Origin of the sequence: Pararhodobacter sp. (assembly GCF_036802785.1) — a bacterium.
Classification (GTDB): domain Bacteria; phylum Pseudomonadota; class Alphaproteobacteria; order Rhodobacterales; family Rhodobacteraceae; genus Pararhodobacter.
Map to the genome: position 1 here is coordinate 1 of NZ_DAIRVN010000021.1, position 54832 is coordinate 54832.

Below are 54832 nucleotides of genomic sequence, written 5' to 3' on the forward strand. Positions count from 1 at the left end.
GGTGTGAACCCTGACCAGCTGGCGGGGATGGGGGCGCATGAAGCGATTGATGCGCTGCAGGGCGATTTCGCTGATACCCTGCCTGTCCTGGACATGCAAAGCTTTCCCGGCCCGATCGCGGCGGCCATGTTTGCCTCGGACGCCACGATCACTGGCATTCAAGGGCCTGTCGGCAGCGGGAAGACCACAACCCTCCTGAAATCACGCTTCCGTCGCGCCAAGGCCATGCCCCGGTCGGTCATCACCGGCATTCGGCAATACAAGCTGCTCGTTGTGCGAGAGACTTACCGCCAGCTGTGGTCCACCACGATCCCCAGCTATCTGGAAGTCTATCCAAAGAACCTAGGCAAGTGGTCGGGCGGGCGCGGCGACCCGGTGACCCATACAATCCTGTTTGAAGATGAGTTCGGCCCGATCGAATGGGTGGCCGAGTTCATGGCGTTCGGCGATGACATCATTGCCAGCATGCGCGGCATCCAGACGACGGACATGTGGCTGAATGAGGCCGACACCATGCCCAACGAGGTGCTGGGTGTGGGTATCGGGCGGATCAACCGCTGGCCCGGGCGCGGACATTTCGAGGGATATCCGCCCGAGCTGCGCAGCTATGGCCAGATCGTGGCAGATTTCAACGCGCCGGATGAGGACAACTACACCGTTGGGGTGTTCCACGATGATGTTGCCCGGGCGCGCATCGCAGATGAGATGAACCGGGCACTGCCAGAGGGCGCGAAGCGCGTCTCGGTCGAGTTCTACAATCAGCCCGGCTATGGTGAGCCCGGTTGCGAGAACCTGCACAACCTGTCGCCCGATTATTACCCGGCGCAGCTGCAGGCGCTGAAACTTTCGGGCCGGGGCGATCTGGCCCAGCGGCTGGTTTACAACAAGATCACCCATCTGCGCGCCGGTGAACCGGTGTTCCAGCGCGAATTCAGCCGCCGCGTGCATGTATCGGACGCGACGCTGGAGCCTTGGCCCGGGATCCCGCTGCGGCTGGGGCTTGACCAGGGATTCAAGGGTGCGGCTGTCATCGCCCAGTTTGACCGCCCGTACCAGTGGCAGATCCTCGCCGAGCTGCACTTCCCCAAAGAGCGCCTGATGGCCAAGGAATTTGGCCGCCGCCTGCGTGAGCTGTTGGATACCCCTCGCTTAAAGGGCCTGCCCCTGCTGGGGGCTTGGGCTGACATGGCCGGCGAAATGGGCGCCAGCGCTGCTGCCGACGAAAACGACACCTGGAACCTGCTGGTATCGCAGTCTGGAGGCTTCAAGGTGCGCCCACAGCGCATCGGTACCAACCGCCTGCAGCCGCGGCTGGAAGCGGTGCGTGCGGCGCTCGAATTCCTTCGCGGCGGTGCGCCCGGTCTGCTGATCGATCCGGCCTGCAAGCTGCTGATCGCGGGTTTCGAGGCGCGCTATGTCTGGACCGATGAGGTCACCAGCACCGGCGACAAGCGCAAGGTGCCCGACAAGCGGCTGACCGAGGCCAACGTGATGGACGCGCTGCAATATCTGCTGCTGTCCGAGACGCTGGGCAGTGGCGAAAGCCGCGTCAGCAATACTGAGACCACCGGCACCATCGGCTTGATGGGCCACAACGGCGGGCCATCCCTTGGGGCCGGGCTGCGCACCGCCTTCGATATTCTGGACCCCTATGGAGTGTGAGACGATGAAACATCTTGGAGACTTTGGGGCCGCCCTGAGCGCGCTGAAAAGCGGCGCGCGGGTGGCGCGGATGGGCTGGAATGGCAAGGGCATGTGGATTGCCCTGACGCCGGGTTCGGCATTTGAGGCCCGGCATGCCAAATGCGGCCATGCGGCGTCGCACCGCGCTCAGGAACTGGGTGAGCCCGAGGCGGAAATCGAGCTGCTGCCGCATATCGATATGCGCGCTGCCGATGGTTCGCTGGTCATCGGTTGGCTGGCCAGCCAGACCGACATGCTGGCCGAAGATTGGGTGCAGCTGTGACAAAGAAACCAGCCACAGCCCGCAAAGCACCCGCGCCCGCGCTTGAACCCGAGGCGATGCGCGGGGCGATCGCCCAGATCGAGAGCCATGCTGGCTTCAATCTGGAAGCTCTAAAAGCCCTGTTGGTGCAGGGGCGGGGTGCAAAGTTCACGCGGCTGAAATCCGGCGTCACACGGGTGCGCATATTCGGCATCGCGGGCGACAGCGCCCAAGGCGAAGGCGCGGCGCTGGCAAACTGGGCCAATGCAGCGCGCCGGGCGCTGCTGAGGGCGGGCCAATGAACTTTTATCGCAAGAAGCCGGTTGTGATCGAGGCCGTTCATTTTGATGGCACGAAGTGCGGCGCCAACTATGTCCTCGCATGGATCGGCGCACACGGCGTGGAAGCACTGCGGAAGAACTCGCGTAATCCTATCGCGGGGATCGTCATCCCCACCCTTGAGGGGGATCATCTCGCTTTGCCAGGAGACTGGATCATCAAAGGAGTGAAGGGAGAATTCTACCCCTGCAAGCCTGACATCTTCGCGGCCACCTACGAACCTGCCGTGAGGAATGAGGCAGCCCCCGCATGATGCAGCCCGGTGCCTATGACCCCATGGCGGCGCTGGCGGTGTTCCGGTCGCTGGATCCTTGCGACCTGATGGAAGCGCAGGCGATCCGGGGCATGGGCGCCGGGTATGCTCAGCTCTTTGCGGAGTGGCATGCGGCGCAGGCCGGTGCCGTGCTGTCGCTGGTGCTGCGCTGGCATGGGCAGCCCTTTGCCCTGCTGGTGCTGGGCAACACCGGTCAGGCGGGCGTAGCGCAGGCCGCAATGCTGGCCCGTGACCATACCCAGTGGCGCGCAGGAATTGTCGCCGCCGCCCGGCGCATTCGCCAGAACATGCCCGAATTCTGCGCCAAGGCGGGCGTTCACCGGATCGAGGCCCGCGCATGGGCAGGCCACCCGCGCGCGGGCCATTTTCTGCGCCTGTGCGGCTTTCACGTGGAAGCCATCATGCCCGGTTTCGGCGCCAGCGGCGGCGAGACCTTCCAACAATACGCCTGGACCGCAAACCCAAAGGAGGAAGACCCATGTGTTTCATGAAGCAAGCCAAGGTGACGCCGGTGCCGCTTGCGGCGCGCGACAACACCGAGGCGACCCGCACCGCTGACATCGAGGCGCGTCTGCGCCGCAGGCGGGCCGGTGCCGCCGCCGACATCCTCACCTCACCGCGCGGCATTCCAGTCGTGCGCCGCATGGGCGAGGTCGCAGCATGAAAGCCGAATTTGTACGCGCCAAGAACCCCGATGCGGTGCGCGCGGCCACGCGGTGGGCGGAGCTCAAGACCGAACGCGCGATCCATGAGCCGGACTGGGAAAGCATCGCCGAGCTGATCCGCCCTCAGCGTGGCGGCTTCAGCCATGACCGTCTGCGCGATCGCCAGATGAAAAAGCCCCTGTCTTCAGCACCCATCCGGGCCCAGGGCAATTTCTCGGCCGCGCTTTATGGCACACTGACCAACCCGGCCAACAAGTGGATGGCGATCAAGACGGCCGATGCCGAACTGAACCGCTGGGGGCCGATGGCAGCATGGAACGAGGAAGTGGGCGCGCGGATCCTGCGCAGCTTCATGCCCTCGAACTCCAGCTTTTACGACCAGGTCATGCCGCTGTTCTCGGATCTGGCAGCGTTCGGAAACGGCGCCCAGTATGATGAGGTTGACAGCCAGAGCCGGAAGATCATGGACGTGACCATCTCGCTGGCCGAGGTGGTTGCCGACATCGATGCTTACGGCGCAGTGGTCGAAGTGGTGCGCCGGTTCCATCTGAAGCCCGCCGCCGCCCTGGCGATGTTCGGAGCCGAGGCCCTGCCACCCAAGGTGGTCGAACTGGCCGAGAAGGGTTCGAATGAGACGCAGCCCTATCTGCATCACGTCGGCCGCAACATGAACTTCCGGCGTGGATCGATCGGCGGGCGCGGCAAGCGGTGGTTTTCTCGGTATGCTTTCGAGAACGAAGGCTGGCTGATCCGCGAGAGCGGCTATGATGAAATGCCCTTCTATCTGCCCCGCTGGGAGGTGGAGACCGGCCACACCTGGGGCACTGGCCCGGGCTTCGTCGCGCTGGCCTCGACGCGGGCCCATCACCAGATGGACGCGGCGACCCTTCGCGCAGCGCAGCGCGCCGCCGATCCCACCATTCTGGCACCCGACCGCGAAGCATGGCCGTTGCAGGGGCAGGTTCGCCCCGGCCATGTGATCTATGGCGGGGTCAACATGCGCGGTGACCCGATGATGGCCCCACTGGGCTTCAACGGCGAAATCGGCCTGACGCTGGAAGAAAAAGCCGCCAAGATGCAGGAAATTCAGGAGGCCTTCTACTGGTCGCTGATGAACCTGTCCGGCCGCACCGGCCTGTCACCTATGGAAGTGGCGACGATCGATGCCGAGCGCACGCGACTTTGGGCGCCGAATATGGGCCGGATCCAGCACGAATACCTTGCGCGGAAGATCGAGCGGCGTTTCCAGCTGCTGTTCCGCGCCGGACAATTGCCGCCGCCCCCTGACACCGGGCGAAATGAGGCCGTGCCGCTGATTGTGGAATACCAGTCAGCAGCTGCCATGGCCCAGAAGGCCAGCGAGCGGTTGGCGATCAGCCAGCTGTTGGCCGATGTGCTGCCCCTTGCACAGGTCAATCCCCGGTACGCAGACCGCTTCAGCCCAGACGATGTGATCGAGGCCCTACACGCCAGCAACGGCGCTCCAGCCTCGGTGCTGCGATCACGCGAAGAAGCCGACGCGCTGGAAAAACAGCGCGCCGAGGCCCACCAGATGCAACAGGCCATGCAGATGGCCCAGCAGGGGGCGGGCGCAGTGAAGGACATGGCCGGTGCCATGGGCGGGATGGGAGGTGCGGCATGATGGTTCCCAAATCGTGTCCAGTCTGCGGCTGCCCGGAAAGCCTGAAGGAAGTGCATGGGGGTATGGATTGGTTGATGTGCGCGAACTGTCCCGCTGCGATCCCTTACGCATGGACGGCCACGGACGTTTTGAAAGAAACCAATCCCGAAATCACACCCGCCATCATCGACGTGCTGGCCGAGCGACAGCGTCAGGTTACCGTTGAAGGTTGGACGCCTGAGCATGACGACACGCACGAGAATGGCGATATGGCACGCGCCGCCGCCTGCTATGCGCTCACCGCCGCAGGCTTCCCTGCGGAATATGTGGGTTTTTGGTTCTGGCCGTGGCTCAAGTTCTGGAAGCCGACCACGCCGCGCCGCGATCTGGTGAAAGCCGGGGCGCTGATCCTTGCCGAAATCCAACGGCTGGATCGGCTTAAAGCTGGGACGCAAGGCAATGACTGACCCCCGCACCATCCCGGTCAAGGAAGATCTTTTCGCCCGGCTGACCCGCGAACATGCGGCGATGCGGGAGGCCTTGCGCGAAATCGCCGATGCCGCCCCCACCTGCGGCGAGGAAAGCCAGACCACCTGGTCCAATCGTGTCTGGGCAGACAAGTTCCGCGATTTGCAGCGGATTGCGCGCGCGCGGCTGAAGGAGCTGGCCGATGCTGATTGACCGCCTTTCCATCTTCCGGTCGATCTTTCCTGATCGGCGCACCGCCCGCACCGTTGCCGCCCGCTGGGCCCGCGCTGCCAGTGACCAGCCCATGTTGATCAACGATCTGATCGGCATGGGCGCGGTGCTGGCGCTGCAGCTGCGGAGCAATGGTCTGCCCGATACTGACCCGCAGCGGCTTGCCTATGAGGCTGGCCGCCGCGATCTGGCGCTGGAGCTGCTGGCGATGGCCGGGGTTTCCCGCACCGATCTGAACACCCTCTCAACCATGATGGAGAAAGACCGCTATGAAACCGATTGATCTGTTCCGCCGACTGCCGCTGCGCGCGCCCGATGGCGGCGAAGGCGGTGCCGGAGATCCGCCAGCGGATCCTGCAACCGGCGCTGCGCCCGCTGATCCGGGTGATGCCCCCAGCTGGTGGGCAGGCTTTGGCGAGGATGCGCAGGGTTTCGTCAAGGCCAAGGGGCTGGATGCCCGCAAGCCGGATGAGGCGCTGGCCGCCCTGACCGATATCGCCCGCAATGCGGAAAAGCGGCTGGGCCGCCCTGCTGACAGCCTGCTGACCCGTCCCAAGGAGGGGCAGGACGTCGCGGAATGGCTGGCCGAGCAGCGCACCACGCTGGGCCTGCCCGCCGATGTGAAGGGCTATGAGGTGAAACCGCCCAAGGATTTCCCGGCAGAGGCCTGGGATACCGAGCTGGCGGCCAGCGCTGCCGAGGTGGCGCACCGGCTGGGCGTGCCGAAGTCGGCGCATGAGGCCTATGTGGGTCTTTTCGCGGATTATGTGCGCAAGATCGACGGGCAGGCGGCCGAGCAGCTTGAAACCGCGCGCAGTGCCATGATGGCGGATCTGGAAAAGACTTGGGGCGATGCCACGGATACCCGCATCGCCGCCGCCCAGCTGGCCGCGCAGAACCTGGCCGAAGAAGCCGGGCTGGACAGCGAGGCCATTCAGGCGATGGTCGGCGTGCTGGCGCCAAAGACCGGCGATGCCGGTGTGCTGCGCATGTTCGACGCGCTGGCCCGTGCGATGGGCGAAGACAGCGCGGTAGGGCTGGGCAAGGGCGGCAGCGAGGGCGGTGCCGCTGATGCCAAGGCCCAGCTGGAAGCCCTGCGCGCGCCGGGCGGGGCCTATTACGAGGCCGTGAAATCCGGCAATCAGGCCGAGGTGAAGCGGCTTCAGCCCGAGGTTGACCGGCTGACGGCGGCGATGGTCGGCAAGAGGGGGCAGTGATGGCCGGTCCTGTTCCGAAATGCCCGGCCGAAAAACTGAAAAAGGATTGTGATCGCGGCTGCACGCTCGGGCAATGGTGCCCGCGCATGCCGCTGCCGCACTGAATGGGGCTGGCGGCTGGGGGAGTAATCCTCTAGCCGCCGTCACAAGCGCTTGGACCAAATCTGTTGGTAAACCAGTAGGATAAATGCGCTGAAGGATCGGCATCTGGACTGATTAATTGCAACCTAATCAAGGTCGGATGCTGATCGACACACCCGCCAAAAGTTAGCACTGTGCTTCCGGGAGCTGGCAACACGCGGACAAGCTCAAAATCGAAGGGGGCCCATTGCGACAAAGCGGCATCTGAAAAAGCCGTCAGATCGTTGTTCGTACCAAAAAAATGTATTGCGCACACGCCTGTGAGGGCTTGGCCATCGCGGTCAGGAACCACCGAAATTGTCAATCCCATCTCCAATGTTTCAGGGTGGACAAGCCATGCTCGCCCGAAAACCGATCCAATGGGCAGCACGCTCTCACGTTCTGGAGGTTCCATTTCATCCAGGTGAAACAAGGGTGGTGCCCATGTCTCTGGGCTGAAGAAGTCGTAAGTATGATGCAAACAGACCCTGTCTGCCATCAGAAGGGCGACGGAAGCCCTTTCATTCTCAGGGGAGTTGGCACTGGCACCTGAACTCGCCAACGCCACCCATGCCGCAAGAACCATTTTCTGCATAATCCTTCCCCCTATTGACTTCTTCGGATACTAACGGCATCTTTCAACCATGCGATGAAAAAGATCGCATCGGGTTTGGACGCCCGTCATCTTGAGGCGCTTGACGAGCCGCGCCGATGCGCGGCTTTTTCTATGTCCGGGCGCAGTGGGAACCCTTCGGGGTTGCCGGTTCCTCAAGGCCGGTCGTCCAACCCGCTGTTGCCCGGGCACCCGTTTGGACGCGGCCCCGGGTTCATCTTGACTTGAGGAGATGGCCATGAGCGCCGAGATAATTCCATTCGACTTTGAAGACCAGGCTGTGCGCGTTTTGATGCGTGATGGTGAGCCGTGGTTCGTCGTCAATGATGTGTGCCGGGTGCTGGAGATTGGGAACCCGCGCGATGCAGTGTCAAGGCTCGACGATGATGAAAAGGATGTCGGTAGTGCCGACACCCTTGGCGGAAACCAGAAGGTTACCATCATCTCCGAAAGCGGCCTCTACGCCCTCGTGCTGACTAGCCGCAAGGAAGCCGCGCGCCGGTTCCGCAAATGGATCACGGCAGAGGTGCTGCCGGCGATCCGTCGCCATGGCCGGTATGAGCATGTTGCCGTTACCCCGGCCGAGCCGGTGCCGGGTGGCGAAATTGCCGGGCTGCCGATCCGCGAGGCGGAGCTTTGGCTGAGCCTTGTGCGAGAAGCGCGCATGACGCGTGGTGCGCGCGCAGCACTGACCCTCTGGCAGCGCAGTCCGTTGCCACAGCTTGACGGCCCGGCGCAGGCCAGCAAGGAGGATGGCCGCAATGCTCTTTCGCGCATTCTCAACCAGATCGACGGCGGGCGCAGCGTGGCCGAATTGATCGAGGCCGCGCGGGCGGGTGAATTCGCCGCTGCACAGGCGCTGGCCGCTCTGGGTCTGCGCATCGTCGCCGCGGGGCTCTTCATTGCAAACCATGCATCGGGGGCGTTGCGCGCAGCGTTGCTGGTGCTACCCGGTGTCACCCCGGCTGAGGGTGTGCGCACGCTGGCTGGTCGGCCCGCGCGGGGCATTGTCATTCCCTTTGCTTTGCTGGAGGCGTGACATGGCCCTGCCACAACATGCTTTCGACAGCGCCGAAGACATCGGTCTGGCCCTGCACATGCTGGATGGAATGATCCAGATTTTGGAGCGCGAGCTGATTGCGGTCGACTTGGGCGAGACTGAGTGTCGCGTCTGGCCGGTCATCGGTGCCTTGCGCTACTATCGCAACGAGGCCGACCGCGCCGCCACCAGCATCGCCCGATCGGGGGCTCAGGTCGTTTGACCCCACATATCGGCCTCAGGAGCGCGTTCTGAGGTCGATCTAGTGATTTTCCGGCTTGACGCCCCCCGCAGAGGGCTGGCAATGTGTGCGGCACTGGGCAACCCTGCGCATGCGGGGTCCGGTTGGCAGGTGGCGAGAGTACCCCCGACGAGCGGTCGAAAAGCGCAGGGCGGGTCCGATAGTGGGCAACCCCTCCGAAAAACTCACCAAACAGTTTTTCAATGGAGGGGCAGATGCCCGACTATCCCATGGCTTTGGAAGCCACCCATATCATCGCTTACCAGCAGAACGTGCAGATGCTGGCGCAGCAGATGCAGATCCCCATCCTTGAGGCCGTCACGCGCATCGAGGGTTCGGGTCTCGCCATGTCGGTCGCTGACTATTTCGAGCCGTCCGAATATGCTGAGCAGGAAGCGCGCACCCGCCGCAATGCGGAAATGCAGATCGACGCCAAGCGCCGGTTTGTCTTCCATCGCAAGGACATCATCAACTCCGGCTACATCGACAAGGAAGACAAGCTGCGTGCTGCGCAGGATCCGACCAGCCCGCTGATGACCAACCGGCTGGCGGCGGTTCGCCGCGGCATCCATGACCGCATCGTCGGTATCAAGAAAAAGGGCGCGCGGTTCATTGTTGATCCTGCTGAGGGGCGCGGCATCCTGGGCAAAGCGACTGAGGGTGCTGAAACGCCCATTTCGACAGTCACGTTGCCCGGCTCCCAGACCATCGTGCACGGAAGCGCTGGTCTGACGCTCGACAAGCTGATCGAGGCACAGGAGCGGCTGAACCTGGCTGACTTCGGTATGGAAGACGATGATCCGCTGTATGCGCTGATCAGCCCCAAACAGATCACCGATCTCATCAACCTGGCGGCCGAAACCGAAGGGGCGCTGAACCCCTTCATGCAGCAGCAGCTGATCACCGGCAAGCCGACCAGCCTTATGGGTATCACCTGGATCAGGTCGAACCGGGTACCGCACACCTCCGCCACCGGTGATCCGGTGCGGATGGTCCCCGTCTGGTCGAAGAAGAACATCCCGGCGGCCTTCTGGGAAGATATTCAGGGCACGATGTGGAACGACACCCACGCCGACAACAAGCCCTTCCAGAAGGTCTGGGCGAACCTGGACGCCACGCGCCACCAGGACGGCGGCGTGATCGTCATTGAGTGCAGCGAATAACCGGCTGACCCGGTGCCCGGCGCTGCGCCGGGCTCTTCGCTTTTCCCCCTTCCGGCAAAAGGAGCAATTCCATGCCAATCGTGAACGGTCAATCTGACCTCATCTCCGACGGTGCCGGTGCTCAAGGCATCGATCCGGCCCGCGCCCGTGGTCGTCCCATCGTCGTCGCGGGTACTGTCACCAACGCCGCCGATGATCTGTCCGGCTCCATGTATCACCTGTGCGATCTGCCTGCTGCTTGCATTCTTGATGCCGGAACTGCCCTTCAGGTGGAGAACACCGGCTTTGCCGCCATCCGCGTCGGCACCGTCGATGACGTGGACGCACTGGTTTCGGTGTTGAAATCGGCCGGCAACGTCCACAGCCCGGTGACCCAGTTCGACAGCGGATTTGGGCTGCCGCTCTGGGAACGGCTGGGCCTTGCCGCCGAACCGAAGTCGGGTGTGATCAGCCTCTATCAGCATGCCATCGCCAATGCGACCGGGGCGGGCACGATGCTGTTTGAGTTCCACTACCGCTTCCGCTGAAGCCGAAACCGGGGCCGGTACAGGCCCCGGCAGCACTGGAGCCAGACGCATGACACTGACCATCTCGTCCGGGAATATCCTGCGTCTGGCCTTTTCTGCGCTGGAACTTGGCGCAATTTCCAGCTTTGGCGATGACAGTGATCAGGCCATGGAGGCTGCAGATCTCTATCCGGTCGCACTCAATGGCATTCTCGAAAGCACCGACTGGAGCTTTGCCAGCCGCGTGATGGCCTTGCCACCGGTGGACACCATTGATGGTCTGGTCGCAGATCCTGCGCTGCCCCATGTCTTTGCGCTTCCGAATGACGTTCTGGCCCTGCGATCGGTTGGCGTGACTGGCCAGACGCGTTGGCGCCTGGACGATACAGTCCTGCGGGCCGATCATGGAGCGCCGCTGCCCGTCCGCTACACCCGCCGTATCGAAAACGAGGGTGCGATCCCGTCACTGGTGCAGGACGTCATTGGTCTCAGGCTGGCCCAGCTCATGGCACCGCGCTGGGTCGGAAGCCCCGAAAAGGCAGCCCGCATCGACAGGCGGCTTGAAAACTCTCTGATCATGGCCCGCCGGGCCGATGCGCGGAACGCCAGCCCGGAAAGCTACACCGGTGAGCCGGTCCTCGACTGGGTAGCGGAGGCCACGCGATGACGCGGACAACCCAGCTGCAGAACACGTTTTCTTCGGGAGAAGTTTCTCCCCAGCTGCATGCGCGCATTGATTTCCAGCGGTTTCAAACGGGTGTGCTCAGCGCCAACGGCTTCCTGCCCAACCGCCAGGGCAGCCTGATGCGCGCGCCGGGCACAATCCACTGGGATTTTACGCGCGAGAATGCATTTTGTCGCCTGATCGCCTTCGAGTTCAATCGCGAAGACTGCGTTGTGCTGGAGCTCTATCCCAACATCATGCGTGTGCGGCGCTATGGTGTATTGGTTATGGACGGGGACAGCCCCTATGAGCTGGTCACCCCGTATGATGCTTCGGCGCTGAAGCGCATCACCTGGATACAGTCGGCCGATGTCATCTATCTGGCTGATGGTGAGCTGCCTATCCAGCGGTTGGCCCGCTCTGCACTCGATGACTGGTCAATTTCTCCGCTTGTGATCGACAGTGGCCCTTTCCGCCCGATCAACACGGATGAAGACAGGACGATCATTGCCTCGGGCGAGACAGGAACCGTCACCCTCACGGCTGATTTCGATCTGTTTGTCGCAGAGCACGTCGGTAGCCTGCTGGCGCTTGAACCGGTGAATTTTCCAGACATTCCCTATTGGACGCAGGATACCGACGGTGTTCCCGGCTCGACGCGCATGCGTCATGATGGCCGGATCTATCTGCTGACCGCAGGCGACAACACCGGCGTCATGCCCCCGCTGCACCGGAGTGGCATTGAGAAGGTTGACGCCAAGACCGGCGCGACATGGGAGTATCTGTCTGACAATCGTGGTGTTGTGAGGATTACCGCCGTCACCTCGCCGACTGAGGCGACGGCCACAGTGATCCGCCGGATCCCGGCAAATCATGTCCCCTCGACAACTGAACCTGACCCTGAAGACCCCTGGAACCCGGGCGTTGATGACCCGTTGGGCGACATCGCGCCAGCGGGCACCTATCGTTGGGCCGAGGGTGCCTGGTCGGATGTTTATGGCTACCCCACCCATCTGACGCTTTACGACCAGCGATTTGTGGCCGCTGCAACGCACGCAGAGCCCCGCGCCATCTGGCTGTCAGCTGCAGGGGGCGGATACCGAGATTTCGCAGAAGGCGAGCGCCCCGACGATGCGTTTGGCGTCATCATCGATGGAGATGGCAGCCTAAATGCTATCCAGTGGCTTTCGCCAGGTCGCCGCGCCCTTCACATCGGCGCGCTGGCCGAGGAATATTCGCTGCGCTCGGACAGCTCCAACACCATCGTGGCCGCGACCGCCGCCCGCATCGGGCTGGATGGCAGAATCGGCAGCCTTCCCTCAGCCCCGATCGCGCCGGAAGGCGACCCCATGTTCATCTCACGGGATGGCACGCGCCTCTTTCAGATTTCCTATGTCATCGAGTACGACGCCAATGTCTCGCGCGAAGTGTCGCTGCCATCTGACCATCTGGGCGCCGCACTATTCCGGCAGGTTGTCTGGCAGGGCGCACCGTTCGCGATGGCTTGGGTGCGGCGGGGAACCGGCGATCTGGCGTGCATGCTCCAAGACAAAGCCGAAGACGTGCAGGGTTGGGCAAGGCTGACGCTGGCGGACGGATTTGTCGAAGACATGGCTGTTACCCGCGCTTCTGACACAGATACCGACATTGTGGTCATGGTTGTGCGCCGCGCCGTCGATGAAGAGACCCAGCGCCATATTGAGGCACTTTCTGTTCCAAAGGGCTGGATGATGCCAGCGGGGGATGTGCCCCCCACGCATTATTTCTGCGCGAAGGTCTTCGCCAGCGAAACCCCGATGGAAAGTCTTTTTGTGCCCCATCTGGCGGGCCGCAGCGTCAACGTCTGGACCGAGTTCGGAGAGCTGGGCCCGCTTACTGTTGCGGGCGATGGAACCCTGACCCTGCCGGATCCGGTGCAGAGCGCCGAAGTCGGTCTGTTCGATACCACACACCATTTCGAGACGCTGGACCTTCAACCTCAAGCGCAGGACGGTTTGACCCTTGGTCGCAAGAAGAAGGTTGCCAGCATTGCTGCGATCGGAGTTTACCAAACCCAGCAAGGTTATGTTCAGATCGTTGAGCGCGATTTTGGCAGAGCGGCCCGGATTGGACGTCCGATCCAGCTCGTGCCTGCACAGGTTGCAGCGTCGGCGCAGGACTACCACACCGGTCTCGCAGCGGTCGATGCCACGTCAAGCCCCGCCCGTGGGATTGCGCTGCGTTTCACCCCTCATGCGGGTGCAGCAATGACCGTCACAGCGATTGCAGCGAACCTCGAAGAAATGGGGGCCTGAGATGTGTCATCCCGCCCTTCTGGCAGGCCTGGCAGGCGGAGGCGCAGCCACCGCAGCGGGCGCAACCGCCGTGGCGGCAACCAGTTCTCTGGCCTCCATCGGCACGGCGCTTACAGTGGTCGGTTCCCTCGCGCAGGGCGTCATGGCCATGCAGGCGGGGCAAGAGCAATCGGCCCTGCTTCTGCAGCAAGCCGAGCAGGAAAAGCGCATCGGTGCGATCGAAGAAGATCGCACCCGTCGCCAGTTCCAGTTCCAGATGGGGCAACAGGCTATTGAGTTGGCCGGGCGCGGTATCCGCCTGGACAGTCCGGTCGCCATGTTTCTTGGCGAAACGGCCGCCCGGGAGATGTCGTTTGAGGCGCAGGCAGTGCGCAGCGGGCGCGGCACTCGTGCGCAGGAGATGACCCATCAGGCTCGTCAGGTGCGTGCGCAAGGAATGCAAGGTCTGTTGCGTGGCACGCTGAGTGCGGCAGGCAATCTGCTGACTGCCGCTCCGCGCCAATGGCCGGGGATGCTGAAATGAGCCTGACCCTTCCCAGAGCGGGGATCGCCCCTGGCCGTTCCGCAGATCTTCGTGTGGCTACACCGACCGTTGGCGCGGATATCGCCCAGCTTGGGCAGGTGATGCAACAGGTTGGCAATGCCGTCGAGGACGAGCGCAACGACCGGTTGTTGCAGCGTGCCCAGATCGACATGATGGACGGTTTCAACCAGATGCGGCTTGATCTGGACCAGATCGGTGATCCGGACCAGTTGCAGAATGAGTTCACGCGGCGGGCTGGGGAGTTGCGGGCGGGGATCCTTGGAAACCTGCCAGAGCGCGTTCAGGAACCGGCAGGCCTTCGGTTTGACGATCTGAATGCCAGACAAAGCTATGCGGTGGGCCGTCAGGCGCTTGAGCGCATCCAGTCCGAACGCGCCGCAATGCTGCCCTATGCCCGCGATGTAACGATGGCCGGGGCGGCAGTGGGTGACCCGGAGACAAGCGCGGTCAACGAGGCGCAGTATTGGGAGATCCTTGAGCGCGCGGTGGAAGGGAACCTCCTGACCCCGGAACAGGCCCATGCCCAGTTCAGAAGTTGGCAGGAGGGCGTTTCGCTGTCGCGGGCGACGGCGCTGTTGCGCGACAATCCGCAGGGGCTTTTGTCTGCGCTCGATGGCAATGAGTTTGACGCCCTCGATCCGCAGGCGCGTGAGCAATGGCGCACGCGGGCCACGGCTGCACTTTCGACCCGCACCGATGCGCAGATCGCCGCTCAGAACGCCGAACTGCGCGAGGTGACCGAGGCACTGCGCCAAGGCTATCCGCACGCCCGGGCGGAAGCCCTGGCCGCTGACCCTGCAATTGCCGATCTGGAGCGCGGACCCGAGTTTCTGGACATGTACGCCCTGCGCCAATCGCAACCGGAACTGGCGACGGCAACCCCTGCCGAGGGTCGGGCTATTCTGGCCGAGGCGCGCACCCGGACACTTGAACCCGGCGAGAGCCACATTCCACGGCGCGACGACGTGCTGGAACAGGTGGTTGAGACGAACAACGAGCGCTGGACGACAGATCCCGTCGCCCATGCCTATCGCCTTGATCTGTTCGCTGAACGTGTCGAAATGCCCGATCCGGTCAGTGCCCCGGTCGAGGACATCAATGCTGCGATCCGTACCCGAGCGCTTCAGGCGCGCGGCCTGACGGCGCGCGGCTACATCGAAAACCCCGTCCTGTTTACCCCCGAAGAGCGCGCCCGCTGGCAGGAAAGCGCCGGGGTCATGGCTGATCCCGGCGTCCGCACGCGGATTGCCACGGCCTTTGTGCAGGCGGGTCTGACGGCCCCGGGAGAGCCAGATACCCGCGCCTTGGCCCGCGACCTGTTTCCCGATGATCGGGTCTTTGGCTTCACGTCAGAGGCAATGACCAACGGGTTGAACCCTGTGATTGCGCAGCAGGTGTTTCGTGGCCAGCAGGCGATCGAACTCAACGAGGTTCCGATGCCGACGCGCGTTCGCATCAATGACCGGTACCAGGCAGACTTCGGTCCGGTACTGGAACTGGTCGACGGTGCCACTTTGCGCGAGGACGTCAGAAGCGCGGCAACCTCACTGGCCGCCTATCGCCTGCTGGGGCGCAGCGAAGATGTTGATGACAGTACTTTGCGCGCCGTTTTCAACCAATCCCTGCACGAGGTGATTGGCGGCAGCGGGAGCTATGGCGACCGGTCCTCGACCGGCGGTGTTCATCCCGTCAATGGGTTGCCCACAGTCATACCACCGGGGGTTCCCGGCGCGGCTGTGGCCGGCACCATGCAAGGCTTTATTGATGAAGCCACGCGCCGCTATGTCCGCGACAGTTACCTGTATACGGACGAGGAAACCGATGCCTGGGTGACCGGCTTCTGGCAGGGTGCGAGCGTTTCGGGCAACCCGCCTGATATCGGTGGTGAAATGCCCGGCGGCGAAACGCTGAGGCGGCTTCGCCTGATGGCATCGAACGACAGCAGCTATCTGCTGGTTTTCACGCCGCGCAACGGCCCGCCTGAGGTGGTTACCGAGCAAGACGGCGTGACACCCTTCAGGATCGACCCGCGCCGTATGCTGGAGTTGCGGCCATGAGCTGGCTCATGCGTGGTCAACCGCCCGAGGGATCGGTGCCGATGACGCAACAGGTGCCGTCTGTCGGCACGCAATTCGTCGCCGGTGTGCGGCATATCTATGCCGAAACTGACAGTTGGAACCGGACCCGCTCCCATGCCCGTGCTCTTCGTGGCGAAATCCTCGAAGCACTCGGTCCGCGCGCCCCTGATCTTGTCCGCGAATGGGCGCAAAGCAGCCCGACGGGCTGGCAGGACTTTGAAGATTTTCAGACCCGGCGTCTTATGGAAGTAGCAGCAGAAGCTGCGCAGGAAGACCCGGGCTCATGGGGCGGTATCCCCACCACGCACGATGCCTATCTGGCAGAGCTGACGCGCCGGCGCACGCTCGAGCTGGAGGAGCAGGAAGGCATCATAGAGCGGGGCCACAACCGCTGGGCTTCCTTTCTGGGGCAGATGGCGGGAGCCGCGACAGATGAGGTGTCGCTCGCGACGATGCCTCTTGGTTTTGGATTTGCGCGCGGCGGCTGGAAGGCCGGACGCTTTGTCCTGGGCGAAATGGGCATTGGTGCCGCATCTGAAGCTGTGATCCTCCCGCGTATGGCTGACGTGGCTGAAGAGTTGGGGCGACCATCCCCGAACTGGATGGCACAGATGACCCTCGGTGCGGCGGGTAGTGGTGCACTGGCTGGCACGGTCGTAGCGGGTGCGCGGGGCCTGCAGTACTTGCGAGATGGCCGGTCATTGGAGCGCCAGAGTGTGCCTCCCGGCACGGATCCACTTCAGGCCCGCGCGGACATCAACGCCGCTGAAATCGACCTGCGCACCGGCACCGAGGGAATGACGCCGACGGGCGCCATCGCCACACAGCGCGGGGGTCTTGATACCGCTGCCTCATCGCTGCTGGGGACGAGTGGCGCCGAAGGCAACATGCGGGCGATGCTGCGCATGGCCGATGGCACCCGGGTTTCCGGACTGGGCGTGGGAGACACGCTACCCGATGGTGGCCGTATCGTCTCGATCGAAATGGGCCGGATCACGGTTGACCGGGACGGCCAGCAGATCAGCGCCGGGGTCGGCGAAGCCGTCGGTGGCAGTGGTGTTTCGCCTACGCCGACGGCACGCCCGACATCGCCGGAAGCCGAAGCCGGTTCACCGCTCGCCCGGTTCGATTTTTCGCCCGGGGCGAGTGCCGGTGCTGATACCAACCCGGTGGGCTACGTTTTCGGGCGCCTGCTGGAACTTGGCTATGAGCCGCGTGTTGCGGCCGCATTCGTCGGAAACATGATGCAGGAGAGTGGGCCCGGCCTGAACACCCGCGCCGTCGGGGATGGCGGCAACGCCTTCGGGATGGCGCAATGGAACGGACCCCGGCGGCGTCAGTATCTGGCCTACGCCCGCCAGCTGGGCGCTGATCCGGGTGATATCGACACGCAGATCGCCTTCTTCCATCTGGAACTGCAGACCACTGAACGCGCGGCCCTGCGCGCCATCCTTGACGCGCCGGATGCGGTCAGCGCAGCGCGCGTGGCTTCCGAGCGCTTCTGGCGCCCCGGCATCCCGCATCTTGAGGCGCGGATGGGGTATGCTCGCGCCTTGTTTGATCAGTTCGAAGCGGGCGGCGTTCCGGTTGGTGGACGCCCTGCGCCCGTCGGTCGCACACGCGGCGCCACGACCGCTTCGACTGAAGCCGATTTTGATTTTGGCGCCCCGGATCCCCGTCGCGCAGGCATGACGCGGTTTAACGAGGTCAGCAGTCCTGCCGGCACCCGCGTCGAAGTGGAATGGGAGGTGGCCGATCTGGCCAGCCTGCGGTCAGCTGCAGGTGATCTGCAACCGCGTGATCGCAGTCGCGCGGCCTCTGATGAACAGATCAACCAAATTGCCGCAGGGCTGGATCCTGCGCGTCTGTTGCCGGCCCCTGAAGGTGACAGGGGCGCGCCGATTGTCGGACGGGATGGCATCGTTGAAAGCGGCAACGCCCGTGTGGCTGCTCTGCGCCGTGCCGCTGATCGGCACCCTGAACGGTATAAGGCCTATGTGGAGCGCCTGCAGGCTGAGGGTTTCGAGGTGCCTGAAGGCGTGGAGCAGCCCGTTCTGATCGGGCGCCGGCCCGGGGATATGTCGCTAGAGGCCCGGCAGGCCTGGGTGCGCGAGAACAACACCAGCGCCATCGCCCGCATGGGCGGATCTGAGCAGGCCCGCATGGACGCAGGCTATCTAACGCCGTCGGCCATGGATGCCCTGCACCCCACATCACCGTTGGGTTCGCCCGAGAACGGCGAGTTCATCCGCCGGGTGTTGGCGGGAATGCCGCAAACGGAGCGCGCAGCCTTCTACACCGGTGATGGCGCGCTAAGCCAGGCCGGAGCGCGGCAGATCGAGGCGGCTCTGTTTTCTCGTGCCTGGGGCGCCGACGATCTGGTGCGGCTGCTGGTCGAAAGCCCGGCACCCGAAATGCGCGCACTGGTCGAGATGCTGCAGCGCCTGGCCCCCGAATGGGCGGCTTTCCGCGACATGATCGACGCCGGTATGATCAGGGCGGAGTTTGACATCACCGCTCCGGTGGTCGGCATGGTGCGCATCATCGCGAAAAGTCGCGGCGCAAAGCGCGACGGCCAAAGCGTGATATCTGCGATCCGCGACTTTCTGGCCACGCCCGACATGCTGAACCCGCGCGATGACGCGATGAATGCCGCTCTGCTGGACGTGTTCTACCCCAAAGATGTGGCGCGCCTCCCCGCCGCCACCGAGCATCTCCTCCGCCGCTACGTTGCGGATGCCACACTGGCAGGCCGGGCGGACAGCGCCGATCTGTTCGCCGCCCCGCCGTCGCCGCGCGACGTGCTGGCCAGCGTCACCCGCGCGCAGGACAAGGGCGACCCCATGCCGAGCCCGCCCGAGCGCCCTGCCACGCAAGAGGGCGCGCCGCAAACCGAGCCGGTGCCGCTGCCCGCAAGCGATCAGGGCGCGCTGAGCCCGGTTTTGGCGCGGATGGCTGACAGCACAGAAGCGGACCTGCGTGCTTCGGTCGATGCACCGTCAGTCCGGGCGACAGCGGCCAGCCCACCGGAGGCCCCCACCGCGCCAGCCCGGGCCGATGCTGAGGTTTCTGAACCTGTCGCCGTATCCGCCGCCGACTACGTCGCGCTGCGCGATTTCACGTTCCGCCTCGACACGGAGGGGCCGGAGCTGCGGTTGCGCGATTTCCTGCGTGATCTGGATGCCGATGCTGATTTGACCGCCGCAATGTCGGCCTGTGTGAGAAGGTAACTCCCGATGGCCGATCTTACCGATTGCCTGCAGAATGCCATTACCGGCGGCGAGGTCGATCCCGCGCGCGCTCGTGCTGTCCAAGAGAAGTACCGCGATCTGGTGATGCGCTATACGCAGGGGGGTAACCCAGATGCACTGGCCCGCCAGCTGGCGGCCAACGATGTTCTCGACAGCGTGACGGCCACCACCCAGCGCCGCCGCCATACCGTGCTGGCGCAGGTGCGCGACATGGCTGACGCACAGCGCGAGTTCGCCGGGGTGGCGCTGACGAACCCGGATGCCCTGCTGCGCCGCATGGACTTCACACAGGCTCAGCAAACGGCATTGACCCAGCGCTTCATGTCGCGGATCGGCGGATTTCTGGAACATAACCGGACGCGGGTGACCGGCCAGCTGCGCGACAAGGCAATGGTGCAGGATGTTGCGCGCGAGCTGCACGGGCAGTCCACCGGCAACATCAATGCCCGCGAATTCGCCGATGCCATCCGCGCCGTGCAGGAAGACGCGCGGCAGATGTTCAACATGCTGGGCGGCGACATCGGCAAGCTTGAAGGCTGGGGGCTGCCCCACAGCCACAATGCAAAGGCTATCCGGACGGCAGGGTTCCAAAGCTGGTTTGACACGCTCTGGACCGGGCGGATGATCGACTGGCACAAGATCACCGATTTTGACACCGGCAAACCCTTCACGGCGTCCCCTGGTGGCATTCCCAACCGCGCGGCGGCCGAGCGGTTCTTGCGCGACGTCTATGAGGGTATTGCCGAGGGCGGCTGGGCGCGGCGGGAGCCATCGATGCAGATGGGTGGTGCTGCCCTCTACAATCGCCGAAAGGAACACCGGGTTCTGCACTTCACTGATGGTGACGCCTGGCTGCGCTACAACGACGCCTTCGGCAATGCCAATCCCTTTGATACCGTGGTCGGTCACTTGCGCGGCATGGCCCGCGATATCGCCCTGATGCAGAACTTCGGGCCCAATCCGCGCCTTGGGCTGGAGTTCCGCGCGCAGATCATGGCGAAGGACGTTGCCGGCGACGCGGGCAGTGTGCCCGCAAGTGCCCTGCCTTTCGCCCGCCCGCTGCGCGACGTGGTGACTCAAAAGTCTCAAAAAGCACAGGTGATGATGCGGCACCTGAGCGGCGAAGCCAACGTGCCGCATGACGGTGTTGCAGCGGCGTTCTTTGCCGGGACGCGCAATCTGTTGACTGCGGCCCAGCTCGGTTCGGCCGTGATTTCGCAGGTGACGGATCTGGCAACGATGCGTCTGGCTGCCAAGTCGATCGGGCTCGCGCCGCGCGGTCCATGGCAGAGCGCGATGGATCTGATGACCAACAGTGTCACTCGCCAGCAGGCTGCAGATCTCGGGTTCATTTTTGATACCTGGTTCGATGCGGGATCGGCGCAGGCACGGATGATCGGCGATGTCTGGTCACCGGAATGGACCAACCGGCTGACCAACTTCACCATGCGATCGACGGGTCTGTCGTTCTTGACCGATCGGTCACGCACCGCTCTGCGTTACACCTTTGCGCTGGAGCTGGGCGAGCAGGCCGGACGCAGCCTGAATGAGCTGGATCCGGCGCTGCAGCGTTTCCTCTCAGATCGCGGCATCACGGCCAGCGACTGGGATGCACTGCGCGCGCCTGGCGCGCTCTACACGCTGCCGACCGGTGGCAAGGCCATCTCGCCTGCATGGTTTGCTGAACACAGCACCTTGCCACGCGCCGAGGCTGAGGCGCTGGCAGCTCGCCTGTCGCGCGCCGTGGAAGAGTTTACCGAACTGGGCATTCCCAGTGCCAGCGTGCGCGGCCGTGCCACGATCATGGGCGATGCAAGGCCCGGGTCTCTGGGCGGCGAGTTGCTTCGTTCGACCGCGATGTACAAGAGCTTTGTGCTGTCGCTGATGTTCAACCAGTCGCGTCATATTGCCAGTCAGCGCGATCTGGGTACGCGGCTGGCCTATACCGCAGCTCTTGCTACCCAGATGACACTCATGGGTGCTGTGGCAGTGCAGCTGAAGGAGATCGTCAAGGGCAACGATCCGCGCCCGATGGATGACCAGAACTTCTGGGGCGCGGCGCTGCTGCAGGGCGGCGGGATCGGCATCTTCGGCGATTTCATTTCATCGACCACCAGCCGGGCAGGGGGTGGCATGGCTGAAACCGCCGCCGGGCCGGTGGTAGGGCTGATGAGCGACGTGGGTCGCGCCGTCAATTCCAATGTCGCGCGTATGGCTGAAGGCCGGGATCCGCTGTTCGGGCGGGACGCGAGCAATCTTGCCCGCCGCTACAACCCTCTGGCCAGCCATTGGGTCGTGCGCACGGTTCTTGACCGTGCTGTCTGGGATCAGCTGCAGGACGTGCTGGACCCCGAAGCCCGCGAAAGCTGGGGGCTACACGAGCGCCGCACGCGTGAGCGCGGCACGCAAAGCTTCTGGCGCAGGGGGCAGGCCCTGCCTGACCGCGCGCCCAACCTCTCCAACATGATGGGGGCAAACCCGTGACAGTCGATGTTTTTCCACCCGTACTGACCCACCTCGTTGACGGCACCGGTCCCTATACGGTGAATTTCGGCTTCTCGGATCCGGCACATGTGCAGCTGCGCGTGTTCACCGAGGAAGGGTCCAGCAAACTGCTGGATACCGCCCAGTGGTCGCTGGCGCCGACGGGAAATACGCAGGCTGGCTACACCGGCGGGGCAATTACGCTGACCGCAGGGACAGCGGCTGATCTTGCGGGCATGAGTATCCGCCCCGAGCGGTCTAGCAACCTCGAACAGGGATGGGAGGCCGGTATGAGCCCCCGAGAGCGTGGGCTTGCCCGCCAGCTCGATTGGCTGGCACGCGCGGTGCAGGAACAGGATGCCCGCCTGGCCCGTGCAGTCGTCGGGAAATCACCGCTTGCTGACATGTCGCCTGAGAATGGCAGAGCCATCATCTTTGATGCGGAAGGCAATCCGGTTCCCGGTCCGAACGCCAACGAAATCTCAGCGGCGCAAAGTTATGCGGCAGCGGCCAAAGAAAGCGCCGACCGCGTTGACTTGGGCGATCTCGATGCCGCTGTTGAGCAAACCGGGCTGGACCGGCAGGCCACGGGCCAGGACGTGATCCAGACCGGGCTGGACCGGCAGGCGGCCGAAACGGCGGCCGCCAATGCTGCTGCGGATGCGAACGCGCAGATTGCCCCGAATGTGCATGCGGCGCAGGCCGCCGCTGGCAGCGCCGATGCAGACGCCGACCGGGCAGAGGCCGCGCGTGATGATGCGGAAATTGCGGCGGGCGTCGTGTCGCGCGCCACGTCCGTTGCGGGCCTCACAGATCCGACGACGCTTACCGTGGGCGACAAGGGCTATGTCAGCGGCTCCGGTGATGACGCAATCGACGGCACCTACGAGGTTCAGGATGACGGCGGGAACGTCTGGGTGCGGATCGCGGGCACCGGCTTTTCTACATTTCAGTCGCAGATTGACGAAAACCGCCGCCGGGTGATTTCTGATCTTTATCGGCATGAGAATTTCAAGGGGCCATGGCGGTCTGACTGGCCGCGCCAGATGCGAGAGATTGAGCGGGGTCTTCGGGCGCAGGCTGAAGCGCGGCTGACTGTCAGCCCGAACACTTGGTATGTTGATCCGCAGGCGACGGGGACAGGCAATGGGTCATCCTGGGCAAATGCGTTCACCACGTTCGAGCAGTTTTGGGTGGCCTGCTCAGATGGCGATACGATCAACATCAGGGGAAAATTCACGCCAGCCGAGGCGACTGTGGGATTTGGGCTTGGGGTGCGGCGTAGGCTACGCATTCGGCGGGACCACGGATCTGAGGGAAACACTGTCGTCGATGGTCGCGCATATGGCGAGTGGACGGATGAGGGCGGAGGGGTTTTCTCCATTGCTCTGCCGTCTAACCCGCGCGCGCTGGCATTCGACCTGCAACAGGACGATGCAGATGGAACGGTCACAGGGGTCAACTGGAATGACCCTAAAGCCAAAGCGTATCGTGAGCGTTGGAACAGGCCGGTTTCCGATCTTCTTGCATGGCACGGGTTCATGGAAGAAGCTTTTGTCACCAGCACAACCCCCGCAGAAGGCTTCTGGTCTTACACCGGCGGCCGGATGTATGGCCGGTTTCCCGGCGATCCTGATCTTGCCACTGTAAATGAAAAAGCCTGCTGGTTCAGCGGGACGCAGGGCGTGACGTGGGCCAGTGCGGCGCGGGAGTGTTATATTTATGGCCGCACGGAAGTCATATTCACGCCATCTCACATCGGTTCTCAGGGGTATTCGGAATACTTCCTTGATGCTCAAGACTGCACTGTCGCTGATACGGTGGCGCATATGTGCGGCTATCATTCGGTCGGCTTCGCGGCGGCCAGCAGAGACGGGAATGTAGCGCTCTGCTGCACCACGAATTGCATGGCGTCCAACAATGAAAGCGCGCTTGCAAACCCCTATGTATTTTACTCAAATCAGGCGAATTACGAGAATGCCCGGCATGTAGGGCACGATCTGTTTTTCGCGGCCTACCCGCTGCTCGATACCACCGGCGCGCCAATCCTACTGCAATCTGGCTACACCGCGAGCCTTGGATACTCGCACACTGACGGTAATGTCACCATGCGGGGTATCGAGTGGCCGGGTTGCGGGCAGGTTGATTTCTGCGACCAGATTGCCTTGAAGTCAGGTTCTCCCCGGTTTCACAGTTCACATAACGCATTCATCAGCGCGGCAAATCATGGTCCCGTTCAGCAAGTTGACGATGGTAGCGTGTGGGGTGTGACGGCGTGGGGTGGGGCGGCTCTCGGGGTATGCTCATTCCCAGCAAACCGGGTTGATTACACCGATTGCGTCTTTGATCGGGATAATCGTGGGCGTGACAGCGACAATCTGTTTCTTGCAAGCATTTCACAAGGGCAATCTAACCGCCGGTTCAGAATGCGCAGGGGCGCTATATTCGGCGGTGCCTGCAATGGCTGGATTTCCAACATGGCGAACGGCTCTCAGGCGCTGTTTGAAAATGTGCGGATGGTGGTGGAGCAAGGCACCATCATGAAGGCGGTAAACAGTATTGATCTGGACAACCCTACTTTCCGGTTCGGGGGGTGCCTGTTCGAGTTCAGGGCCGATTTTAGCGCGCTACTCAGCACCGGCATTGCCGGTGTGTTCAACGCCGGTCCTACCGCTGGCCTTAAATCTCTGGGCGGCAACGTGTTCGTCGGCGGTGTTATGGGGCAAACCGGCCCCGGCTTCCCCGGTGCTGCGACGACATGGCGATATCTGGATGAAGTCGTGGCCGCACTTGATCCCCTCGGGCGCGACATGATGGGCGCGGAAACAGTCCAGATGACCTACGGCCCGAACCTGATTGAAAACGGGAATTTTGATACAGACCTGAGTGGGTGGAATAATGACGATGACCATTGGGTCTGGAACACCGGCGGCGACGGAGGCCGGGCGCAAAGCCCCAACACCACCACATTCGACTGGCTGTGGCAGGAGCGTCCTGAAATCGCTGAGGGCGACCTGATCGAGGTGTCTTGCCTCTACGCAATCCCGGCGAATGCGCAGGTTCGTGCTGAGTTTCGTCAGGCGGATAACTCGGTTGTGGCCAATACCGCCGCCGCGCGCTTTGCCAATGGCGGCAATTATCGACCGCTCGAAACTACCTATAGGATGCGGGCTGGCCCGGATTGGGGTGCACTGTCGTTCACTGGCGTCAATCTCACGTTTCATCAGGTGGATAAGGTGTCTCTCCGTAAGGTCACGACTGCCTGGCCGTGGGTGATATGATGGCTGGGGGCGCACGGCTATGAGCGATCCGACACTTCACGCATTGCTAGGAGAGTTGAAGGGGCAAGTCAGCTCTCTCCAAAGCCAAATGGCGAAAAGCGAGGATGACGCAACCAAGAGCCGCAAGGCGCTCTATACCCAGATAAGCGACATGCGCAGCGAGGTGCAGGATACCCGCTTGCGCACCGCTGCGCTGGAAGTCGTGATGGAAAACGATGTGCGCCCGGCCGTGAAAATGCTGAGCGACTGGCGGTCGCGTGCCCTGGGCGGCATCGCAGTGCTGGGCATCATCGGTGCCGTTATCCTGCTGATCCTCGGGGCGGCAAAGGATGCGATCATTGAAATCGGCAGGGCCATTTTCGGGCGTTAACCCGACCGCTGCCAGCAGGAGAAAGAAGATGGCAAGTTTTAATCCAGCAATCCTTGAGGCATCCGGGGCCTATCTGGGAACAGAGGAATGGCCCGGCGCGCGTCATAATCCCGTTGTGCTTGGGTTCTTTGCAGCGTCTGGCAACGGTCACGTCCAGGATGACGAAACGCCCTGGTGCGCAGCCTTCGTCGGTGCGGTGCTGGCGGAGCTGGCGCTGCCGAACACCGGCAAGCTCAACGCGCGGTCTTACCTTGATTGGGGCCTTCCGGTTCCCGCCTCAGAGGCACGACCGGGCGATGTCGTGATCCTCTGGCGCGGGCAGCTCAACGGCTGGCAGGGTCATGTCGGGTTTTTGGTGGGCTTCGACGGCGATGGGGTGATCCTGCGCGGTGGAAACCAGGGCAACAGCGTGTCCGACGCCCGCTATCCCGTCAGCCGGGTGCTGGGATACCGGCGGGCAGTGCAGCAGGCCGGGAATGGCCGACAGTCCTTGCGTCATGGTGCGCGTGGTCAGGCGGTGTGCGAGCTGCAGCAGATGCTGGTAGATCTGCGCTACCCGCTTGGCCACGTCGATGGCCTTTTCGGCGATCGCACCCGCGAAGCGGTTCTGGCGTTTCAGGCCGACAATGAGCTGGCGGTCGACGGGGTGGTCGGCCGGGAAACTTGGGAAACGATGGACAGCGCCGAACCGCGCCTGGAGCGTGACGTTGATGCGCAGGATCTGCGCGAACGCGGCAGCCGGACGATCCGCGATGCCGATCGGGGGCAGGCGCTTACCACCACCGGCATTGTCGGGTTGGGAGGTCTGGGCGTGATCATCGAGCGCACCGAGGAAGCGGCTGCACTGTTCACCCAGGGCAGTGGCCTTCTGGACCGCGCACAGGCCGCTGTGATGGCCTACTGGCCGATCTTGCTGGTGGGAGGTGCCGGGCTCCTGCTCTGGCGCTACTTCGACCAGATCAAGGCCGCCCGGGTAGAGGATGCGCGCTCCGGCCGCAATGTGTCCAGGTGATTGCGAACCTGTTCTGCATCGTTCTGTTCGCCCTTCTGGCGGGCGCGGCAGCGGTGGTGTGTTACTGGCTGGCGCTGATCATCGCCATCTTCTGGCGATACCTCCCATGGTGAGCCTCATCGCCACTTGGTTTGCGCGCAGCGCCCTGGGACAGGCCGTCACCGGGGCGCTGGCGATACTGGTCGCGGTGGCCCTCTATCTGCGCCACCGGGACCGACAGACCGAACGCCGGATTGGCGACGCGGCAGAACTTCAGCAGCTGCGCGGAAGCGTGGCCACCAGGGCGAGGATGGACAATGCGGATACTGGTTATGGCGATCCTGATGATGACCGTCAGTGGCTGCTGGAGAGGGGCCAGCGCGCCCGCCGAGAGCCGCCCCTTGTGCGAGGGCACTGAGCAGGAGCGCACGGATCACGCGGCCGCGCTGGCGGCTGATGGCGGGCCGCGATCGGTCGTAACCGGGCGGGGGCTGATTGCAAAGCTGGATGCGGGGTGCAGCATCCATGGCAGTTAGCAGATGGCCAATTAGCGGTGTTCAATTAAGGCTTTTTTGCTTTTCGGCTCTGCGCCTTTTCGGTGCGCCTGGCTTTTCGGTTTGCCTGTTGAGTGCTGCGCTGGTCTGCGCTGTTACTCAGGCCCGAGATGCGAGGGGCCTTGCTCAGGACAGGTTGCGGCTCTTGATAAATGCTCTCGAACGCGTCGATTGCGATCTCGTCGACTGTTCTGTTTTGCCCTGGTGTTTGCAGCCACACGAATACCGCAGAAGCAACAGAAGCCATCGCAATAACAAAATTGATGCCGAGATTTGCCCACTCTCGAAAGTCCTTACCGAGTGACGGGCTAATCTTTTCGGCTGCAGCGACGGCTTGTGATCGCGTTACTCTCCCAGACCGCAGATCCTGGACGATCAGGCCAAGCTGCCTGAGAGTGTCGGCAGTGAAGTCAGGGCCGGAAAACAGTTTGATGCCATCGGCCAAGATCTGCATGGAGCCGTCGGGTATTGATGCGAGGCTGCCGCACCGCGGGCAAGGTGAGTGGTTTCCCGAAAGCTCAGCTTTGACACCGATCGGAAGGGCTAGTCCGCAAAAGAAAATTAACCCGCAGTATTCACATACTGCAGGCAGCCGAAACACTGACATGATTGCCTTCAGAAGAGGTTCTTCACGCTTTCACCTTCGAAGTGATTCGTCAACGGCGAGGGGGATGATAAGCGTTAACTCAGATTGCGGGGCGGCAAGTTGGGTGTACCGGAAGTCATTGAAATCATTGACTTCGAAAAATCGTGCAAAACGGCCTAACCTATTGATATTTAACGAAAATGACTTGACTGTTAATCAATTGGTCGTAGGTTCGATCCCTACCGCCGGAGCCAAAAATACCAAGAAAATCAAGATGATACGAGAGGCCCGCGAAAGCGGGCTTCGTCGTTTTTTGGACCGTGTCACTGGATTTGTCACCAGTCTGCGCAGCATGTATTTCTGAATCGAATCCCGGACAGCGAAAGCGCAAAATTCACCATCCAGTGCACGAGTGGGCCATCTGTCGGGCGTTGGGACCAGATCGGGGGTCACCTTGCGCAGCGAAGGGCTATCCTTGCTTTCAACCTTATGGCTTATTGCCTGAAACAGTCCGTTTCGGCTGGACCAAGTTCCCAGTAGTGCATTCGAATTGTAAGACGATTCCCGTCCTCACGAAGGTAGTATGCATTTCGGTAGGTGTTTCGTCCCGTGTTCACATAAATTCTGAAGCTGTTAACCAAGTTATCGGCGACATGTTCAATGACCCAAGGAACCTCGTCGGCGTATTGGTAGGTCTGCCCATCTCCACGAAGGACAAATGGATTTCCGCTCGATCCGTCACTGTATAGAAAGCCGCGACACGCCCAAATTTCCTCCGCAGCTAGAGGCTTGGCAAGCAGGATCGCCAGAACAAAAGTCAGACAACGCATCTGGTTACTCCTCTTTCGGTCGCAATCCTCTGATAGGGCTTCTTGTCAGTCAAGTGTCTACCACTCACCGCAGGTGCACCTCAGCCTTGCCATAGCGAAGCCATCGGTTCCGACACGGCAGGATGCCCGGCAACGGCACAGATCGGCGCGCAGGGCGCTTAAACCGGTTCGGGTGGTCAGGGTGCCCAGAGGCGCGCAATTGGTGGCTGTGTCGTCGGTCGTGACCTAAGCCACGCGCGCCAAAGAAGTGAGCCGCTGGCGGGGTCGATCAAGCGCCGATGCAACCGCGTCACCGTCCAGCCCTGCCAGTGCACAGACCATGTGGAAGTCCCTAGACCCTATCCAGCCCGGATCGCGGCCAGCATCGGCGTCGTGAACCCCATAGAGCAACACGCGCAACCATAGCTCGCGGCAGGGGTTCGGCCTGTCATTGGAATGAATGATGAAGGGGGCAATCATGTTGACCACCCCCCTCTATGGCGCGCAAAACCCTGCTGGAACCGCGCAGCCATATTTGCAGGCTTCGCGGGCATGTCATGCGCCCTTGCAAAGCGTCTCGATCCAGTCAGGGGCAGGCGGTGCTGCCTCGCCAAGTTCAAGCGCCGCCGATACGACCCCGCTGCGAAGCCTCTCAAGGTCGTGGGGCATGAGCCGCAACCGTTCAAACGCCGCCCTGTCGTCCAGCCATTGCCGGTAGCGCGCCGCCCCTTCCGCCAGCGCCTCGGCCTCGGCCTTTTTCGCCGCAATCGAATCGCGGTAGTTGTCGAGGATGCTGCGCGCGTTGCCCTCGGCCCGGTCCTGTTGATCGGATACGGCGCGTTCCTCCTGCGCGGTCAGCTTGCGAAGGTATACATGAAACTCTCGATGAAGGCGTACTGTGTCGGCTTGCCGGGCGCGATAGAATGCCAGTCAAACTTTCGATCATCCACGAACCTTAGGATCGCGTTCGAGGTGAACTCGGTGCCATTGTCGCTGACAATCGTCTGGGGCTTGCCGCGGGCATCAAATAGCGCGGCCAGTTCACGCGCCACTCGGGCACCCGATAGCGAGGTGTCCGCGATCAGGGCGAGGCATTCCCGCGTGCAGTCGTCGACCACCGTCATGATCCGGAACCGGCGGCCATCCGTCAGTTGATCGGATACGAAGTCCAGCGACCAGCGCTGGTTCGGCAGCAGCGGCAGCACCATCGGAGCCCGTGTGCCCATGGCCCGCCTGCGCCCGCCTCGGCGGCGGACATGCAACCGCTCCTCGCGGTAGATGCGGAACAGGCGCTTGTGGTTCACCTCATGGCCCTCGCGCCGCAGAAACACATGCAGCCGCCGATAGCCGAACCGACGACGCACCCGCGCCAGTTCTTTCAGCCGCTCGCGCAGCACGGGGTCATCCTGCCGGATAGCCTCGTATCGCATGGTCATCCGGCAACAGCCAATCACCCGGCACGCCCGCCGCTCGCTCATCCCGTGGCCCTCCACCAGATGCGCGACCGCTTGCCGCTTCGCGGCGGGCGTCACCCTTTTTTTCCCAAGAGATCCTTCAGCGCGGCATTGTCGCGCATCGCATCGGCCAACAGCCGTTTCAGCCGGGCGTTCTCGTCTTCGAGCCCCTTCAGGCGCTTGGCTTCGCTGACATCCATCCCGCCATACTTGGCCTTCTACCTATAGACGGTCGCATCGCTGACGCCGTGCTTGCGGCACAGATCGGCCACGGAAATCCCGGCCTCATGCTCTTTCAGGATGCCGATAATCCGGTCTTCGGTGAACCTGCTGCGCTTCATCTCTGGTCCTCTCGGTTGGGCCAGAGTCCATCTCAAACTGGATCAGGTGCAGGGGGCAACGTCAGGGGCAACGTCACCGCATCCGCAGGATTGCAAAGTTCCGGTCAAGGATCATCGAAGGCAAGGGTTTGGCCAACCGGTGAAAGTGGCAGGCGGATGCCTGCGGGCTGACGCTTCACGAGTCGCCTCCACGGAACTGCCCTATTACCCGGCATCCTGCGGGCGCATCATCTCGGTGCATATGCAAATTGCCTCGGCATCCACGTCGCCGGCGCTGAGATAGGCATGGCCCATGGTGGAATCGATATAGATTCCTTCGCCACGTTGCAGGGTCACAGGCGCGTAGAATTCGGTATGCACTTCTATGGTGCCCTCCAGAACAACAAAGAATTCTTCCCCGCCATGGCGCTCAAGCGGGCCGAACTCCTGTATGGTTGACGCCTTTATGCGCGCCCGGATAGGAAGCATCCGCTTGTTTTTCAGTTCGCTGCACAGATAGCGGTATTCATAGTTTTCTGTGTCCAGAACAATCCCGTCGTCCGCACGCGCCAGCGCCAGGCGGCTGTTGGGGGGCGGCTCGGCGGTGCCTGCGTCATCCTCGCCGATCAGTTGGGTGATGGTGATATTCAGCCCCTTCGCCAGTCGCAACACCTTGTCGAGCGTTGGCGAAAACGAGCCGTTCTCGATCTTCGAAATCGTCGACAGCGCAACCCCGGACACTTCAGCAAGGTCACTGAGTGTCAGCTGTTGTCCCCTGCGAAACTTTCGCAGGCGTGTGCCCAATTCTTGCGCCGTCGTCATGCTCTCTCCGTTCCGGTCACTGTTGGACAAGAACTTAAGCGCAAACTCATCGAAAGGGAATTATTATCATATATGAGAAAAATATATTGTATTAGGAAAATTTCTCACTAACGTCGAGGTCACATAGCGGAAAAGGGGCCGGGCGCATGACAGAGCAGAACACTTCAGTCGATGTTGCCGTGATCGGTGCGGGCATGGCGGGGGCATCCGTTGCGGCAGAGATCGTCGTCAGCGCCCGGGTTGCCCTGCTGGAAATGGAGCCGCAACCCGGCTACCACACCACCGGCCGTTCCGCCTCTGTGCTCGCCCCCAGCTATGGCCCCATCGGGGTGCGCGCTCTGACCCGCGCGTCGCGGGGGTTTTTCGACCAGCCGCCAGAAGGGTTCAGCAGCGCGCCGCTTCTGTCACCGCGCCAGATCCTGACAATCGCCCGCTCTGACCAGATGGATGCCCTTGAAGCATTGATCGAGATGGCATCCGCGGAAACAGAGGTGGAGCGGCTGGATGCTTCGGGGCTGCGCAACTGCCAGCCTCTCTTGCGCGACGGCTATGCAGTGGCCGGGATGCTGAACACGGACGGTCAGGATATCGACGTCGCAGCCCTGCATCAGGGCTATCTCCGGCTGTTCAAGGCGCGTGGCGGCGCGTTGATCACGGGCGCCACTGTTGAGAAGCTGTCGCGCGAGGGTGATCGCTGGGTTGTGGAAACGCGCAAGGGGCGGATCATTGCTGACATCGTGGTCAATGCGGCAGGGGCATGGGCCGACCAGCTTGGACAGCTTGCCGGTGCAGAACCCATAGGGCTGGTGCCGAAACGGCGCACCGCCATGATGATCGCGGAGCCTGCGGGCTTCACGCGTCGCGACGCGCCCATCACGCTGGATGTAGGTGAGCAGTTCTATCTCAAGCCCGATGCAGGCCGTCTGCTGGTATCGCCGGCAGACGAAACGCCCACCGAACCACAGGATGCCCAGCCTGACGAGATGGACGTGGCGCTTTGCGCTGACCGGATCATGACGGCCTTCGCCGTCGACATCCGCCGGATCGAGAACAAATGGGCAGGGCTGCGCAGCTTCGTTGCCGACAAGGAGCCAGTGATCGGCTATTCCGGCGTGGTACCCGGCTTTTTCTGGATGGCCGGGCAGGGCGGGTATGGCATACAGTCCGCTCCGGCCGCGGCCAGACTGGCGGCCGCGCTGGTGCAGGGACTGCCCGTACCCGAACATATCCAGGCCGAAGGGTTCAGGGCTGAATATGTCGCCCCCGCACGCATGGGGCGGGCCGCATGACCATATTGGTGCCCGTTGTTGTCGCTGCACTGCTGGCTTCGGGGCTGGCGCTTGCCTATGTGATCGGCGGCGCGGCGGTGCTGACCTTCATCCTTTCAGACAACACCCGGTATCTTGCCGTGTTGCCGCAAAAGGTCTTCTCGCAGATCAGCGTCTTTTCCCTGTTGGCGATGCCGTTGTTTATCCTCGCGGGTGAGCTGATGAACCGTGGCGGCGTGACCAAGGCGCTGATCGACCTCTCCATGGCGCTGATCGGTCGCATCCGGGGCGGGCTGGGGCATGTGAACATCATGACCTCCGTTTTCTTCGCGGGGATTTCCGGCTCGGCAGTCGCGGATGCGGCGGCTTTGTCGAACACATTGGTGCCCGCGATGCGTGAACGCGGCTATTCGGCGGAATATGCGGGCGCGATCACGGCGGCCTCGTCGATCATCGGGCCGATTGTTCCGCCTTCGATCATTCTGATCTTTTACGGCGCAATCATGCAGACCTCTGTCGCGGCACTTTTTGTGGCGGGGATCATACCGGGTTTGTTGCTGGCCGCGATGCTGTTCATCGTCAACGGCTGGTACGCCTGGCGCGAGGATCACCCCCGGATCGAAAAGGGAGAAAGCCCGCCATTGGTGCCCGCGGTCATTGCCTCGCTGCCCGCCCTGTGCCTTCCGTTCATCATCGTCGGCGGTATGGTTCTCGGCTGGATGACGCCGACCGAGGCGGCGGCGGTGGCTGTGTTTGCCGCGATGGTGGCGGCCTTCTTTTATTCGCCGCTTACGCCGACAGACCTGTGGGAAAGTTTCTCGCGCACGGCGGTGCTTACGGGGTCCATCTTCATGATCCTTTGTGCGGTGGCGGCATTCGGGCATCTTGCGGCGCTTGAGCGGATTCCCCAGGCCATCGCCGGGCTGGTCGATCAGATGGGGCTGGGACCCATCGGTTTTCTGCTCGCCATGAACCTCATCTTCATTCTGGCAGGCATGGTGATGGATGTTCCCGTGGCGCTGGCCCTGCTTGCACCGCTACTCGCCCCTGTCGCGCTGGCCCATGGGGCTGACCCGGTGCATCTGGGCATTGTCATCTGCTTCAATCTCAGCGTCGGGCTGGTGTCGCCGCCGCTGGGGAGTTGCCTGCTCATCGTGTCCACCGTCACGGGTGTGGACTACTGGAAGCTGGCGCGAAAGGTCATGCCTTTCCTGCTGGCAGAACTGGTGGTGTTGGGAATTCTCGTCTTCACACCAGAGATCAGCCTCTGGCTGCCGCGCAGACTGGGGCTGTGGCACTGACGTTTACTTAAACAAACAGGGAAGGAAATAAAATGAAACTTACGAAAATTCTTGCCACTTCCGGGGTGGTTGTTGCGCTGGCGCTGCCGGCGTCGGCCGAAGTCAAGATCGCGCTGGACAGCCCGCCGGACCTTGTAAGGTCAGGCACCTATGTCTGGGCCCATGTCTTTGGCGAATATCTCAACGAGAACGGGATTGTGGCGCAGGAATATGAGCGCAACTCGCTGGGCGAGGAGGCCGAGCGGCTGGATCAGGTCAGCCAGGGCTTGCTGGAAGTGTCAATGTCAGATGCGAAATCGGTTGGCACGCTCGACAGCACGATCATGGGGGCGTTGATGCCCTATTTCTTCGACGGGATGGAACAGCTGGACCATGCGATGGACGCGGGTGGCATGCTGGACCACATCAACGCCAGCATCACACCCAGAGGGGTGCGCCTGCTTGCCATCGTCTATACCGGCACACCTGCGGGCATCTTCACTACCGAAGTTCCCATCCGCACCCTGGACGATATGCAAGGCTTGCGGATGCGCGCACTGGACGAAGGGCAGATCACGACCTTTCAGCACTGGGGCGCAAGAGGAACGATCGTGTCATGGTCCGAGGTGCCGAATGCCCTGCAGACCGGCGTGGCTGGTGGCTATATCAACCCGGCATTCGTGCCGCTCACCTATGGGCACACCGCCTTCATCAACTATTTCACCAACGCCGAGATGAGCCCGTCTGTCCGGGTCGCTATCGCCTCTGAAGACTGGTTTCAGGGCCTTTCAGATGATGAACGTCAGATCGTGTACGCAGCAGTGGAAAGGGCAAACGCGGCCAACCGTGAATTGGTGTCGGACGATACCGCCATTCTGCAAGAGCTGGAGGCCGCGGGCATTGAGGTGATTGAGCTGAGCGCCGAAGAGCGCGCAAGGTTCCGCGAAGCCAGCCAGCCGATCTATCAGGCGACAAACATGCCCGCGGGCGCGCTTGAGGCGTGGAACGCAGCGGTGGGTCGCTGAGCGATGCGGGCGATTGCCAGCTTGCTTGAGCGGCTTTCCAGCGGGCTGAACCGTCTTGCGCTGGTGGGGGCGGCGCTGGCTGTCGCTGTCATGCTCGCTGCCGCCGGCTGGCAGGTCGTCGCCCGCTATCTGCTGAACCAACCCCCGGTCTGGACCGAGGAACTGGCGCGCTTCGCGATGGTCTGGGGCGGCCTTCTGGGTGCCTCCTGCGCTTTCCGGTTCCGCCGCGACCCCACGCTGTTTCCTGACGCGTTGAACGCAACAGGCGCGCGTGGGGTGATCTACATAGCCCTGCGATCCTTTGGCGTTCTGTGCTTCATTGTGCCGATTCTGTGGTTCAGCCTGTTCGGTCCCGGCGCGAACCCCGCGCGCGGGTATCTGGCGCGGCTTGCCGGGCGCCAGACGGAAACGATGGACCTGCCGATGATGGTGTTTGGCATCGCTATTCCGATCGCCTTCGGACTGATCCTGCTGCACGTTCTGGCAGATATTGCTTCTGCGCTGACCAATACAAGGAATGAAAAATGAAACTGTTCATGGCATCGCTGGCGACGGAAACGAACTCATTTTCTCCTATTCCCACGGGGTGGAGCGGGTTTCGTGAGGAACTTTACACCAAACAGGCCTCGCGCGGGGAAGGGGCGCTTTTTGCCCTTCCTCTTCCGGTCTGGCGCCGCCGCGCCGAGGAGCGTGGCTGGGAGGTGGCCGAGGGGTTGTCGACATTCGCCCAGCCCGCCGGGCCGACCGTGCGCCATGTCTATGAGGCAATGCGCGACGACATACTGAGCGACCTGCGCGCGGCGATGCCGGTGGATGTGGTTCTGATGTCGATGCACGGCGCGATGATCGCGCAGGGCTACGATGACTGCGAGGGCGACATGATGGCCCGCATGCGCGAGATTGTGGGGCCGGACGCAAAGATCGGGCTGGAGCTTGACCCGCATTGCCACCTGACCGGGGAAATGCTGAGCAACGCCACCGCGATCATCTGCTTCAAGGAATATCCCCATATCGATATCGAGGAGCGCGCCGAAGAGCTGTTTACCCTCTGCGCCGATGCCGCCGAAGGGAAGACCGCGCCGGTCATGCGCGACTACGACTGCCGGATGATGACGATGTACCACACGCCGTTCGAGCCGATGCGCAGCTATGTTGACCAGATGTCCGCGATGGAGGGCAGGGACGGCGTGCTGTCGGTTTCACTGGCGCATGGCTTTCCATGGGGCGACAGCCCGCGCGTTGGCACGCGTACGCTGGTCATCACCGACGGTGATGCCGGTCTGGCCGAAGCAAGGGCGCGTGAACTGGGGCAGACCCTCTGGGATCTGCGTGACCGCCTCCGCCGGTTTCCCCCGATGGATGAAGGGCTTGATCGTGCAGTGGCGGTAAACGGCGCCCCGGTTGTGATGGCCGATTTCGCCGATAACGCGGGCGGCGGGGCGCCATCGGATTCGACCTTTGTGTTGCGCGCGGCCTTGGAAAGGGGGTTGAAACCCATCGCCTTTGCCACGTTCTGGGACCCGGTTCTGGTGGGCATGTGCATCGACGCTGGCATCGGCGCGGAAATGGCGGTGCGCATCGGTGGCAAGATCGGGCCGATGTCAGGCGATCCGGTGGATCTGACGGTGACAGTGCGGGGTATCGCCCCTGATGCCGTGCAGCATCTGGGCAATGCCGCGATGAAAATGGGCGATTGCGTCTGGTTGGAGGCGGACGGGGTGCATCTGATCGTGAGCACGCAGCGTACACAGACCTTCCATCCCGAGGCGTTCACGAACACCGGACTGGATCTGAGCGCAATGAAGTACATCGTCGTCAAATCCTCTCAGCATTTCTACGACGGCTTCGCACCCATCGCGGCTGAGGTGATCCACCTGGCAACCCCGGGGGCGATCACGCCAGACTTTACGATTATCCCCTTCACCAAACGGGATGACAAGTATTGGCCCAAAAGCGAAAACCCGTTTGACTGAAGGCAAGGGCCGTGTTGCGCAAATGACGCCTAGGGTCAGGACCCATTACTCAGCTTGATGCTTTCGTGCGTGCGTGATTCAAGGCTCCGCGCTGACCGGGGGGCATGATGAGCAATCTTTTCTGGCTGACAGACGATCAGATGGAGCGGCAGCTGCCGTTCTTCCCAAGAGCCATGGCAAGCCGCGTGTCGATGACCGGCGGGTGCTGAGCGGCATAATATTCATCAATCGCAACGGCTTGAGATGGTGCGACGCGCCAAGAGAGTATGGCCCGCCCAAGACCCTCTACAATCGCTGGAAACGATGGGGCGATATGGGGATCTTCGCCCGGATCATGGAGGGGCTGGCCTCCGAAGGCGGCGAGGAGAAAGTCGTCATGATCGGCGCGACGTATCTCAAGGCGCATCGCACGGCTTCAAGCCTGCGGGTAAAAAAGGGGGGGGCGACGACAAGCGCGGGCGCCTGATCGGACGCACGAAAGGTGGGTTGAACACCAAGCTGCACGCCGTCACCGATGCAAAGGGCCGCCCCATCCGACTGTTCATGACTGCAGGTCAGGTCGTTGACTATACCGGCGCGGCCGATCTGTTGAGCAGCCTGCCCGCCGCTGAGTGGCTGATCGCAGACCGGGGCTATGATGCCGACTGGTTCAGGGATGCATTGAAAGACAAGGGGATACGCGCCTGTATCCCGGGCCGGAAGTCCCGTGGAAAAGCCGTTCGCTACGATAAGCGCCGCTACAAACGGCGCAATCGGATCGAGATCATGTTCGGGCGACTCAAGGACTGGCGCAGGATCGCAACCCGCTACGACAGATGCCCCAAGGTCTTCCTCTCAGCCATCGCTCTCGCTGCTACCGTCATCTTCTGGCTTTGAAAATCAATGAGTCTGGACCCCAACCTGTCACACACAGATCTCCGCCGCAGAAAAATTGTTTGAAAATCAAAGACTTGCCAGCACCGCAAAAGCGTCTCCGCTCACTACCGCCGGAGCCAAAACAAGCCCTTTAAGGTCAACGCCCTGGAGGGCTTTTTTATTTCCGGTGCCCGCGCATAAGGTGGCAGTCTCTGGTTGGCATGAGATGCTGATGCGCCTGCACGGATGCTTCGCGAGAAGCCTCGCAGGAGGCAGCGGGAGGGCAGGGTGCGGCGCGGCGGGCAGGGCGCTGAGAACCCCTCCGCGCTTCAGAAGATCATTGCGCGTATGATCAGGGCCACAACCGCCAGCGCCGCCACCCCGCCCAGCCAGAGCGCGGCGAACCAGATGACTTTGCGCAAGGTGTCAGGCATCAGTGATACCCTGCCTCAGGGTCGACCTTGCCCCGGAACACCCAGTAGGCATAGGCCGTATAGGCCAGGATCATCGGCACCAGCACCAGCGCACCGGCCAGCAGGAACCACAGGCTTGAACCAGGGGCGGCCACATCCCAGATCGTCAGGGACGGCGGCACCATATAGGGGTAAAAGCTGATCCCGAGCCCGATGAAGCTGAGCACGAACAGCGCCAGTGCCGACAGAAAGGGCCATGCATCGCGGTTGTCGCGCAGGCCTTTGAGGAACACCAGCGCCGCGATCAGGATGGCGGCGGGCACCATCACCGTGAAAAGCGCGTTGGGAAAGCTGAACCAGCGCTCCAGATAGAGCGGGTTGAGGAAGGGCGTGATCAGGCTGACCAGCCCCACCAGCACCAGCGTTGCCGCCCCGGTCCAGAGCGACAGGCGATGCGCGATGCTGCGCACCGGGCCGTCGGTTTTCATGACCAGCCACGTGGCCCCCAGCAGCGCATAGCCTGCCACCAGCGCCACGCCGGTCAGCAGCGAAAAAGGGGTCAGCCAGTCCCAGTTGCCGCCGGCATAGGCGCGCTCTGAAACCGCGATACCCTGCACCAGCGCGCCAAGGGCAAGGCCCTGCGCGAATGCCGCCAGCACGCTGCCCCCGAAGAACGAGATGTCCCACAGGAACTTGCCGCGCCTGGTGCGCCAGCGGAATTCAAAGGCAACCCCACGAAAGACCAGCGCCAGAAGCATGACGATGATCGGCACATAGAGCGCGGGCATCACCACCGCATAGGCCAGCGGAAAGACGGCAAAAAGCCCGCCGCCGCCCAGCACCAGCCATGTCTCGTTGCCGTCCCAGACCGGGGCCACGGTGTTCATCGCCAGATCCTTGTCGGCCTCGGTCGGCATGAGGGGGAACAGGATGCCGACACCCAGATCGAACCCGTCAAGTATGACATAGGCGAGCACGGCAAAGGCGATCAGGCCCGCCCAGATGAATGCAAGATCGAACATCATGTCTGCTCACTCCACCGGGATGAATTTTTTGTCGACGGCTGGCGCGGGGGTTACGCCTGCCGTGCGTGTCGGGCCCAGATCACTGATCGACGCGCCGCCTTCGGGGTGTTTGCCCATCAGGCGCAGAATGTAGAACGTGCCTGCGCCGAAGACCGCGAAATAGATCACGATGAACGCGACAAGCGACGCGCCCACCGCCGCGGCCTCGATCGGGGCGACGCTGTCACGGGTGGAGAGCAGGCCATAGACCGTCCAGGGCTGGCGGCCCACCTCGGTGGTGATCCAGCCCGCCAGAACCGCGACAAAGCCCGCAGGCCCCATGGCGATGGATGCCCGGAAAAGCCAGGGCCGGTCATACATCGTGCCCCGCCAGCGCAGCAGGGCCGCCCAGATGCCAAGGCCCAGCATGGCGAAACCCAGCGCCACCATTACCCGGAACGACCAGAAGACGATGGCCACCGGCGGGCGCTCTTCGCGCGGGAAATCAAGCAGGCCGGGCAGGGGGGAGGTCAGATCATGCGTCAGGATCAGCGATGACAGATAGGGGATCTGGACGGCGTAATGCACCGTCTCGGCCTCGGCATCGGGGATGCCGAACAGGATCAGCGGCGCGCCACCTTCGGGGTGCGGATCGAAATGTCCCTCCATCGCGGCAACCTTGGCGGGCTGGTATTCCAGCGTGTTCAGCCCGTGGAAATCTCCGGCAACGATCTGCAGCGGCGCCACCACGATCAGCATGCCCATCGCCATGGAAAACATCACCCGCGCGCCCTGATTGGCGCGGTCCCGCAGCAGATGCCATGCGCCCACCGCACCCACCACTAGCGCCGTCGTCAGATAGGCCGCGAGCACCATATGCACCAGCCGGTAGGGGAAGGAGGGGTTGAAGACGATCGCCCACCAGTCCACCGGCACGAACTGGCCCACATCGTTGATCGCATGGCCCTGCGGGGTCTGCATCCAGCTGTTGACCGACAGAATCCAGAAGGCCGAACCAAGGGTGCCGACCGCCACCATCAGCGTGGCAAAGAAATGCAGTTTTTCGCCCACCTTTTCGCGGCCAAAGAGCATGACGCCCAGAAAACCCGCCTCAAGGAAGAAGGCCGAGAGCACCTCATAGCCCATCAACGGCCCGATCACCGGTCCCGCCTTGTCTGAAAACACCGACCAGTTGGTGCCGAACTGGTAGGACATCACGATGCCGGAGACCACGCCCATGCCGAAGGCCACCGCAAAGATGGTCTTCCAGTAGTTGAACAGTCTGAGATAGACATCGCGCCCGGTCCACAGATGAAGCCCGTTGAGCACGGCCAGATAGCTTGCCAGGCCAATTGAAAAGGCGGGGAAAATTATGTGGAAAGACACCGTGAAGGCAAACTGGATTCGCGCCAGTTCGATTGCATCGAAGCCAAGCATGGGCAGGCCTTTCGATTGGTATACTGCTTGTGCATGAATAGCATCAGGCCGGGATATATTCAACTTTCAATATGGGACGCATTGTCACAGCCCGGCGCGCGGGTTGCCGGAACGCTGTCACAGCCTGACAACGGCGCCACGCACGAAGCGTTCCGGGGCCGCGATACGCTGTTCCGGAGAGGGGGGCGTGCTGACCTTTTCCACCGTGACCGGCATTGTCAGCCTTTCATCGTGGTGGTGCCTGTGGGCGGGTATGATACGCTGGCGGGGGCGATCCATCCCTCCCTCGCCTATGTGGGGTTTTCCGTGTTCGATCTGCGCCAGTGCTTCCGCAACCTGCCCGCCCGAATGCCCGAGGCTGCGTGCGTCGGCGGGGCGGGCATTTGGCGCCAGTGCCACACCATCGCGCTGATCCTTGCGCGGATGGACAGCCGCAGCCTGTTTAAGGCCTTGGCGCCCGGAAACGGAGGGAACTGATGGCACGTCTTCTTGTAACCGGCGCAATCAACCATGACCGCTTCGTGCGCATCGACCGGCTGGTAACCGGCGCGCGTATAAGGGGCGAGGATCTGGGCCTTTTCATCGGCGGTGCGGCAGCGAACAGCGCCCGGGCGCTTGCCCTTGCCGGGCATGCCGTGACGCTGGCCTCGGTGCTGGGCGCAGGTCCGCGTGGCGATGCGATTCTGGCGGAACTGGCGGCGGCGGGGCTGGATGTGTCGCGGGTCGCACGGCCTGAGACCCCGGTGCCCGAGCCGATGATTCTGCTGGATGCCGAGGGCGAGCGCACGATCCTCTATATCGGGCAGGCGGGGCCGGGCAGGCGGGTCTGGCATGACGGCCTCGACATCGCCGGGTTTCACGGCGACTGGGACGGGATTTATATTGCCGCCGAGGCGCCGGGAACCGACGCGCTTTCCCGGCGGCATCTGGGGCGCGGCCCGGTGGTTGCGCAATGGTCGCGCCGTGATGCGCCGCCCGTGGCCGAGGTGCTGATCGCCTCGCAGGAGGCAGTCGGCGCGGAGGCCGCCCTGCCTGCGCCGGACGCTCTCGGCTTCCCCCGCTGGCTGGTGGTGACCGAAGGCGCGGCGGGGGCGCGTGCAATCGGGCGCGACGGGCAGGTGCTGCGCTGTCCTGCCGCGCCGGTCGCACAGGTTGTGGATACCACTGGCGCGGGCGATGTCTATGCGGCGGGCATTCTGCACGCGCTGGTCAGCGGCTGGGAGATGGCCGAGGGTATGGCGCTGGGTGCCGGGCTTTCGGCAATGCAACTGGGTGTCGTGGGTGCGGCCTGTCCACCCGCCGCGCGGGCGCTGTTCTTTCGTGCCGCAGCCCATGCCGCGCGCCATCTGCCCGTCGCGGAAAACGACGGGCCGAAAACTCATGCGAATGAACCGGCGAAAAATCTGATGCCCGACAGCGCTGCCCCCTGACGATGACCGGCCCGTTTCTCCATCCCGAGGATGGAGCGCACAGGTTCGGCCGGCGCCGCCTGACCTTCCCGTGCAGGGCCCCCCTTCGTGCCTCTGCGCACCGATGTCCTGCGCGGGCGCACCGTTCGCCCCCTTTCCCCCGCTTTGTCCTTGCGCTATCTGGGCAGCAACGCAGGAAAGGGACGAACCATGACCTTCGAGACCCCCGGACCGGTCGAAGAAAACTGGCATGACGCCATTTCGACCATCGAAGAGATCATCGACGAGGCGCGCAACGGCCGCATGTTCATTCTCGTCGACCATGAAGACCGCGAGAACGAGGGCGATCTGGTGATCCCCGCCCAGATGTGCACGCCGGAAGCCATCAATTTCATGGCCACCCACGGGCGCGGCCTGATCTGCCTGACATTGCCCGGCAGCCGGATTGACGCGCTGGGCCTGCCGCTCATGTCCACCAACAATGCCTCGCGCCATGAAACCGCTTTCACCGTGTCCATCGAGGCGCGCGAAGGGGTGACCACCGGCATTTCGGCCTATGACCGGGCGCGCACGGTTGCCGTGGCGATTGACCCGTCGAAAACCGGCGCCGATATCGCGACGCCGGGCCATATCTTCCCGCTGCGCGCGCGCGACGGCGGGGTGCTGGTGCGCGCGGGCCATACCGAAGCCGCCGTCGATATCTCGCGGCTGGCGGGGCTGAATGCCTCGGGCGTGATCTGCGAGATCATGAAAGATGACGGCGATATGGCGCGCCTGCCGGATCTGGTGGCCTTTGCCCAGAAGCATGGCCTCAAGATCGGCACGATCAGCGATCTGATCTCGTATCGCCGCCGCCACGACAACCTGGTGCGCGAGACCGAAACCCTTGAGGTGACATCGGTCTTTGGCGGCGACTGGCAGATGCGGGTCTTCACCGACCAGACGCAGGGCGCCGAACATGTGGTGCTGAGCAAGGGTGATCTGAGCACACCTGAGCCGGTTCTGGTGCGCATGCACGCGCTCAACCCGCTGGAAGATGTGCTGGGCGTGGGCGCTGACCATGCAGGCGATCTGCGCGGCGCGATGCGCACCATCGCCGCCGAGGGGCGCGGCGTGGTTGTGCTGCTGCGCGACACCTCGATGAAGCTGATGACCGGCGAGGCCCACGCCCCGCAGACCCTGCGCCAGTACGGGCTGGGGGCGCAGATTCTGGCAGCCCTTGGCCTGCATGAACTGGTGCTGGTGACCAACTCGCCCACGCCGCGCATTGTCGGCCTTGAAGCCTATGGGCTGTCGATCACGGGCACCCGCCCGATCCCGAAGGAGTGAACCATGGCCGGAGCCAGCCACTACAGCCCGCCGATGCCTGCATTTGAAAAGCCCGTGAAGGTGCTGATCGTCGTTGCCCCCTATTACAAGGACATCGCCGATGATCTGGTTGCCGGGGCGCGCGGGGTGCTTGACGCTGCGGGCGCCACGCATGAGCTGATCGAGGTGCCGGGCGCGCTGGAAGTGCCCACCGCCATCGGTCAGGCCTTCCGCATGGCCAATTTCGACGGCTTCGTGGCGCTGGGCTGCGTGATCCGGGGTGAGACGACGCATTATGACACCGTCTGTAACGACAGCTCGCGCGCCCTGACCCTGCTGGGGCTTCAGGGCGCCTGCATCGGCAACGGCATCTTGACCGTGGAAACCCACGAACAGGCTGCCGTTCGCGCTGATGCTGAGGGCCAGAACAAGGGCGGCGGCGCGGCGGCGGCGGCGCTGCATCTGATCGCGTTGTCCCGGCGCTGGGGCGCACCCAAGCGCAACATCGGCTTCCTTCCCGCCAATGGCGAGGTGCAACTTGCACAGGGCCGGGACGGGGGCACACAGGCATGAGCGGCGGCAAGGACAAGCGCGCCCTGCGCGCGGCTGCACGCTTTTACGCGGTTCAGGCCCTGTTCCAGATGGAAAAGTCAGGCCAGACGGTTGAATCCGTCCGCCATGAATTTGTCACCCATCGGATCGGCGTCGAGGGTGAGCATGAAACCTGGGTTGAGGCCGATCTGGCCCTGTTCAGCAAACTGGTTGATCTGGCTGTGGATTTTCAGGCCAGTATCGACCAGTTGACCGACCGCGCGCTTGTCGCCAAATGGCCGATCGCCCGGATTGACCCCACCCTGCGCGCGCTTTTCCGTGCCGCCGGTGCGGAACTGAGCGAAACCGACACGCCGCCGCGCGTGGTGATCACTGAATTCGTGCAGATCGCGCAGGCCTTTTTCCCTGAGGGGCGTGAGTCGAAATTCGTCAATGCCGTGCTGGATCACATGGCGCGCGAAGCCCGGCCCGAAGCATTCTGACCCTTGGGCGGGGCAGGTCTCTGCCGCCCCGCCGGTGCCGCGACAGATTGGCCTCTCGCGCCGCGCGCGAATGGGGCTATATGTGCGGGGCAGGAGGGTTTCATATGCCTGAACTCGTCAAACTCTATATCCGGCAGGTGCTGATCGGCTTCGGCCTTGCCGCCGTTTTCGTGGCGGTCCTGCTCTGGGCCGATGTCGCGCGCCTGCGCAGCCTGATCATGGCAACGCAGGGCGGCTGGATCGCCCTGTTTTTACTGTTCTTTTTCAACGGGCTGGTCTTTGCCGGGGTGCAGTTTGCCATCCGCATCATGCAGATGGCCGAACCCGAAGACAAAAGCGACGGCGGCCTGCGCGATTCCCTGCTGGTGCCCGATGCAGAGCCTGTCCCGGTCAGGGTGGCGGCTGAGGTGGCGGGCCCGCAGCGGCCGTGGAAGGCTTGAATTTCCCGAGAGCCTGACTAATCAGGTGGGCGCCGGATACCAGGGCCAGGACCCTGGCAGAGCCAGCCCCCTCGGAAATGCTTATCGGCCACTGGAAAAGGGCCTTCCACGAGAAGAGCAGCACCCGCCAAGAACGAATGTAGGCCTGTCCCGGGGTTCCCGCAAGGGGGAAGGCGCGCACACGAAACTGTGATACATTTCTGTCATGCCCGGGTGCTTAACTCCCTGTCAGCAGAGTGGGAGGCGGGTGAAGAACATGGCCTACCAGTTCAGTCCCGATGACAAGAACATCGAAGCCGGGGTGCGGCGCATCGCGGCTGAGCGCATTGACGCCGCCCTTGCGCGCGCGCCTGCGCTGCCCGATGCGGGCAGTGTGCACGGGTTGCGCAAGGAAACCAAGAAGTTGCGCGGGCTGTTGCGGCTGGTGAAACCCCGGTTCAAAGGCTTTGCGCGCGCGGAATCCGCGCTTAGGCGCAGTGCGTCGCAACTGGCGCTCGTGCGCGATGCCGAGGTGCGCATTGTCACTTTTGACAGCCTTGTCGCCGCTGACGATCCTTCCGCCACGCTGAACGATCCGGCGGCTCTGCGGGCGGTCCGAGCGATCCTTGCCGGGGATGTGGAAAGCCTGCGCGATCCGGCACATCTGGCCGCCGCGACTGAGGTGCTGCGCGACACGCTGGTTCAGCTGCGCAGCGAGATTGACGACTGGAAAATCAAGGGCCACGGCTTTGAGGTGCTGAGCGAAGGGTTGAGCGCCACCTGGCGGCGCGCGCAACGCGATCAGCGCGGCGCCGAGCGCAGCTTCAAGGGCGCTTTCGATGCCGGGCCGTTCCATGACTGGCGGCGTTCGGTGAAGCATCACTGGTATCAGGCGCGCCTTCTGTACCCCCTCTGGCCCGAGATGATGGCCCCCCATATCGCCGCCGCCGATGCGCTGGGGGAATTGCTGGGCGATCATAATGACCTTGATGTGCTGGTGCACAGGCTGGCGCAGGATATGCCAGAGGGGCTGGTGCCCGCTGCGGCGGCCCTGTCGGAGCTGGCGCAGGCGCGGCGACGGCAGCTTGCCGGGCGGGCGCTGCTTCTGGGGCGCCGTCTGCTTGCTGACCGGCCGGAGGCGCTGGTGGCCCGCTGGGGGCGCTGGTGGGTCTTGTGGCGCGGCTGAGCGGGCAGGGCGCGCTGGACGGTGCTGGACAGGGGCACCCGTGCGCGCCATATCCGGTTCATGCAACCGGCTGATACCCCCGACCCGCACCGCCTCTTTGGCCCCGGCGCTGATGCCTCCGACGGGGATATCCTTGGCGCTGGCACATCCGGCGCTGGCCTGCCCGCGCTTGCTCCCGGCCAGCGGCTGGCGCGTGGGGTCTGCCGCCTGATGCGCTCGCTCGATTTCGCCACGCTGGACGAGGTGGTGCCGCGCCCGGGCCTGCGGGTGGATGTGATGGGGCTGGGCCCGAAGGGTGAGATCTGGGTGATCGAATGCAAATCCAGCCGCGCCGATTTCACCTCGGACCGCAAGTGGCAGGGCTATCTGGAATGGTGCGACCGCTTCTTCTGGGCTGTGCCGCCTGACTTTCCCGTGGATCTGCTGCCCGAGGGCGCCGGGCAGATCGTGGCCGATGATTACGGGGCCGAGATCGTGCATATGGCACCCGAACACCCGCTGGCGGGCGCAAGACGCAAGGCGATGACCCTGCGCTTCGCGCGGATGGCGGCGTGGCGGCACCTTGGTATGCGCGACCCGGGGCCGTAATCCAGGCAGGGCGATAAATGCAAAAAGCCCCGCCGGAGGGGCGGGGCGTTCTGATGTTGGTGACAGCGATCAGTTGTCGAGGCTGTCGAGATAGGCGAACATATCCGCCGCGCCCGAACGCATCTGGAAATTCATCGGCGAACGCGCCGAGGCATTGCCGGAATGGCTGCGCACAAAACCCGTGGGATCCTGCACATATTCCACAAAGTTTGCTTCATCCCAGACCAGCCCGGCCTCACCGGCGGCGACCAGATCGGCGCCATAGCGGAAGCCGTCCACGGTGCCTGCCTGACGACCGACCACGCCATAAAGGTTCGGCCCCACGCGACCGCCATTCTGAATCGTCTCGCCGCCGGGGCTGACGATCATGTGGCAGGCACGACATTGCCGCCACTGCTGCTCACCGGCAGCCGGGTCACCGGCAAAAGCGGCAGAGCCCGTCAGGCCAAAGGTGGCGGCTGCGAGCGCGGAGAGGGCGTATCTTGCGGTCATGGCTTCCTCTGAACTTCTCTAGGGAATGAATCCCCTACACCGCATAGATGCACTCTAACCTGACACAGATCAAGCTTTCGCGCGTTTTTCGTGATGCTACCCTCTGTCACACTTGCGCGACAAGCCTGCTCAGGGCTTCAGGCGGTAACCGATGCGGAACCAGTTCCACCCCAGCGCCGACAATCCCGCTGCAGTCAGGGTGATCACCACCAGCCCCAGCACCGGGTCACTGTCCGACACCCCCAGATAGCCATAGCGCGCACCGTCGATCAGGTAGAACACCGGGTTGAGGTGGCTGATCGTCTGCAACCAGCCCGGCAGGCTTTCGAGCGAGTAGAAGGTGCCGGAAAGGAACGACAGCGGGGTGACCACAAAATTGGTGATCGCGGCGATCTGGTCGAACTTGTTCGAGAAGATCCCGGCGACAATGCCGAGCGCGCCCAGCATGCAGGCGCCGATCAGAACCACCAGCAGCAGCCACAGCGGATTCGCGGGCACCAGCCCCAGCGTGGGCCAGAGCGCCAGCGCGATGATGGCCGCCACAATCAGCCCCCGCGCCGCGCCGCCCGCCAGAAACCCTGCCACCATTTCGGCGGGGGACAGCGGCGGCATCAGGGTGTCAACGATGTTGCCCTGCACCTTTGAGATCACGATTGACGAAGATGTGTTGGCGAAAGCGTTCTGGATCACCGTCATCATCAGGATGCCAGGCGCCAGAAAGGCTACGAAATCCACCCCCATCACCGCCCCGCGTGACGGGCCGATGGCAAGGCTGAAAACCGCCAGAAACAGGCCTGCGGTGATCAGTGGTGCAGCCAGTGTCTGGGTCCAGACCGCGATGAAGCGCCGTGTTTCGCGCCATGCCAGCGTCTGCATGCCCAGCCAGTTGACGCGTCCGAAGCGGCGTTCGCCCATATTGCGATGCATGATCCACACTCTCCCGGGGGTTTTTCGTCTCGGCCATTGCCATTGATGCGGGCGCCTTGTATCTCAACACGTCCCGGTTAGAATAGGGGCAAAACGAAATGAGCGGTACGCGCCCCTGCGGGCGATCGTGCCGCGTTGCGGAGTCAGAGCATGTCCTGGACCGACGAGCGCGTTGAACTGCTCAAGAAAATGTGGGCCGAGGGTAAATCGGCCTCGCAGATCGCCAAGGAGCTGGGGTCGGTGACCCGCAATGCGGTGATCGGCAAAGTGCACCGGCTGGGCCTTTCCAGCCGTGGCGCGGATGCAGCCGCGGTCGAAGCCCCGGCAGAGCCGCCCGCCGCCGAGGCACCGCGGCCCAAGGCACCCGTTGCCGAGGTGCGCCGCCCGGCCGAGCCCGAGGTTCAGGCCCCGGCCAGCGCCCCCGATGCGGCGTCGGACGAAGACAAGCCCGCCGCACCTGCGCCCGCCAGCACCACCATCGTGCATATGCCGGGCCGTCGCCCCATCGTTCCGGCGGGCCAGCCCCTGCCGCCGCAACCCTCGGCGCATGAAATCTCGCCCGAGGCGCTGGCGAATGTCCGTGAAGTGGAAAAGGGCGCGCGCAAGCTCAGCCTGATGGAGCTGACGGAGCGCACCTGCAAATGGCCGATCGGCGACCCGGCGACCGAGGAATTCTGGTTCTGCGGCCTGCCCGCCGTGGCCGGAAAACCCTATTGCGAGGCGCATGTCTCGGTTGCGTTCCAGCCCATGCAGTCGCGCCGCGACCGCCGCCGCTGAGCGTTCCGCCCCCTTCCTCATGTCCGGGGGCGGCGCGTCACTCCCACCAGCGGTCGATGCGGGCGATATCCTCGTCTGACCAGCCCAGATGGTGGGCCAGTTCATGCACATAAATATGCGTGATCAGATGGTCGAGCGTGACATCGCCCCGCGCCAGCCATTCGTCCAGTATCGCCGCGCGGAACATCCAGATCACGTCCGGCTGGCCGGGGCTGTCAAAGAGCGATTTCTGCGTCAGCGGCACCCCCTGATAGAGGCCCGTCAGCTCAAACGGGTCTTCGATCCCCAGCTCTGCCAGGATGTCATCGGGGGCGAAATCGACCACCTGAACCGCCACGCCCGCCGCCGCGCTGGCAAAGGGTTCGGGCAGGCTGGCGCGCGCCTGATCGGCCAGTTCCTCGATATCGGCAAGCCCGGGCGCATGGCGGCCCTTCCAGTCGCTCATAGCGTCCCTCCCGTGCAGGTTATGGACAAAACCGCGCGCTTGTGAAAAACAGCCGCGAGCAGGAGATTTTCCATGACCGTCACCCGTTTCGCCCCCTCGCCCACCGGCTATCTGCATATCGGCAACCTGCGCACCGCGCTGTTCAACTACCTGATCGCGCGCAAGACCGGGGGGCAGTTCATCCTGCGCCTTGATGACACCGATCAGGAGCGTTCGAAAGAAGAATATGTTGACGGCATCAAGGCTGACCTTGACTGGCTGGGCCTGCACTGGGACCGCGTCGAGCGTCAGTCCGAGCGGCTGGAGCGCTACCGGGACGAGGCCGCGAAGCTGCGCGCCAACGGGCGTTTTTATGAATGTTTTGAAACGCCTACGGAACTTGACCTGAAGCGCAAGAAGCAGCTCAACATGGGCAAACCGCCGGTCTATGACCGCGCCGCGATGGCGCTGGACGAGGCCGCGCGCGACAAGCTGCGCGCCGAGGGGCGCGAGGGCTACTGGCGCTTCAAGCTGGATCTTGAGCGCATCGAATGGGCGGACGGCATTCTGGGCGATCTGTCGATTGATGCGGCCTCGGTCTCGGACCCGGTGCTGATCCGGGCGGACGGGCAGGTGCTGTATACCTTTGCTTCATCGGTTGACGATATGGATATGGGGGTGACCCATATTGTGCGCGGGGCCGACCATGTGACGAATACCGCAACCCAGATTCAGATCATTCAGGCGATGGGCGGCACCGCCCCGGCCTTTGCGCATCACAGCCTGTTGACCGGCGCGCAGGGCGAGGCGCTGTCGAAACGGCTGGGCACCCTTTCCTTGCGTGATCTGCGCGCGCAGGGCGTGGAGCGGATGGCGCTTTTGTCGCTGATGGCGCGGCTGGGCTCCAGCCAGCCCGTTGAGCTGCGCACCGATCTTGACGAAATTGCCGAAGGTTTTGAGCTGTCGCAATTCGGCGCGGCTCCCACCAAGTTTGACGCCGAAGACCTCTGGCCGCTGACCCGCGCGCATGTTCAGGCGCTGCCGCTGTCGGCGGTGTCGGACAAGCTGGCGGCGCTGGGTGTGCCGGCGGATCAGGCCGGGGGTTTCTGGTCGGTCGCGCGCGAAAACATCACCCGGCTGGACGATCTGGATGGCTGGTGGGCTTTGTGCCGCGACGGTGCCGAACCCGATATCGCGCCCGAGGATGCCGAGTTTGTCTCGGAGGCGCTGAAACTGCTGCCCCCGCCGCCCTATGGCCCCGATTCATGGGCCAACTGGACCGCCGAGGTGAAAGCCGCGACGGGGCGCAAGGGGAAAGGCCTGTTCATGCCGCTGCGCAAGGCGGTCACCGGGCAGGCGCATGGGCCGGATATGGCCTCGTTGATGCCGCTCTTGCAAAAGGTGCCTGCGCGGGGGTGAACCCGGCTGGCGGAAAGACCCAAGGCCCCGCCGCCGCCGGGGCCTTTTTCATAGGTGATGACAATGGATGGCGGGCCTGTGACGGGGACGGGCCTGTGATGAAGACGGGCCTGTGACGGAGACGGGCCTGTGACGGAGACGGGCCTGTGACGGAGACGGGGCTGAAGCCGGGACGGGCTTGTGACGGCAGCGCACCCCCTGCCGGATCACCCAATGCGGCGAAAGACCGGCGCGGTGCCTGAGTTGTCAAAAAACGGCACGCTTTCGGGGGTGCCTTCATGCAGCACCGCCTCAGCCTCGGCCAGCACCACTTCGGTGATGAAGGGCAGGTCCAGCCGCCGTGCCTCGGCCAGTTCGATCCAGTGCAGATGGCTCAACTCGTCGCAGGCATGCGAGAAATCATCGGGGTCGCCGATCACCGCGCGCACATCGGCCAGAAAGAAGCGCGCATCGAAACGCCGGGTGCGGCCCGGCGGGGTGATGGCGCGGAAGATGTAGTGCAGCTCCTCGGGCGCAGGGCTCATCCCCGCATCGGCGAAGCGGCGCCAGTCCTGCGGCAGGGGCCCTTCCCACGGGGCGGGGCGGGCGAGCATCAGCCCGGATTCCTCCCAGAGTTCACGGATCGCGGCGGCCAGCATGGCCTCAGGCGCCGGGGCCATGGGGGTAACGGGCTGTGCGGCCAGCCGCTGGCGGGTGCGCGGGTCAACCGGCTGGGCAAAGCGGATCAGGCTGTCGTCAGGGTCAATCGCGCCGCCGGGAAAGACGAATTTGTTGGGCATGAAGGCCGCCCCGGCCCCGCGCTGCCCCATCAGCACCCGCGGCGAAGGGGTGTCGGCATCGCGCACCAGCACGATGGTCGCCGCATCGCGGATCGCTGTCTTGTCAGCTGTGGCCGGATCGACCGTCGTCATTCGGTGTGCCGTTCCCCCCCGAAACCATGCATCCGGTGCGCCCATTGCATGGCGACGAAAGCGCCCTTGAGGCGCGGCAGCAGATACAGCGCAAGCGACAGGGCAAGTGTCCAGCACAGCGCGATCATCACCCAGGGTTCAGGCTGAAAGGCAAGAAAAACAGTAAGATAGACTGCCATCACCAGTTTGCCGACGATCAGGATGGTCAGGAAGGCCGGTCCATCATCGGCGCGCTGGTGGTGCAGCTCTTCGCCGCAGGAGGGGCAGGCGGGAAGAACCTTGAGATAGCCGGTCATCAGATGCCCTTCACCGCAGGCCGGGCAGCGCCGCTGCCAGCCGCGCAGAAGCGCCGGGCGCAGCGGGCGGTCGGTGTCGGTTGCGGAATGCTGGGTAGCGGCAAGGGTCATGTCAGGATCGCTTTCTGCCTGGTGCACGAAAGATGCATGGCAAACATACAATAGGCATCGCTTGCGCAGGGTCAACGCATGGCGATCTTTTTTCAGAAGCCTGCGACGGAATGTCTGGGGGCCGCCGTATCACTTGATGTCAAACGCGCTGAACCGGTGCCCGGCTCAGCCATGATCATGGAAGGATATCCTGATGAAACTGTTAACCGCAACGGCTGTCGCGCTTATTCTGGGTTCTGCCCCGCTCCTGGCCTCGGCCGACCGGGGCGCCGTCGCGCCCATGATGCCCGCTTTTGACTTTGCCACCGCCGATGCTGATGGCGATGGCGCGATCACCCGCGACGAATGGACCGCGTATGTCAGCGATCTGATGCAGACGCGGCGTGCCGCGCTGTTCGAGCGCCGCGCCACGCAGATGATCGAGGCCGGGGATACCGATGGCGATGGCCTGCTCAGCCACGAAGAGCTGGCAACCGCGTTCGAGGCGCGCCACGATGCCTTCCGTGACCGGATGGCCGAACGTGCCGAACAGCGCGACGCAGAACGCACCGAGCGCCGCGCCGAGCGCACCGAGCGCCGGGCCGAGGGTGCGGAACGCCGTGCCGAGGGCACGCGGGGCGAACGTCACGCGGCGCGCGGCGACCGGCAGGGCCGTGGGCATGGGCCGCATTCGCATCGCCAGCGCATGATGTCACCCGATGATTTCGCCGAGCGCAGCTTCCGCCGCATCGATGCCGACAGCGACGGAACGATCAGCGCCGAGGAATTCGCCGCCGCGCAGGAGCGGTGGGAGCAGCGCCCGGGCCGCGACCGCGCTGACAAGACCGACTGAGCGCCTTGCATGCGGGCGGCCCCGGCGTTACCGCTGACTGCGGTGCAGCCACAAGGAGCTGCCCGCCTGCCCACTGCCGCCCGCCCGCCCCTGCTTTGTGTTCTTTCCGGGAAGCCCGTCGCCAGCATGCCTGAACCTGACGACCAAAGCGCCGATGACAGCGCCCATGCAAGCGACGAGGTCCTGCTCAGCCGTTACGCTAGCGGTGATGGCACCGCCGCGCGGCTGTTGCTTGCGCGACTCGCCCCGCCGGTGCTGCGCCTTGCCCGGCGCCTGCTGGATGACCCGGCCGAGGCCGAGGATGTCACGCAGGAAGCCATGCTGCGCCTGTGGCAGATCGCGCCCGAATGGCAGGCGGGGATGGCGCGGCCCTCGACCTGGCTTTACCGCGTGGCGTTCAATCTGGCGACGGACCGGCTGCGCAAGCGGCGCGGCGTCGCGCTCGACAGTGTGGATGAGCCGGTGCACCCGGCCCCGGCGGTGCTGGATGCGATGATCGCCACCGACCGCGCGCGGGCGCTGGAAATGGCGCTGGAAACATTGCCTGAGCGCCAGCGCGTGGCCGTCGTGCTGCGCCATATCGAAGGGCTCGCCAACCCCGAGATCGCTGAAATACTGGGTGTGGGGGTTGAAGCCGTGGAAAGCCTGATTGCCCGTGGCAAGCGCCGCCTGAGCGAAATACTCGCTTCAAGGCGCACAGAACTGGGGTTTGAACGATGACCGAACGACCGCAAGATCAACCGGGGCGCGAGGATGACCGCCTGCTTGAGCCGTTTTTCGCGGCGGCACGCGCGCAGCCTGAGGCCGCATTGCCCGACGCCCTGTCCGGGCGGCTTCTGCATGATGCCCTGTCTCAGCTTCCTGCGCCCACCCGTCCGCAGCCGCCGTCCCGCCCGCTGGCCGGGTTCAGGGGCTGGTTTGCCGGGCTGGGTGACCAGGCGGGCAGGCTTCTGGGGGGTGCGCCGGGCGTTGCGATGGTCTGCGTCGCGGGGCTGGCAGGGGTCTGGATCGGTGTCGCCGTTCCCGGCTCTGCCGAGGGTCTGACGGCCTATATCCTGCCCGGTGCCGCGTCGCTGGTGCAGGGTGGTGAAGGCTGGGCCGAGGCGGCACAGTATCTTGGTGAAGATGATGCGCTTCTGGCGCTTCTTGACAATTTCTAGGGAGGGCGGCATGGCCGGATCCGAAGGCGGCAATACAGGCGGCGGGGCAGGGCGCAGAGACCGCATCCTGCGGATTGTTCTGGTGGTGTCGCTGGCGCTCAACCTTCTGGTGCTGGGGGTTCTGGCCGGCGGCATGATCAAGGGCGAGCAACGGCAGCGCATGCACAGCGCGTCGGATCTGCGCACCTTGTGGATGGTGATGCCGGAAGAGGTGCGCGACGAGATGCGCCGCGCCGCAGGGCCGCGCGGCGACGGGGATCATGCCGCCGCCCGCGAAGAGCGCCGCGCCCGCGCCGCTGCGCGCGACGCCGAAATTCTGGCATTGCTGCGCGCGCCTGAATTCGATGCTCAGGCCTTTACCGAGGCGCTGGATGCCGAACATGCCGAGCGCGCCGAGCGGATTGCGCGGGCGCATCAGGCTTTCGTGGCCCGTGTCGCGCAGCTGGACGCGGCTGAACGCAGCGCAGTGGCCGACCGCATCGAGGAAGGGACCGGCCGTCGTCTGCCCGGACGGTGAACACGGCTGCCCTTGCCGCCACTGTGCGCGCTCAGGCGGCGGTGGCTGATATCGTGACCTGATTGCGCCCGTCCGCCTTGGCGGCCAGCAAGGCGCTGTCTGCGCGGCTCAGAATCTCTTGTGCTGTTGTGCCCGGCCCGCCCATCGCCAGGCCGACCGAGATGGTCACCTGAACCGCTTCGCAGCCGCTTGCGGGCAGCGGGATCGCTTTTTCCCCCACCGCCCGGCACAGCCGGTCAGCAACCTGACGGGCCTCAGGCAACAAGGTGTCCGGCAGGACGACAAGAAACTCCTCACCCCCCATGCGCGCGATCAGATCACCCGGATTGAGACTGTCGCGCAGCCGACCGGCCAGCGTTTCAAGCACCGCATCGCCCGCGGCATGGCCAAAGCGGTCATTGATGGATTTGAACCTGTCCAGATCCAGCGCCATGACCGCGAATGCCTTGCCTGACCCTTCGGCGCACTTGGCGATCCGTTCCAGATGCGACAGCGCATAGCGGCGGTTATGGAGGCCGGTCAGCGGGTCGGTCACTGCCAGTTTCATCCCGTCGTGAACCTGCCGCCGCAACAGGTCGGTGCGCCGCTTGCGCTGGATATGCAGGCGCAGCCGCATCGCCGTTTCCTGCGCGACAAAGGGCAGGGTCAGAATGTCATTCGCCCCCAGATCAAGCGCCATCGCCGCCGTCTCGGAATCCGCCTCGGGCAGTACCAGGCTGATCGCCGCATCCCGGCTCGCAAGGCGGGAGCGAAGATCGGCCACCAGCCGCAGCCCTGAACCATGCGCGCCCAGATGGGCCGCAACGACATAGAGATCAGGAAC

59 protein-coding genes and 2 pseudogenes (1 of these 61 cut by a window edge) are annotated in these 54832 nt (G+C 63.6%); 46 read left to right on the forward strand and 15 right to left on the reverse strand.

Features of this window, described 5'->3' with window-relative positions:
- From V7Q53_RS09370 to V7Q53_RS09420, 11 genes are all read left to right on the forward strand, one after another.
- Positions 1 to 1662, forward strand: a 1662-nt coding sequence (locus tag V7Q53_RS09370; protein WP_333828275.1) for a hypothetical protein, incomplete at its 5' end; no start/stop codon positions are given.
- Positions 1663 to 1666: 4 nt separating this feature from the next.
- Positions 1667 to 1966 (forward strand): DUF2829 domain-containing protein, encoded by a 300-nt coding sequence (locus V7Q53_RS09375; RefSeq protein ID WP_333828276.1) that lies wholly within the window; start codon positions 1667 to 1669, stop codon positions 1964 to 1966.
- Positions 1963 to 2247: a hypothetical protein gene (locus tag V7Q53_RS09380; protein ID WP_333828277.1), complete on the forward strand. Its 285-nt coding sequence runs from the start codon at positions 1963 to 1965 to the stop codon at positions 2245 to 2247. The genes V7Q53_RS09375 and V7Q53_RS09380 overlap by 4 nt, the downstream gene beginning before the upstream one ends.
- Entirely contained in the window at positions 2244 to 2537 is a 294-nt protein-coding gene (locus tag V7Q53_RS09385; RefSeq protein ID WP_333828278.1) for a hypothetical protein, read from the forward strand. Before V7Q53_RS09380 ends, V7Q53_RS09385 begins: the two co-directional genes overlap by 4 nt.
- Positions 2534 to 3049: a hypothetical protein gene (locus tag V7Q53_RS09390; protein WP_333828279.1), complete on the forward strand. Its 516-nt coding sequence runs from the start codon at positions 2534 to 2536 to the stop codon at positions 3047 to 3049. The genes V7Q53_RS09385 and V7Q53_RS09390 overlap by 4 nt, the downstream gene beginning before the upstream one ends.
- Positions 3037 to 3222 (forward strand): hypothetical protein, encoded by a 186-nt coding sequence (locus V7Q53_RS09395; protein WP_333828280.1) that lies wholly within the window; start codon positions 3037 to 3039, stop codon positions 3220 to 3222. The genes V7Q53_RS09390 and V7Q53_RS09395 overlap by 13 nt, the downstream gene beginning before the upstream one ends.
- Positions 3219 to 4865, forward strand: coding sequence for a portal protein (locus V7Q53_RS09400; RefSeq protein ID WP_333828281.1), 1647 nt, complete (start codon positions 3219 to 3221; stop codon positions 4863 to 4865). The genes V7Q53_RS09395 and V7Q53_RS09400 overlap by 4 nt, the downstream gene beginning before the upstream one ends.
- The gene (locus V7Q53_RS09405; RefSeq protein WP_333828282.1) at positions 4862 to 5311 is read left to right on the forward strand and encodes a hypothetical protein; all 450 of its coding nucleotides are present in this window, start codon (positions 4862 to 4864) and stop codon (positions 5309 to 5311) included. The genes V7Q53_RS09400 and V7Q53_RS09405 overlap by 4 nt, the downstream gene beginning before the upstream one ends.
- The gene (locus V7Q53_RS09410; RefSeq protein WP_333828283.1) at positions 5304 to 5525 is read left to right on the forward strand and encodes a hypothetical protein; all 222 of its coding nucleotides are present in this window, start codon (positions 5304 to 5306) and stop codon (positions 5523 to 5525) included. Before V7Q53_RS09405 ends, V7Q53_RS09410 begins: the two co-directional genes overlap by 8 nt.
- The gene (locus tag V7Q53_RS09415; protein ID WP_333828284.1) at positions 5515 to 5826 is read left to right on the forward strand and encodes a hypothetical protein; all 312 of its coding nucleotides are present in this window, start codon (positions 5515 to 5517) and stop codon (positions 5824 to 5826) included. The genes V7Q53_RS09410 and V7Q53_RS09415 overlap by 11 nt, the downstream gene beginning before the upstream one ends.
- Complete coding sequence (locus V7Q53_RS09420) at positions 5813 to 6760, forward strand: hypothetical protein (protein WP_333828285.1); 948 nt, start codon at positions 5813 to 5815, stop codon at positions 6758 to 6760. The genes V7Q53_RS09415 and V7Q53_RS09420 overlap by 14 nt, the downstream gene beginning before the upstream one ends.
- A gap of 133 nt (positions 6761 to 6893) precedes the next feature.
- Here V7Q53_RS09420 and V7Q53_RS09425 read toward each other — a convergent pair whose 3' ends face one another.
- Entirely contained in the window at positions 6894 to 7475 is a 582-nt protein-coding gene (locus V7Q53_RS09425) for a hypothetical protein (protein ID WP_333828286.1), read from the reverse strand.
- A gap of 256 nt (positions 7476 to 7731) precedes the next feature.
- On the opposite strand from V7Q53_RS09425, the gene V7Q53_RS09430 reads away from it, so the two are divergent.
- The 14 genes from V7Q53_RS09430 to V7Q53_RS09495 all read left to right on the forward strand — a co-directional run bounded on the left by V7Q53_RS09430 (position 7732) and on the right by V7Q53_RS09495 (position 26935).
- The gene (locus V7Q53_RS09430; protein ID WP_333828287.1) at positions 7732 to 8532 is read left to right on the forward strand and encodes a BRO-N domain-containing protein; all 801 of its coding nucleotides are present in this window, start codon (positions 7732 to 7734) and stop codon (positions 8530 to 8532) included.
- 1 nt (position 8533) lies between these two features.
- Positions 8534 to 8755 (forward strand): hypothetical protein, encoded by a 222-nt coding sequence (locus tag V7Q53_RS09435; protein ID WP_333828288.1) that lies wholly within the window; start codon positions 8534 to 8536, stop codon positions 8753 to 8755.
- A 233-nt stretch (positions 8756 to 8988) separates the two neighbouring features.
- Entirely contained in the window at positions 8989 to 9936 is a 948-nt protein-coding gene (locus V7Q53_RS09440) for a phage capsid protein (protein ID WP_333828289.1), read from the forward strand.
- A gap of 71 nt (positions 9937 to 10007) precedes the next feature.
- Positions 10008 to 10463, forward strand: a complete 456-nt coding sequence (locus V7Q53_RS09445) for a hypothetical protein (protein ID WP_333828290.1) — start codon at positions 10008 to 10010, stop codon at positions 10461 to 10463.
- A 49-nt stretch (positions 10464 to 10512) separates the two neighbouring features.
- Positions 10513 to 11109, forward strand: a complete 597-nt coding sequence (locus tag V7Q53_RS09450) for a hypothetical protein (RefSeq protein WP_333828291.1) — start codon at positions 10513 to 10515, stop codon at positions 11107 to 11109.
- On the forward strand, positions 11106 to 13400 hold the full coding sequence (locus V7Q53_RS09455; RefSeq protein WP_333828292.1) for a hypothetical protein: 2295 nt from the start codon (positions 11106 to 11108) through the stop codon (positions 13398 to 13400). Before V7Q53_RS09450 ends, V7Q53_RS09455 begins: the two co-directional genes overlap by 4 nt.
- A 142-nt stretch (positions 13401 to 13542) precedes the next feature.
- Entirely contained in the window at positions 13543 to 13923 is a 381-nt protein-coding gene (locus tag V7Q53_RS09460) for a hypothetical protein (protein ID WP_333828293.1), read from the forward strand.
- A 53-nt stretch (positions 13924 to 13976) separates the two neighbouring features.
- Complete coding sequence (locus tag V7Q53_RS09465; protein WP_333828294.1) at positions 13977 to 16001, forward strand: hypothetical protein; 2025 nt, start codon at positions 13977 to 13979, stop codon at positions 15999 to 16001.
- Positions 15998 to 19252, forward strand: coding sequence for a phage tail tip lysozyme (locus tag V7Q53_RS09470; protein ID WP_333828295.1), 3255 nt, complete (start codon positions 15998 to 16000; stop codon positions 19250 to 19252). Before V7Q53_RS09465 ends, V7Q53_RS09470 begins: the two co-directional genes overlap by 4 nt.
- A 6-nt stretch (positions 19253 to 19258) precedes the next feature.
- On the forward strand, positions 19259 to 21757 hold the full coding sequence (locus V7Q53_RS09475) for a hypothetical protein (protein ID WP_333828296.1): 2499 nt from the start codon (positions 19259 to 19261) through the stop codon (positions 21755 to 21757).
- On the forward strand, positions 21754 to 25038 hold the full coding sequence (locus tag V7Q53_RS09480) for a hypothetical protein (RefSeq protein ID WP_333828297.1): 3285 nt from the start codon (positions 21754 to 21756) through the stop codon (positions 25036 to 25038). Before V7Q53_RS09475 ends, V7Q53_RS09480 begins: the two co-directional genes overlap by 4 nt.
- Before the next feature lie 19 nt (positions 25039 to 25057).
- A complete protein-coding gene (locus V7Q53_RS09485; RefSeq protein ID WP_333828298.1) occupies positions 25058 to 25408 on the forward strand; it encodes a DUF1515 family protein in 351 nt (116 codons plus the stop codon).
- Between the two features lie 28 nt (positions 25409 to 25436).
- On the forward strand, positions 25437 to 26420 hold the full coding sequence (locus tag V7Q53_RS09490; RefSeq protein ID WP_333828299.1) for a C40 family peptidase: 984 nt from the start codon (positions 25437 to 25439) through the stop codon (positions 26418 to 26420).
- Between the two features lie 296 nt (positions 26421 to 26716).
- A complete protein-coding gene (locus V7Q53_RS09495; RefSeq protein ID WP_333828300.1) occupies positions 26717 to 26935 on the forward strand; it encodes a hypothetical protein in 219 nt (72 codons plus the stop codon).
- A 25-nt stretch (positions 26936 to 26960) separates the two neighbouring features.
- On the opposite strand, the gene V7Q53_RS09500 is transcribed toward V7Q53_RS09495, so the two are convergent.
- Positions 26961 to 27407: a hypothetical protein gene (locus V7Q53_RS09500; protein WP_333828301.1), complete on the reverse strand. Its 447-nt coding sequence runs from the start codon at positions 27405 to 27407 to the stop codon at positions 26961 to 26963.
- Between V7Q53_RS09500 and V7Q53_RS09505 the strand changes: the two genes are divergently transcribed.
- Positions 27385 to 27903, forward strand: coding sequence for a hypothetical protein (locus V7Q53_RS09505; RefSeq protein ID WP_333828302.1), 519 nt, complete (start codon positions 27385 to 27387; stop codon positions 27901 to 27903). The genes V7Q53_RS09500 and V7Q53_RS09505 overlap by 23 nt on opposite strands.
- A 1299-nt stretch (positions 27904 to 29202) precedes the next feature.
- On the opposite strand, the pseudogene V7Q53_RS09510 reads toward V7Q53_RS09505, so the two are convergent.
- The 4 genes and pseudogenes from V7Q53_RS09510 to V7Q53_RS09525 form a co-directional block, all read right to left on the reverse strand.
- Positions 29203 to 29886: pseudogene (locus V7Q53_RS09510) on the reverse strand (IS3 family transposase); the annotation flags it as partial.
- Positions 29877 to 30002: a hypothetical protein gene (locus tag V7Q53_RS09515; protein ID WP_333828303.1), complete on the reverse strand. Its 126-nt coding sequence runs from the start codon at positions 30000 to 30002 to the stop codon at positions 29877 to 29879. The gene V7Q53_RS09515 and the pseudogene V7Q53_RS09510, both read right to left, overlap by 10 nt.
- An 18-nt stretch (positions 30003 to 30020) precedes the next feature.
- Positions 30021 to 30143 (reverse strand): transposase, encoded by a 123-nt coding sequence (locus V7Q53_RS09520; protein ID WP_333828304.1) that lies wholly within the window; start codon positions 30141 to 30143, stop codon positions 30021 to 30023.
- 204 nt (positions 30144 to 30347) lie between these two features.
- Positions 30348 to 30944: a helix-turn-helix domain-containing protein gene (locus V7Q53_RS09525; RefSeq protein ID WP_333828305.1), complete on the reverse strand. Its 597-nt coding sequence runs from the start codon at positions 30942 to 30944 to the stop codon at positions 30348 to 30350.
- Positions 30945 to 31090: 146 nt separating this feature from the next.
- On the opposite strand from V7Q53_RS09525, the gene V7Q53_RS09530 reads away from it, so the two are divergent.
- The 6 genes and pseudogenes from V7Q53_RS09530 (at position 31091) to V7Q53_RS09555 (ending at position 37366) form a co-directional block, all read left to right on the forward strand.
- Positions 31091 to 32233, forward strand: a complete 1143-nt coding sequence (locus V7Q53_RS09530) for an NAD(P)/FAD-dependent oxidoreductase (RefSeq protein ID WP_333828306.1) — start codon at positions 31091 to 31093, stop codon at positions 32231 to 32233.
- The gene (locus V7Q53_RS09535; protein ID WP_333828307.1) at positions 32230 to 33513 is read left to right on the forward strand and encodes a TRAP transporter large permease; all 1284 of its coding nucleotides are present in this window, start codon (positions 32230 to 32232) and stop codon (positions 33511 to 33513) included. Before V7Q53_RS09530 ends, V7Q53_RS09535 begins: the two co-directional genes overlap by 4 nt.
- Positions 33514 to 33545: 32 nt before the next feature.
- Complete coding sequence (locus tag V7Q53_RS09540; protein ID WP_333828308.1) at positions 33546 to 34517, forward strand: TRAP transporter substrate-binding protein; 972 nt, start codon at positions 33546 to 33548, stop codon at positions 34515 to 34517.
- Positions 34518 to 34520: 3 nt separating this feature from the next.
- Positions 34521 to 35045 carry a TRAP transporter small permease gene (locus V7Q53_RS09545; RefSeq protein WP_333828309.1) on the forward strand — a complete coding sequence of 175 codons (525 nt, stop codon included), beginning with the start codon at positions 34521 to 34523 and terminating at the stop codon, positions 35043 to 35045.
- The gene (locus tag V7Q53_RS09550; protein WP_333828310.1) at positions 35042 to 36490 is read left to right on the forward strand and encodes a M81 family metallopeptidase; all 1449 of its coding nucleotides are present in this window, start codon (positions 35042 to 35044) and stop codon (positions 36488 to 36490) included. Before V7Q53_RS09545 ends, V7Q53_RS09550 begins: the two co-directional genes overlap by 4 nt.
- A gap of 107 nt (positions 36491 to 36597) precedes the next feature.
- Positions 36598 to 37366, forward strand: a pseudogene (locus V7Q53_RS09555) (IS5 family transposase).
- A gap of 308 nt (positions 37367 to 37674) precedes the next feature.
- Here the strand turns inward: V7Q53_RS09555 and V7Q53_RS09560 are convergent.
- Genes V7Q53_RS09560 through V7Q53_RS09570 form a run of 3 tightly spaced genes read right to left on the reverse strand, consistent with a single transcriptional unit; the run spans position 37675 to position 40199 of the window.
- Positions 37675 to 37779: a DUF2474 family protein gene (locus V7Q53_RS09560; protein WP_333828311.1), complete on the reverse strand. Its 105-nt coding sequence runs from the start codon at positions 37777 to 37779 to the stop codon at positions 37675 to 37677.
- Complete coding sequence (gene cydB / locus V7Q53_RS09565) at positions 37779 to 38783, reverse strand: cytochrome d ubiquinol oxidase subunit II (RefSeq protein WP_333828312.1); 1005 nt, start codon at positions 38781 to 38783, stop codon at positions 37779 to 37781. The genes V7Q53_RS09560 and cydB overlap by 1 nt, the downstream gene beginning before the upstream one ends.
- A gap of 6 nt (positions 38784 to 38789) precedes the next feature.
- Entirely contained in the window at positions 38790 to 40199 is a 1410-nt protein-coding gene (locus V7Q53_RS09570) for a cytochrome ubiquinol oxidase subunit I (RefSeq protein ID WP_333828313.1), read from the reverse strand.
- Positions 40200 to 40280: 81 nt separating this feature from the next.
- On the opposite strand from V7Q53_RS09570, the gene V7Q53_RS09575 reads away from it, so the two are divergent.
- The 8 genes from V7Q53_RS09575 to V7Q53_RS09610 all read left to right on the forward strand — a co-directional run bounded on the left by V7Q53_RS09575 (position 40281) and on the right by V7Q53_RS09610 (position 46143).
- Positions 40281 to 40676, forward strand: coding sequence for a hypothetical protein (locus tag V7Q53_RS09575; RefSeq protein ID WP_333828314.1), 396 nt, complete (start codon positions 40281 to 40283; stop codon positions 40674 to 40676).
- Positions 40676 to 41629, forward strand: a complete 954-nt coding sequence (locus tag V7Q53_RS09580) for a carbohydrate kinase family protein (protein ID WP_333828315.1) — start codon at positions 40676 to 40678, stop codon at positions 41627 to 41629. Before V7Q53_RS09575 ends, V7Q53_RS09580 begins: the two co-directional genes overlap by 1 nt.
- 189 nt (positions 41630 to 41818) lie before the next feature.
- Positions 41819 to 42937 (forward strand): 3,4-dihydroxy-2-butanone-4-phosphate synthase, encoded by a 1119-nt coding sequence (gene ribB, locus V7Q53_RS09585; RefSeq protein WP_333828316.1) that lies wholly within the window; start codon positions 41819 to 41821, stop codon positions 42935 to 42937.
- Positions 42938 to 42940: 3 nt separating this feature from the next.
- Positions 42941 to 43489 (forward strand): 6,7-dimethyl-8-ribityllumazine synthase, encoded by a 549-nt coding sequence (locus V7Q53_RS09590; RefSeq protein WP_333828317.1) that lies wholly within the window; start codon positions 42941 to 42943, stop codon positions 43487 to 43489.
- The gene (gene nusB / locus V7Q53_RS09595) at positions 43486 to 43950 is read left to right on the forward strand and encodes a transcription antitermination factor NusB (RefSeq protein ID WP_333828318.1); all 465 of its coding nucleotides are present in this window, start codon (positions 43486 to 43488) and stop codon (positions 43948 to 43950) included. Before V7Q53_RS09590 ends, nusB begins: the two co-directional genes overlap by 4 nt.
- Before the next feature lie 104 nt (positions 43951 to 44054).
- On the forward strand, positions 44055 to 44390 hold the full coding sequence (locus V7Q53_RS09600; RefSeq protein ID WP_333828319.1) for a hypothetical protein: 336 nt from the start codon (positions 44055 to 44057) through the stop codon (positions 44388 to 44390).
- Positions 44391 to 44646: 256 nt separating this feature from the next.
- A complete protein-coding gene (locus V7Q53_RS09605) occupies positions 44647 to 45555 on the forward strand; it encodes a CHAD domain-containing protein (RefSeq protein ID WP_333828320.1) in 909 nt (302 codons plus the stop codon).
- Positions 45556 to 45615: 60 nt separating this feature from the next.
- Positions 45616 to 46143: an MmcB family DNA repair protein gene (locus tag V7Q53_RS09610; RefSeq protein WP_333828321.1), complete on the forward strand. Its 528-nt coding sequence runs from the start codon at positions 45616 to 45618 to the stop codon at positions 46141 to 46143.
- 69 nt (positions 46144 to 46212) lie between these two features.
- Here V7Q53_RS09610 and V7Q53_RS09615 read toward each other — a convergent pair whose 3' ends face one another.
- Together V7Q53_RS09615 and V7Q53_RS09620 are read right to left on the reverse strand one after the other, a co-directional pair.
- Positions 46213 to 46635 (reverse strand): c-type cytochrome, encoded by a 423-nt coding sequence (locus tag V7Q53_RS09615; RefSeq protein WP_333828322.1) that lies wholly within the window; start codon positions 46633 to 46635, stop codon positions 46213 to 46215.
- A 129-nt stretch (positions 46636 to 46764) separates the two neighbouring features.
- Complete coding sequence (locus V7Q53_RS09620) at positions 46765 to 47562, reverse strand: ABC transporter permease (protein ID WP_333828323.1); 798 nt, start codon at positions 47560 to 47562, stop codon at positions 46765 to 46767.
- 150 nt (positions 47563 to 47712) lie between these two features.
- Here V7Q53_RS09620 and V7Q53_RS09625 point away from each other — a divergent pair, with 150 nt between their 5' ends.
- Positions 47713 to 48339, forward strand: coding sequence for a GcrA family cell cycle regulator (locus tag V7Q53_RS09625; protein WP_333828324.1), 627 nt, complete (start codon positions 47713 to 47715; stop codon positions 48337 to 48339).
- 37 nt (positions 48340 to 48376) lie between these two features.
- Here the strand turns inward: V7Q53_RS09625 and V7Q53_RS09630 are convergent, their stop codons facing one another.
- Entirely contained in the window at positions 48377 to 48784 is a 408-nt protein-coding gene (locus V7Q53_RS09630) for a metallopeptidase family protein (protein WP_333828325.1), read from the reverse strand.
- A 72-nt stretch (positions 48785 to 48856) separates the two neighbouring features.
- On the opposite strand from V7Q53_RS09630, the gene gltX reads away from it, so the two are divergent.
- Positions 48857 to 50182 carry a glutamate--tRNA ligase gene (gene gltX, locus V7Q53_RS09635; RefSeq protein ID WP_333828326.1) on the forward strand — a complete coding sequence of 442 codons (1326 nt, stop codon included), beginning with the start codon at positions 48857 to 48859 and terminating at the stop codon, positions 50180 to 50182.
- Between the two features lie 206 nt (positions 50183 to 50388).
- On the opposite strand, the gene V7Q53_RS09640 is transcribed toward gltX, so the two are convergent.
- Together V7Q53_RS09640 and V7Q53_RS09645 are read right to left on the reverse strand one after the other, a co-directional pair.
- Positions 50389 to 51093, reverse strand: coding sequence for an NUDIX hydrolase (locus V7Q53_RS09640; RefSeq protein WP_333828327.1), 705 nt, complete (start codon positions 51091 to 51093; stop codon positions 50389 to 50391).
- The gene (locus V7Q53_RS09645; protein ID WP_333828328.1) at positions 51090 to 51500 is read right to left on the reverse strand and encodes a DUF983 domain-containing protein; all 411 of its coding nucleotides are present in this window, start codon (positions 51498 to 51500) and stop codon (positions 51090 to 51092) included. Before V7Q53_RS09645 ends, V7Q53_RS09640 begins: the two co-directional genes overlap by 4 nt.
- A gap of 193 nt (positions 51501 to 51693) precedes the next feature.
- Here V7Q53_RS09645 and V7Q53_RS09650 point away from each other — a divergent pair, with 193 nt between their 5' ends.
- The 4 genes from V7Q53_RS09650 (at position 51694) to V7Q53_RS09665 (ending at position 54009) form a co-directional block, all read left to right on the forward strand.
- Complete coding sequence (locus tag V7Q53_RS09650) at positions 51694 to 52332, forward strand: EF-hand domain-containing protein (protein ID WP_333828329.1); 639 nt, start codon at positions 51694 to 51696, stop codon at positions 52330 to 52332.
- Positions 52333 to 52458: 126 nt separating this feature from the next.
- Positions 52459 to 53052: an RNA polymerase sigma factor gene (locus tag V7Q53_RS09655; protein WP_333828330.1), complete on the forward strand. Its 594-nt coding sequence runs from the start codon at positions 52459 to 52461 to the stop codon at positions 53050 to 53052.
- Entirely contained in the window at positions 53049 to 53492 is a 444-nt protein-coding gene (locus V7Q53_RS09660) for a hypothetical protein (RefSeq protein ID WP_333828331.1), read from the forward strand. Before V7Q53_RS09655 ends, V7Q53_RS09660 begins: the two co-directional genes overlap by 4 nt.
- A gap of 10 nt (positions 53493 to 53502) precedes the next feature.
- Positions 53503 to 54009, forward strand: a complete 507-nt coding sequence (locus tag V7Q53_RS09665; RefSeq protein ID WP_333828332.1) for a periplasmic heavy metal sensor — start codon at positions 53503 to 53505, stop codon at positions 54007 to 54009.
- A 31-nt stretch (positions 54010 to 54040) separates the two neighbouring features.
- Here the strand turns inward: V7Q53_RS09665 and V7Q53_RS09670 are convergent, their stop codons facing one another.
- Positions 54041 to 54832: the 3' portion of a diguanylate cyclase domain-containing protein gene (locus V7Q53_RS09670; protein ID WP_333828333.1), read on the reverse strand. Its footprint extends 585 nt past the window's final position; 792 of the gene's 1377 nt are visible here — the last part of the coding sequence; its start codon lies beyond the right edge, outside the window — the gene reads right to left on this strand; it ends in the stop codon at positions 54041 to 54043.

Coding starts and splice junctions, on each gene's coding strand:
- V7Q53_RS09375 (WP_333828276.1), top strand. CDS start 1,667: ATGAAACATCTTGGAGACTTTGGGGCCGCCCTGAGCGCGCTGAAAAGC.
- V7Q53_RS09385 (WP_333828278.1), top strand. CDS start 2,244: ATGAACTTTTATCGCAAGAAGCCGGTTGTGATCGAGGCCGTTCATTTT.
- V7Q53_RS09390 (WP_333828279.1), top strand. CDS start 2,534: ATGATGCAGCCCGGTGCCTATGACCCCATGGCGGCGCTGGCGGTGTTC.
- V7Q53_RS09395 (WP_333828280.1), top strand. CDS start 3,037: ATGTGTTTCATGAAGCAAGCCAAGGTGACGCCGGTGCCGCTTGCGGCG.
- V7Q53_RS09400 (WP_333828281.1), top strand. CDS start 3,219: ATGAAAGCCGAATTTGTACGCGCCAAGAACCCCGATGCGGTGCGCGCG.
- V7Q53_RS09405 (WP_333828282.1), top strand. CDS start 4,862: ATGATGGTTCCCAAATCGTGTCCAGTCTGCGGCTGCCCGGAAAGCCTG.
- V7Q53_RS09410 (WP_333828283.1), top strand. CDS start 5,304: ATGACTGACCCCCGCACCATCCCGGTCAAGGAAGATCTTTTCGCCCGG.
- V7Q53_RS09415 (WP_333828284.1), top strand. CDS start 5,515: ATGCTGATTGACCGCCTTTCCATCTTCCGGTCGATCTTTCCTGATCGG.
- V7Q53_RS09420 (WP_333828285.1), top strand. CDS start 5,813: ATGAAACCGATTGATCTGTTCCGCCGACTGCCGCTGCGCGCGCCCGAT.
- V7Q53_RS09425 (WP_333828286.1), bottom strand. CDS start 7,475: ATGCAGAAAATGGTTCTTGCGGCATGGGTGGCGTTGGCGAGTTCAGGT.
- V7Q53_RS09430 (WP_333828287.1), top strand. CDS start 7,732: ATGAGCGCCGAGATAATTCCATTCGACTTTGAAGACCAGGCTGTGCGC.
- V7Q53_RS09435 (WP_333828288.1), top strand. CDS start 8,534: ATGGCCCTGCCACAACATGCTTTCGACAGCGCCGAAGACATCGGTCTG.
- V7Q53_RS09440 (WP_333828289.1), top strand. CDS start 8,989: ATGCCCGACTATCCCATGGCTTTGGAAGCCACCCATATCATCGCTTAC.
- V7Q53_RS09445 (WP_333828290.1), top strand. CDS start 10,008: ATGCCAATCGTGAACGGTCAATCTGACCTCATCTCCGACGGTGCCGGT.
- V7Q53_RS09450 (WP_333828291.1), top strand. CDS start 10,513: ATGACACTGACCATCTCGTCCGGGAATATCCTGCGTCTGGCCTTTTCT.
- V7Q53_RS09455 (WP_333828292.1), top strand. CDS start 11,106: ATGACGCGGACAACCCAGCTGCAGAACACGTTTTCTTCGGGAGAAGTT.
- V7Q53_RS09460 (WP_333828293.1), top strand. CDS start 13,543: ATGGCCATGCAGGCGGGGCAAGAGCAATCGGCCCTGCTTCTGCAGCAA.
- V7Q53_RS09470 (WP_333828295.1), top strand. CDS start 15,998: ATGAGCTGGCTCATGCGTGGTCAACCGCCCGAGGGATCGGTGCCGATG.
- V7Q53_RS09475 (WP_333828296.1), top strand. CDS start 19,259: ATGGCCGATCTTACCGATTGCCTGCAGAATGCCATTACCGGCGGCGAG.
- V7Q53_RS09485 (WP_333828298.1), top strand. CDS start 25,058: ATGAGCGATCCGACACTTCACGCATTGCTAGGAGAGTTGAAGGGGCAA.
- V7Q53_RS09490 (WP_333828299.1), top strand. CDS start 25,437: ATGGCAAGTTTTAATCCAGCAATCCTTGAGGCATCCGGGGCCTATCTG.
- V7Q53_RS09495 (WP_333828300.1), top strand. CDS start 26,717: ATGCGGATACTGGTTATGGCGATCCTGATGATGACCGTCAGTGGCTGC.
- V7Q53_RS09505 (WP_333828302.1), top strand. CDS start 27,385: ATGCCATCGGCCAAGATCTGCATGGAGCCGTCGGGTATTGATGCGAGG.
- V7Q53_RS09500 (WP_333828301.1), bottom strand. CDS start 27,407: ATGCAGATCTTGGCCGATGGCATCAAACTGTTTTCCGGCCCTGACTTC.
- V7Q53_RS09515 (WP_333828303.1), bottom strand. CDS start 30,002: ATGGATGTCAGCGAAGCCAAGCGCCTGAAGGGGCTCGAAGACGAGAAC.
- V7Q53_RS09520 (WP_333828304.1), bottom strand. CDS start 30,143: ATGAAGCGCAGCAGGTTCACCGAAGACCGGATTATCGGCATCCTGAAA.
- V7Q53_RS09525 (WP_333828305.1), bottom strand. CDS start 30,944: ATGACGACGGCGCAAGAATTGGGCACACGCCTGCGAAAGTTTCGCAGG.
- V7Q53_RS09530 (WP_333828306.1), top strand. CDS start 31,091: ATGACAGAGCAGAACACTTCAGTCGATGTTGCCGTGATCGGTGCGGGC.
- V7Q53_RS09535 (WP_333828307.1), top strand. CDS start 32,230: ATGACCATATTGGTGCCCGTTGTTGTCGCTGCACTGCTGGCTTCGGGG.
- V7Q53_RS09540 (WP_333828308.1), top strand. CDS start 33,546: ATGAAACTTACGAAAATTCTTGCCACTTCCGGGGTGGTTGTTGCGCTG.
- V7Q53_RS09545 (WP_333828309.1), top strand. CDS start 34,521: ATGCGGGCGATTGCCAGCTTGCTTGAGCGGCTTTCCAGCGGGCTGAAC.
- V7Q53_RS09550 (WP_333828310.1), top strand. CDS start 35,042: ATGAAACTGTTCATGGCATCGCTGGCGACGGAAACGAACTCATTTTCT.
- V7Q53_RS09560 (WP_333828311.1), bottom strand. CDS start 37,779: ATGCCTGACACCTTGCGCAAAGTCATCTGGTTCGCCGCGCTCTGGCTG.
- cydB (WP_333828312.1), bottom strand. CDS start 38,783: ATGATGTTCGATCTTGCATTCATCTGGGCGGGCCTGATCGCCTTTGCC.
- V7Q53_RS09570 (WP_333828313.1), bottom strand. CDS start 40,199: ATGCTTGGCTTCGATGCAATCGAACTGGCGCGAATCCAGTTTGCCTTC.
- V7Q53_RS09580 (WP_333828315.1), top strand. CDS start 40,676: ATGGCACGTCTTCTTGTAACCGGCGCAATCAACCATGACCGCTTCGTG.
- ribB (WP_333828316.1), top strand. CDS start 41,819: ATGACCTTCGAGACCCCCGGACCGGTCGAAGAAAACTGGCATGACGCC.
- V7Q53_RS09590 (WP_333828317.1), top strand. CDS start 42,941: ATGGCCGGAGCCAGCCACTACAGCCCGCCGATGCCTGCATTTGAAAAG.
- nusB (WP_333828318.1), top strand. CDS start 43,486: ATGAGCGGCGGCAAGGACAAGCGCGCCCTGCGCGCGGCTGCACGCTTT.
- V7Q53_RS09600 (WP_333828319.1), top strand. CDS start 44,055: ATGCCTGAACTCGTCAAACTCTATATCCGGCAGGTGCTGATCGGCTTC.
- V7Q53_RS09605 (WP_333828320.1), top strand. CDS start 44,647: ATGGCCTACCAGTTCAGTCCCGATGACAAGAACATCGAAGCCGGGGTG.
- V7Q53_RS09610 (WP_333828321.1), top strand. CDS start 45,616: ATGCAACCGGCTGATACCCCCGACCCGCACCGCCTCTTTGGCCCCGGC.
- V7Q53_RS09615 (WP_333828322.1), bottom strand. CDS start 46,635: ATGACCGCAAGATACGCCCTCTCCGCGCTCGCAGCCGCCACCTTTGGC.
- V7Q53_RS09620 (WP_333828323.1), bottom strand. CDS start 47,562: ATGCATCGCAATATGGGCGAACGCCGCTTCGGACGCGTCAACTGGCTG.
- V7Q53_RS09625 (WP_333828324.1), top strand. CDS start 47,713: ATGTCCTGGACCGACGAGCGCGTTGAACTGCTCAAGAAAATGTGGGCC.
- V7Q53_RS09630 (WP_333828325.1), bottom strand. CDS start 48,784: ATGAGCGACTGGAAGGGCCGCCATGCGCCCGGGCTTGCCGATATCGAG.
- gltX (WP_333828326.1), top strand. CDS start 48,857: ATGACCGTCACCCGTTTCGCCCCCTCGCCCACCGGCTATCTGCATATC.
- V7Q53_RS09640 (WP_333828327.1), bottom strand. CDS start 51,093: ATGACGACGGTCGATCCGGCCACAGCTGACAAGACAGCGATCCGCGAT.
- V7Q53_RS09645 (WP_333828328.1), bottom strand. CDS start 51,500: ATGACCCTTGCCGCTACCCAGCATTCCGCAACCGACACCGACCGCCCG.
- V7Q53_RS09650 (WP_333828329.1), top strand. CDS start 51,694: ATGAAACTGTTAACCGCAACGGCTGTCGCGCTTATTCTGGGTTCTGCC.
- V7Q53_RS09655 (WP_333828330.1), top strand. CDS start 52,459: ATGCCTGAACCTGACGACCAAAGCGCCGATGACAGCGCCCATGCAAGC.
- V7Q53_RS09660 (WP_333828331.1), top strand. CDS start 53,049: ATGACCGAACGACCGCAAGATCAACCGGGGCGCGAGGATGACCGCCTG.
- V7Q53_RS09665 (WP_333828332.1), top strand. CDS start 53,503: ATGGCCGGATCCGAAGGCGGCAATACAGGCGGCGGGGCAGGGCGCAGA.